Consider the following 57671-nt stretch of genomic DNA (forward strand, 5'->3'; position numbering starts at 1 on the left):
TGGTGTTGCCGCTGGCCAAGAGCTCCATCCGCGAGTCCGATACCGTGGTGCAGGCCAACAATGGGGACATCATCGTCATCGGTGGTCTGATGAAGACCGACAGGCAGGAGATTGTCAGCAAGGTGCCCCTGCTGGGTGACATCCCCTGGGTCGGCGAGGCCTTCACCAACCGCCGGGAGAGCAACCGCAAGGTGGAGCTGGTGATCCTGCTCAAGCCCACCGTGGTGGAAAAAGACACCTGGCAGAAAGAGCTGCAACGCTCCTCCGAACTGCTCGACAAATGGTATCCCCCCAAGGGCTGATCCGGGATGACGCGCCTGTTGAGCACTCCTTCTCCCATGTGGCGGCGCCTCCCGGCTGCCGCCACTCTGCCCTGCCCGACGGCGGTGGCGCCATGTCGCTGATCCGGGGCTGTCTGCGGCTGCGCGCCCGGGACTCTGGCCGGGAGGGTGCATGTATCTGAGTCACTTCGGACTGCGGGAGGCCCCCTTCGGCCTGACCCCGAACACCGGTTTCTATTACGGCCTGCCCCCCCACGAGGAGGCCATGCAGGTGCTCAACTGGGCGCTCTCCCAGGGGGAGGGGTTCATCAAGGTGACCGGCGAGGTCGGCACCGGCAAGACCCTGCTCTGTCGCAAACTGCTGAGCGAGCTCGGCTCCGAGGCCTGCCCGGTGCGCCTGGCCTGGCTGCCCAACCCCCATCTCACTCCGGGGGAGCTGCGCACGGCCCTGGCCCTGGAGCTGGGGTTGACGCTGGCGGGGGAGAGCGAGCTGGAGCTCACGGATCGTATTCACCGCCATCTGATCTCCCTGCATCGGCAGGGGAGCCGGGTGGTGGTGCTGATCGACGAGGCGCAAGCCCTGCCGGACGAGACCCTGGAGGCGATCCGGCTGTTTGGCAACCTGGAAACCGAATCCAGCAAGCTGCTGCAAATCGTGTTGTTCGGCCAGCCCGAGCTGGATGCCAGGCTCGGGCAGCCCCGTCTTCGCCAGTTGCGCCAGCGCATCGGTTTTTCCTACCGCCTGCGGCCGCTGCGGCTCGACGAGACCCGGGCCTATCTGGAGTACCGGCTGCAGGTGTCCGGTTATCGCGGGGCCGCCCTGTTCGATGGCCGTGCCCTGCGCAGGCTGTGGCGCGCATCCCGCGGCATTCCCCGCCTCATCAACATACTGGCGCAGAAGTGCCTGATGCTGGCCTATGGTCGCGGTGTGCGGCGGATCGACAGTGCCCTGGTCCGGCTCGCCATCCGGGATACCGATGATGCCCGCCGTGGCCGTCTCACCCTCTGGTGGCCCCTGTTGTTGTTGCTGGGCACTGCCCTGGCGTATGGAGTCTGGTCATGAGCGTGATCAATCAGATGCTGAAAGATCTGGATAGGCGTCAGCAAGAGGCCGAGGGCGCCGCCGTCTATGTGGCGCCGGTGCGCCAGCAAGGCTGGTGGATGCTGGTGCTGACCCTGCTGTGTACCCTGGCCCTGGGGATCCTCGGCTGGCGCACCTGGATCTTCTGGCAGCAGAGCCAGCGAGCCTCCCTGCCAGCGGCGCAGGTCGAGGCCCCCCGCACTGCCCCTGCGGCGGCGCCATCCGCGCCCCTGGCGGTGGTGGCCACCACGCAGGCGGTCTCCTCTGCCGCGCCAGTGGCAAAGGTGCCCGCCGCCAGTGCCGAGTCGACCGCCACGAGAGTGGCCCCCTCCGCAGCCGAGCAGGCTCCGGCCGATGAGGCCGTGCTCGCCGATGAGGGCAATCCGGATGAAGCGCTGGGGGACGAGACGATCCCGAGCGACGAGGAGCTGCAACCGGACCTTTATGCCGAGCTGGCCGCGGAGCAGGGCGCCGAAGAGGCGCCTGCACCCGCCGCGCCGCGCAAACCCGGGATCCTGAAGATCGAGACGGTGGAACTCTCCGACGCCGAGCTGGCCACCCTGGCCGAGCGCAAGGCGACCACGGCCATGGCCAAGGGACGGATGCAGGAGGCGCAGGATGGCTACTACGAAGTGCTGGCTCACGATCCCCACAACCAGGGGGCGCGGGAACAGCTGGCGGGCCTGCTCTATGGCGCCGGACGGCTGACCGAGGCCGCCCAGGTGCTGGAAGAGGGGCTGAGGCTGGATCCCGCGCAGGCGGACCTGCGTCTGCTGCTGGCCCGTGTGGCCATCAGCGGCGGGGATCGGCAGAAGGCGTTGGACTGGCTCACCGGCTATCAGCCCGATATTGCCAGCAATCTGGATTATTACGCCACCTGGGCCGGCCTTGCCCAGGAGCTGGGGCAGCCTGTCCAGGCGTCCGAGATGTACGTCAGGCTGCTGCGCCAGCAGCCGGATCAGGGGCGCTGGTGGCTGGGACTGGGGGTGGCGGAGGATGGTCAGGGACACCGTCAGCGGGCACTGGATGCCTATCGCAATGCCCAGTTGCACGGCAATCTGGGGGAGGCCTCCACCCAATGGCTCGAACAACGAATTGGCCAACTGACCCATTGATAGAACGGCTGTTCGATGAGCCCATGCCATCGGACAAGGCAGCGGGCGTGAAGCAACAGAGATCGGAGCAACAATGGCACAACCCAGACTGAAAATGCGCCTAGGCGACCTGCTGGTACAGGAACAGATCATCTCGGATGATCAGCTGCAGCTCGCCCTGCAGCAGCAGCGCCAGACCGGCCGCAAGCTGGGGACCACCCTCATCGATCTCGGCTTCATCAGCGAGGTGCAACTGCTGACCTTCCTCGCCCGTCAGCTGGATGTGCCCTTCTTCGATCTCAACAACCTCACCATCGACGTCTCGGCCGTGGCGCTGTTGCCCGAGGTGCAGGCGCGCCGCTACCGGGCGCTGGCCGTCAACCTGAGCGATGACAAGGTCACCGTGGTGATGTCGGATCCGGCGGATCTGAGCGCCCTCGACGCCATCGCTGCCCTGCTCAGCCCGCGGGAGCTGGTGCTGGCCGTGGCCCGTGAAGGCCAGCTGCTGGAGTATTTCGACCGCCTCTATCGCCGCACCCGGGAGATAGAGAACTTCGCGGTGCAACTGCACGAAGAGCACCAGGAGACCGGCTTCGAGCTGGGGGCCGGCAGCCTCAATGCCGCAGCCGACGAGGGGGAGGCGACGGTGGCCAAGCTGCTGCGCTCTCTGTTCGAGGACGCGGTACAGGTGGGGGCCTCCGACATCCATATCGAACCGGACGAGAAGGTGCTGCGCATTCGCCAGCGTATCGACGGCGTGCTGCACGAGAACATCCTCAACGAGGTGCGCATCGCCCAGGCGCTGGTGCTGCGCCTCAAGCTGGTGGCCGGGCTCGACATCTCCGAGAAGCGTCTGCCCCAGGATGGCCGCTTTAATATGAAGGTGCGCGGCCGCGACGTGGATGTGCGGATGTCCACCATGCCGGTGCAGTACGGGGAATCCGTGGTGATGCGGCTGCTGGATCAATCCTCCGGCATCTTGTCGCTCGCCGAGACCGGGATGCCCCCCGCCATCCTGACCCGCTTCCGTCGTCAGCTCAAACGCCCTCACGGCATGATCCTGGTGACGGGGCCGACCGGTAGCGGCAAGACCACGACGCTCTACGGCGCCCTCTCCGAGCTCAACCAGGCCAGCCACAAGATCATCACGGTGGAAGACCCGGTGGAGTACCGTCTGCCCCGCATCAGCCAGGTGCAGGTCAATCCCAAGATAGGGCTCACCTTCTCCCAGGTGCTGCGCTCCACCCTGCGCCAGGATCCGGACATCCTGCTGGTGGGGGAGATGCGGGACAACGAGACGGTGGAGATCGGCCTGCGTGGCGCCATCACGGGTCACCTGGTGCTGACCACCTTGCACACCAACGACGCCGTGACCAGCGCCCTGCGTCTCATCGACATGGGGGCGCCCGGCTATCTGGTGGCGAGCGCCCTGCGGGCCGTGGTGGCCCAGCGCCTGGTGCGGCGGGTGTGTGAACACTGCGCCTGCGAGACGGCGCCGGACGAGGGACAGGCCACCTGGCTATCCGTGCTCTCCGGTGAAGCGCCGGGGCAGCATCGCTATCGCAAGGGACGAGGCTGCCAGAGCTGCAACTTCACCGGCTATGCGGGCCGGATCGGGGTCTACGAGCTGCTGGAGCTGGATCAATCCATGATGGATGCCCTGCGCCGCAACGATGCCGAGGGGTTTGCCCGGGCGGCACGGGCGCACGAGCACTACCGCCCCCTGGCCCTGACGGCGCTCGACTATGCCCGCGAGGGGATCACCTCGGTGGACGAGGTGCTTCGGCTGGCCGAGGACCTGGGGTAACGCATGAGGCATCTGGATCGTACTGAATCACTCTGCCGGGGTCGCCCATGAATCGTTTTGCCTACAAGGGGCGTGACAGCCAGGGCCAGGCCGTCAGCGGCGTGGTGGAAGCGGTCAGCGAGCTGGCCGCCGCCGAGCAGCTGATGCGCCGCGGGGTGATGCCCACCGAGCTGAAGGCCGGCAAGGTCAGGTCTGCCAGCATCGACTGGTCGCTGCTGCTGGAAGGGAGCGTCAAGCTGGAGGAGCTGGTGGTCTTCAGCCGCCAGATGTATGCCCTGACCCGTGCAGGCATCCCTATCCTGCGCGCCATCGCGGGGCTGGAGGAGAGCGCCCACAGCAAGCCCCTCAAGCGGGCGCTTCACGCCCTGGGGGAGGATCTGGCCAACGGCCGGCCGCTGTCGAGCGCGATGCAGTCGCACCCGAAGGTGTTCAGCAGCCTCTTCGTGGCCATCATCCACGTGGGGGAGAACACGGGTCAGCTGGAGGAGGCCTTCCTGCAGCTCGCCAACTATTTCGATCTGGAGCTGGAGACCCGCAAGCGGATCAAGACCGCCATGCGCTACCCCACCTTCGTGCTGATTGCCATCGCCGTCGCCATGGTGATCCTCAACATCATGGTGATCCCCGTCTTTGCCGGGATGTTTGCCAAGTTCGGGGTGGAGCTGCCGCTGGCGACCCGGATCCTGCTGGCCACCTCCCACTTCTTCGTTCACTACTGGTGGCTGCTGCTCGCCATCCTGGTGGGCGCCGTCGTCGGCTGGCGACGCTGGGTCGCCACCACCAAAGGCAGGCTGGCCTGGCACAGATGGCAGCTGCGGCTGCCCATCGTCGGCTCCATCATAGAGCGCTCCCTGCTTGCCCGTTTTGCCCGCAGCTTCTCCATGATGCTCAAGGCCGGCGTGCCGCTCAACACGGCGCTGACCCTGGTGGCCGATGCGGTGGACAACGCCTGGATGGCGGGGCAGATCCGCGACATGCGGGGCGGCATCGAGCGGGGGGAGAGCCTGTTGCGCACCGCCGGGGCCAGCGGCCTCTTCACCCCTCTGGTGATGCAGATGATCGCGGTGGGGGAGGAGACCGGTCAGGTGGACGAGCTGCTGCACGAAGCGGCCGAGTATTACGAGCGTGAGGTGGATTATGACCTCAAGAGCCTCACCGCCCGCATCGAACCCATCCTCATCGGCATAGTGGCGGTCATGGTACTGGTGCTGGCCCTGGGTATCTTCACTCCCATGTGGGACATGATGAGAGCTGTTCGCGGCCAGTAGGCAGTATCTTCACGGTCATCCGGATGCCGCCCGTGCCGGGCACAGAGAACAGGGTATGAAAGAGCATGAGCAGACAGTCCGAGCAGGATGAGCACTGGCTGGGGGGATATCGGCGGGTCGTCGTCTTTATCCTGCTGGCGGTCATCGTCACGGCCCTGGTCATGAGCTATCGCAGCCACAGGGAAGAGGCGCTGGCCATCAGCGCCAGCCTGCTCGGTGAGCAGTTCGCACAGCGGGCCCAGCGCCTGCACGGACGCTGGCTCGACGAGCGGCGTCCGTCGGTGCTCCATGCCGAGGGCACAGCCTGGCAGTTCGATGAGCGGGGCTGGCCTCTGGCGGTGTTGCCGCGCCAGTCGCCATCGGCCGATTGCCGTCAGCTCTGGCTCGCCCTGCTGGGGCACGATGAGGGGCTCTCATCCTGGCAGGCCCTTGCCAGCGAAGGGGGTGGCGGGTGTGAATTCGGCCAGGAAGGGCACTGGCTGCACTACAGCTTCACCGATGGCCGGGTGGTGGCCCGCCCCTGATTGGGTGCTTCAAGTATTTCATTGACATGATTTTTTTCTATCCGCATGAAATAATGCGGACCATTACGGAGGCAGCATGGCAGCAAAGAGAGTGAGACCCGTTCGGGCGCTTGGCCGGATGGCCGGTTTTTCCCTGATTGAGCTGGTGATCGTCATCGTGATCCTGGGGATCCTGGCCGTCACCGCCTTGCCCCGTTTTCTCGATGTGACCGACGAGGCGAAGAAGGCGAGCGTGGAAGGGGTGTCCGGTGGTTTCGCCACCGGAGTGTCCCTGGTGCGGGCCCAGTGGGAGGCCGAAGGGCGTGCCAGGCAGGATGGACTCAACACCGTGCTCTATGACGGCTCGCGTTTCTATCTGACCACGCCGACCGACAGTCAGGTCAGCAATGGCGAGCTCTCTCCCGGGTATCCCATGGACACGGCAGCAAGCGGCACGCCCGATGTGGATCCGGCCAGTCTGACGGCGGCCCGCTGCCTCAATATTTGGGAGGGGTTGTTGCAGAATCCTCCCAAGGCTACTGCCCGCTTTGACGAGGTGCGCGGTAGCGGCAATGACCTGAAGTTCTATGCCACGGTGAGCAACAATGGACTGGATTCGGTCTGCCGTTACTATCTGGTCAACAGCCTGAGCAAGGGAAGTGATGGACGTTATCAGGACCCGCAAGGGAGCACGGATGCGTTCATGAGTTTCAGTTATCGCCCGGCCTCCGGCCAGGTGACCACCAATATCAATTGATAAACCGAGGAAAGACGTAATGAAAAAGCAATCGGGTTTTACCCTGATCGAACTGGTCATCGTGATCATCATTCTGGGCATTCTGGCGGTCACCGCCGCACCCAAGTTCCTGAATCTGCAGGATGATGCGCGCACTTCTACCCTGAAAGGCGTTGAGGGCTCCCTGAATTCTGCTGGCGCCATGGTGTACAGCAAAGCCGTCATTGCAGGTAAAGACGCTGCCGAATCCGAAACGCTGGACATAGGCAATGGTGTCAACGTGGGGATCGCGTTTGGTTACCCCAAGGCAACCCAGGATGATCTTTCCAAAGTGCTCGAGCTGAGCTCTGGTGACTGGAGCTATAAAACTTCCGGTGCAAGCAGCATTCTGATCTTCCCGGCCGCTATTTCTTCCTCCACCGCGACCGATTGCTTCGTCACTTATACCCAGGCTACTTCGGTATCCCTGCCGACCTCTGAAGTGACAGCCTGTAAGTAAGGTCAATTTCAATCAAGATGGAGAGAGGGTCTCTCTCCATCTTCCTCCCAAGGAGTGCTGTGTCATGGCGGCACGAAGTGATGGTTTCACCCTGATTGAACTGGTGATCGTGATCCTGTTGCTCGGGATTCTGGCCGCCTTTGCCGTGCCCAAGTGGCTGGGCAAAGGCGGCTTTGAAACCCATACCCTGCGTGACGAGCTGGTGGCCCGGCTGCGGCTGGTGCAGACCATGAACATGCAGGAAGGGGACGCGCGCTGCACCCAGCTGGTGGTGGAGGCGGGGCGTTTTGGCCATCTGACCGGGGCGAGCTGTGCGCCTGCCCCCATTTCGGGCTGGAGTGGGAATGAGCAGAGTCGCGGGCGCCTGGTGCAGGCATCCGGCAACCTGCAATTCTCCCCCCAGGGGACATTCCATTTCGACAAGCGCAGCGGCCGTCCGCTTTCACCCTCAACCTGCGTCAATGGCTGCAATCTGGCGGTGAGCAGCGGCCAGGAGAGTGCCCGGCTGCGCATCGAGCCGGAAGGCTATATCCATGCGATCCCCTAAGGCGCGCCGCGGCTTCACCCTGGTCGAGTTCGTGGTCGGCATCGTGCTGCTGGCCATCGCCCTGACCGGCATCCTGGGGCTGCTTATCAATCAGGCTCCCCAGGCGGTGGACCCGGTGCAGCAGGTACGTGCCGCCCAGCTGGCCCAGCGGATCTTAAGCGAGGTACTGCAAAAATCCTTCGATGAGCACTCGGATCACAATGGCGGCCGTTTTCGCTGCGGTGAGACCGCCGGCACGCCTCCCGTGGTCTATCCCCCCTGCACGGCGAGCGCCGACTATGGCCCCGATGGTGGCGAGACCCGCCCCTACGGGTTCAACGACGTGGACGATTTCGACACGGCAGGCCGCTGGGTGGACGCCAGCTACTTTACCCAGGCCTCGGCCGCGAGCAGCGAGGAGGAGTATCGGCGTTACCAGGTGAAGATCGCGGTGGTGCCGGACACCCTCTTTGGCAGCGCGGGGGAGGGGGTCGAGTCCATCGGCAAGCGCATCACCCTGACCGTGCGCCTGCCGGACGGGAGCGAGCTGGTCTTCGGCCTCTATCGGGGGAACTACTGATGGGCAAGCCACATTCCCGTGATGCCGCGTGGGAACACCCATGTGCCAGACTCGCCTGTTACCGCGTTCGACCCGGGCGTGAGGGGGGCTTCACCCTGGTGGAGCTGGTGATGGTGATCCTGCTGCTCGGGGTGATGGCGACATTTTCCAGCCAGTTTATCGGCATCGGCACCCAGATTTACGGGGATGCCAGCCGCCGCGAGCAACTGATGAGCGATGCCCGTTTCGCCCTGGAGCGGCTCAATCGTGAGGTGCGTGACGCCGTCCCCGGTTCGGTGCGGGTCGAGGATGAAGGGGGCGGTGCCCAGGAGCAGGGGGTCTGTCTGCGGTTCTGGCCCATCGCCACCGCTGGCCGCTACCTGGAGACGGCGAGCAGCACAGTGCTTCGCATCGTCGAGCCTGTCACCATGCCGGCAAAGGAAGATACGGCCATCATCTATCCGCTGCCTGACACGACCTCTGGCAGTACCATCACGCTGGACAAGGGGTGTGTGCAGGGGCGTTGCACTGCCAGAGTGACCGAGGTAGGAACTCCCGTCTCCGGGGCCGTGCCGCTGACCCTGGCTGGTGCGCTCGCCAAGGACTCGCCGGGCCAGCGCATCTATTTTGCCAACCAGCAGGTGCTCTATTGCGTGAGAGGGGGCAACCTCTGGCGCATGGCCAAGTCCCTGGACGACACCCTGAGCAGCAGCGAGACCACCCGGTTGATGGCCGAGCATATCCGCCCCGCGTCCTATTACTTCTACCGGGAGCCCGCCGCCTTCAGCCAGAGCGAGGTGGGACTGCGGATGGATCTCGAGCAGCGCGGCGAGCGCGTCCTCTTCAACCACAAGCTGGAGACGCTCAATGTTCCCTAGGCCCCCCCGCAGGCTGGTGCACCAGCGCGGCAGCGCCATCATGGTCGCGCTCTTTGTCATCGTCATCATGGCCCTGCTGGCGGCGGCCATGGGGCGTTTCCTGGTGGACAGCAGCGAGAAGCACACGGTGGAGGTGCGCGGCGTGCGTGCCCTGATGGCGGCCCAGAGCGGGCTCGAAGTTGCACTGTACCGGCTCTATCCCAATGGGGAGTGGCAGGGGCAGGCCAGCCGGTGTGTCCCCATAGCGCTCGACTTCACCGAGCCCGGGCTTGCCGGGTGTCAGGCCAGCATCACCTGCAACAGGGTGACGGTGAGTGCGGCCGGAGGGACCCAGACCGGATACCGATTCAGCAGCGAAGGGCGCTGTGGCCAGCCCGATGCCGGCAGCGGCCCGAACCCCGATTTTGCCGTCAGCCGCACCCTGGTGGCGGAAGCCTTTGATGGAGCGACGCCATGAGCCCCCTGCCAAGGAGCCAGACCCCATGAAGTCCAGCCAGCCTCTTCGCGGCGCCCTGTTGTGGATCTTGCTGGGATCCACCTCGGTGCAGGCCGCCAGCCAGTGTACAGAAGCCTTCCTTTTCCCGGTGCAGAGCCACGCCTCCCCCGGCGTGCTGAGCATGAACAATGAAAGCAAGATCATCAGCACCACAGTGGGGGCCAGTTACCCCTTCCTGACCCAAAAAATCCAGCCCAACGCCAACTGCAACAACGGTGGCTTCTGGAACAACGACACCTGGGTCTCCAATTGCAACGTCAGCGGCGCCCTTGCCAGTCCGCTCAAGGATGTGACCTTCATCAGCGACCCCGACGCATTTCCGGCCAACCCGGGGGGCTTCCCCTCCTACAGCGGGAAAAAGGATCTCGCTTGCGACGGGGCCATCTTCCCTGCTGCCGGTGACTACAAGAGCGCCTCGTGGGGGGGCAGCAGCTGCGTGGCGACCCTGAAATCGGGCCAGACCTATCGCTTCGATACCTTGTCTATCAGCCAAGGGGCGATGCTCAACCTCAACGGGGCGACCGTCTATGCCCAGAAGATGACCATCAAGAATGAATACAACAGTGGCGTCACCGGGTCGGGAGACCTTCATGTGAACGATCTGACCGTGACGAGTCAGGGCAAGCTCAATGACGCCAGGGTCACCGTCTACAGCACCCTTGAGGTCTCGGGCAATGGCAATACCGGGACTGCCGTCTTCCAGCCGCACTACCTGGACAAGGTCACCATGGAGGTCTCAGCCAGTGGCCAGAGCGTGCTCATGGGGGCAGGGGACTGGTTCATCAAAAGCCTGGGGATGAAGAGCAACAGTGCCATGACCTTCCAGGGGCAGAGCTCACTGGCCGTCTATGAACTCAAGATGGAAAGCGAGAGCCGGATCTCCGCTGCGGGGAGTCGCAGCGATCTGACGCTTCTGCTTCACCAGACCCTGGAGGTGAGCGGCAACGGCACCCTCAACGGGTATCTGCAGGCCCGCTACCTCAAGACGTTCAAACACCAGAGCACCTCCAACATCAATTTCTACTTTCGTGGCGGCAACCACTGGATAGACAAGATGGAGCTCGGCCAGAACGACAAGCTGATCTTTGACAGCGGCAGTGCCGCGAGGTTGTACATCAAGAGCGATCTGGCCCTGAGCGACCAGATGGAGGTCAATGCCGGGGGCAAGGCCAACGACCTGATGATGTATCACTTCGGCAAGGTCACCATGAGCGGCAATACCAAACTCAACGCCATTCTCTATGTGAACGCCGGGGATCTGGCCATGAGTGGCCAGGCCGTGCTGACCGGTGCCGTGTCGGCGGTGAACGTCTCCATGACCAACAACAGCAAGGTGATCCACGAGCCCTTCAACGGCGACTGGCCGGGCATGTGTGAAGACCCACTGACCTGTTTCAGCGACGACTTCTCCGCCAGCACCCTTGGCAGCGACTGGGTGGTGGCTCAACGCAATGGCAGCACCTTGCCCTCTTTGCAAAACGGTCGCCTGCGGCTGACCCAGAATACGACCAACCAGGCCACCTCTGCGACCTTCCAGCGCCTCTTCCCGGGGGCCAGCAATCTGGTGACTATCGAGTTTGATCAGTATGCCTACAAGACCTCCGGCTCGAGCGGGGCGGACGGGATGGCGGTGGTGCTCTCCGATGCGACGATCACGCCCCAGCCAGGCGCCTTCGGTGGCCCGCTGGGCTATGGCTTCAAGACCGGGATCAGCGGTTTTGCCGGTGGCTGGATGGGTGTCGGTATCGACGAATACGGCAACTATGCCAACGAGGGGGGCTCCTATAATCCCGGGTCTCGTCCTCAGGCCGTTTCCATTCGTGGCTCCGGTGCCAGTTCGGGGACCTCGGGCTATCGCTATCTGGCGGGAACGGCGAGCAACCTGAGCCCGGCAGTGGACAGCGGAACCAATGGCAACCGCCCCCATCGTTACCGCATCACCATTGACTCGCGCACTGCCGGCAGTTCACTTGCGTCGGTTGAGCGGAACACGGGCTCGGGTTACACCATGCTGGTGGGGCCCATCAATATGGTGAACCAGACGGGGCAGGCGGCGGTGCCCGCCAACTTCCTGCTGTCGCTCACCGGCTCCACCGGTTCTGTGACGAACTACCATGAGCTCGACAACGTCCGGATCTGCGCCCTCAAATCCAATCCGGTGGGGGCCCAGATCGATCACTTCGAGTTCGATCACTCCGGTCAGGCCCTGACCTGCAATCCCGAGACCCTCACCATCCGGGCCTGCGCCAACGCCAGTTGCAGCCAACTGTTCACGGACCCGGTGAGCGCCGTCCTGACCCCCCTGAAGAATGGCAGCAACGGCTGGATAGCCGGCAGCCAGGTGAGCTACAGCGGCAACACGGCCACCGTCAATTTCAGCGGCGGCACGACCACCTTGCAGCTACGCAACAATCTGGCGACGGCCATCACAGTGGGGGTGAGCGGCTCGACGCCGTCCACCAAACCCCTGAGCACCACCCTGTGCCGCGCCGGCAGTGGTGCCCTGAGCGCCGCCGCCTGTACCTTGAGCTTCGCCGACAGCGGCTTCGTGTTCAATGTGCCGGATACCCTGGCCAACAGGCCCCAAGATGTAGTGATCAGTGCCGTCAAAAAGGACAATGCGACCCAGCAGTGTGTCCCCGGTTTTACCGGTGAGCGTTCGGTCGGCTTCTGGGGAACGTATGTCACCCCGAATGACAATTCTGTCGGGAGTCAGATGGCGATAGATGGCAAGACGATTTCGACTTATGCCGCCAATGTAGTCTCGCCAGCGGCGACAACCCTCAATTTGACCTTCGATGGTCAAGGCAAGGCGACGTTGAAGAGTGTTCGCTATCCGGATGCAGGCCAGATGCGGCTTAATGCCCGCCACGATGGCAGCGGGGATACCGCAGGGCTGGTGATGACGGGGTCGGATCTGTTCGTCAGCCGCCCGGCCGGGCTCTGCATCACGCCTACCGAGGGGACCTGCGCGGCAGGGGATGCCAGTTGTCCGGTGTTCAAGAAGACCGGTGAGGCGTTCCAGCTGAATATCAAAGGGGTGGCTTGGCAAGCGGATGATGACAAGGACCTGTGCAGCGGCAACCTGGCGACCCCCAACTTCACGCTGGCCAATATTGCGCTCGGCAGCGAGCTGGTGGCGCCCAAACCAGGGGAAGGGGCGGTGGTCGGCACGTCCAGCTACGACCACTCCAACCAGAAGGACAGCAACCTCAACTCCGTCGGCCAGTCGGTCAACGAAGTCGGGGTGTTCCGGATGACGGCGACGCCACCGACCTTGGGTTACTTTGGCTACACCATACCCGCCGCCAGCAGCGTGCCTGTGGGGCGTTTCATCCCGGTGGACTTCAATCTGGTGAGTGGCAACATAGTCCCCGCCTGCGAGGCGTTTTCCTATATGGGACAACCCTTCCTGGCGGAGTTGCAGATCCAGGCCCGCAATCAGTTTGGCGAGACCACCCTGAACTACAGGGAGGCGTTTGCCAAGGGGGATGCCTACCTGAGCGCGGCCAACAACAAGGACGGGGTGTCGCTCTCCGCCCGGTTACGCAGCCTGGGACCGCTGCCCTGGGTGGCAGGGGAGGCCGACTTCAACGGGCCGACCGAGTTTGCTCGCCGCTCCGATGGCAAGCCAGATGGCCCCTACCGGGCCCTGTCGTTTGGCCTTTATATGAAGGACAACGATGGTGAGCAGACACTGATCGCCAATCCCGACTTCAACGACGGGCAGCCGGGGTCATGCAGTGGCGCTGGCTGCAATGCCAGGCTGATCGATGACGTGCCCATGGAGGCGTACTTCGGCCGGGTGCAGGCAGGTACCCGCCAAGGGGTGGCAACGGCCGGGCTGGCGGTGCCGCTGCAACTGCAATATCACGAGGCGGGCGCCTGGCATGCCATGGGAGCTGATCAATGTACCCGCCTTTCCCTGCAAGATGGGGGCATCGAGTTCACCGATGGCAGCCAGCGTTTCGATCAGGGAAGTGGCGATCTGATATTGGATGACAACACCCGGATCCGGCTCGGTCTTGGCCCGGTTGCCCCTGGCGCCATGGTGGCGAGCGCGAAGGATGGTGTCATCTCCATACAGTTCGCTGCCCCGGACAGGGCGGTGCGCATTCCGTTCAAGATCGATCTGAGCAAGCAACCGGAGTCAGAGCAGCAACCTGGACGGCGTCCGCTCTGGTTGTCTGACCCAGACAGTCTGGAGGGCATGGCCATTTTCGGCCGGGATCGGGGTAATGACAGAATTATTTATCGCCGCGAAGTGATGCCCTGACACCCGGGCTGACACGGGGAGATAGACGCATTGCTGTACAGTGGCGTCTTATCTCCTTGTTTCGTAGTGTTTGTCGGCCTGAGCGGGTGAGTGATGACTCGCATTTTTGTCGCGCCTGATTGATTGGCGACAGTTTGAGCGCTTGCCCATTGGGGTGGGCATTGGTAAAGTTAGCCGGTTTTCTGCACCTCCAAATTCTTAGGATTTCCCGTAGCCATGTTCAAAAAGCTCAGAGGCGTCTTTTCCAACGATCTGTCGATCGACTTGGGAACTGCCAACACCCTGATCTATGTAAAAGATCAAGGGATCGTCCTTAACGAACCCTCAGTTGTCGCCATTCGCCAAGAGCGCGGGAACGCCAAATCGGTCGCTGCTGTCGGTCATGCCGCCAAGCAGATGCTGGGTCGTACCCCGGGTAACATCTCCGCCATTCGCCCGATGAAAGACGGCGTGATCGCCGATTTCTACGTGACCGAGAAGATGCTGCAGCACTTCATCAAACAGGTTCACGACAACAACTATTTCCGCCCCAGCCCGCGCGTGCTGGTGTGCGTGCCCTGCGGCTCCACCCAGGTGGAACGTCGCGCCATCAAGGAATCCGCTCTGGGCGCCGGCGCCCGCGAGGTTTACCTGATCGATGAACCCATGGCTGCCGCCATCGGTGCCGGCCTGCCGGTCTCCGAAGCGACCGGTTCCATGGTGGTGGACATCGGTGGCGGTACCACCGAAGTGGCCATCATCTCCCTGAACGGCGTGGTCTACTCCCAGTCCGTCCGTATCGGTGGCGACAAGTTCGACGAAGCCATCATCAGCTACGTCCGTCGCAACTACGGCAGCCTGATCGGGGAAGCCACCGCCGAGCGCATCAAGCACGAGATCGGCTCCGCCTATCCGGGCGAAGAGGTGCGCGAGATCGAAGTGCGCGGTCGCAACCTGGCCGAGGGGGTGCCCCGCAGCTTCACCCTGAACTCCAACGAGATCCTGGAAGCGCTGCAAGAGCCGCTCTCCGGCATCGTCTCCGCCGTCATGGTGGCCCTGGAGCAATCCCCGCCCGAGCTGGCGTCCGACATCTCCGAGCGCGGCATGGTGCTGACCGGTGGTGGTGCCCTGCTCAAGGACATCGACCGTCTGCTGATGGAAGAGACCGGCATCCCGGTCGTCGTGGCTGAAGATCCCCTCACCTGTGTCGCCCGTGGCGGTGGCAAGGCGCTGGAGCTGATCGATATGCACGGTGGCGATCTGTTCCACTACGAATAAGACCCAAAGCCGGCCGAGCGCCGGCTCTTTTTTGACGACTCATGAAACCCATCTTCGGTAGAGGCCCTTCGCTTCAGTTACGGTTGTTTCTCGCCGTCATCATCTCCGTCGCTGCCATCGTCGCGGATTCCCGCTTCGGTGTGTTCAGCCATGTCCGCGTTTATCTGAGCTCCCTGGTGAGCCCGCTGCAATACATCGCCAACGCCCCCGGCACCCTGCTCGACACCATGTCGACCCAGGTGCAGACCCGCGCCGATCTCATCGAGCAGACCAAGCAGCAGGAGCAGCAACTGTTCACCCTGCGCTCGCGCCTGCTCAAGATGGATCAGCTGGAGCACGAGAACCAGCGTCTGCGCGAGCTGCTGGGGTCGCCTGTACACAAGGAGTCCCGCAAGATGGTGGCCGAGCTGCTGTCGGTGGATTCCGACCCCTTCAGCCATCAGGTGCTGATCAACAAGGGGGCGCTGGATGGCGTCTACAACGGCCAGCCGGTGATCAACGATCAGGGGGTGGTCGGTCAGGTGCTCCACGTGGGCTCCACCACCAGTCGCGTCCTGCTCATCACCGACTCCAGCCACGGCATCCCGGTGCGGGTGCTGCGCAACGACTTGCGCGCCATCGCCTCCGGCAGCGGCGAGCTGGACAAGCTGGAGCTGCGCAACCTGCCCCGCAACACCGACGTCCAGGTCGGCGATCTGCTGGTCACCTCGGGCCTGGGCGGCCGCTTCCCGGAAGGTTATCCGGTGGCGACCGTGACCCGCTCCGACTACGTGGAGGGCAAGCCCTTCGCCCAGATCGAGGCCAAGCCCCTGGTGGCGCTGGACCGTCTGCGCTACCTGCTGCTGCTGTGGACCGACAAGAAACCGGAAGTACACGACAAGGATGCCCTTGAGCCTGCGGCGAGCGCCTCGGCGGCCACGGCAACCTCGGCGGCGGGGGCGACGCGCTGATGCTGCAACCCGCCAGCGGCAGGATCTGGATCTGGTGTTCGATCCTGCTGGCCCTGTGCCTCTCCATCCTGCCGCTTCCCTTTCAATTCGAACCCTTCCGTCCGGACTGGCTCGCCATGGTGCTCATCTACTGGGCGCTGGCGCTGCCGCACCGGACCAACGTCGGCACCGCCTGGGTGGCGGGCCTGCTGCTGGACGTGCTGCTCGGCAGCACCCTCGGCGTGCGGGCCATGGCCATGGCCATCACCACCTACCTGGCGGCCTTCCAGTTCCAGAAGATCCGCAACTTCTCCCTCTGGCAGCAGGCGCTGATCATCGGTCTGCTCTCCCTGGTGGGGAAGATCACCGTGTTCTGGGCGGAGCATCTGTTCAGCCGGGCCAGCCTCAACTTCGCCTACTTTTGGTCGACGTTGACGACGATGTTAATATGGCCCTGGATTTTTATGGTCTTGCGCAAGGTGCGGCGTCGCTTCAATATCAAGTGAATGTGAATAAAAACAACGCATTGTAACTGCGCATCGTCTCATTGAGTGAAGTATGAACAAGCACAACGAACTGCAACTCTATCTCGCCTCGGGCTCCCCCCGCCGGCACGAGCTTCTGACCCGCCTGGGCTATCGTTTCGAGGTCCTCAAGCTGGATGTGCCGGAGCTGCGCAACGACGGTGAGAAGCCCCAGGATTACGTCTGCCGGCTGGCCCGCGACAAGGCCATGGCCGGTGTGGCCGCGGCGCCCACGGCGCTGCCGGTGCTGGGGGCTGACACCATAGTGGTGCTGGGGGAGCGGGTGCTGGAGAAACCCTCCGACCTGCTGGACGCCAAGGACATGCTGGAAGCCCTCTCCGGGCGGGTACATCAGGTGATGACGGCGGTGGCCCTGGCCACCCCGGAGCGGTGCGATGTGCGACTGGTCACCACCAACGTGGCGTTTCGCAAGCTGGACGAGGCCGAGATCGAAGCCTACTGGCGCACCGGCGAGCCGTGCGACAAGGCGGGCGCTTATGCTATCCAGGGCATTGCCGGCAAATTCGTCAGTCGTCTCGAGGGGAGCTACAGTGCCGTGGTCGGCCTGCCCCTGCTGGAGACGGACCTGTTGATCAAGCAGCACCTCGAGCAGACCCGGTAATCCTCTCGTCAGCAGTGCGCTGCTGAGTTACCCGTTGTTCGTCGTGCCAGAATTCAAAACTAGAAAGGCAAGGTAACTTATGTCGGTAGAACTGCTGGTAAACGTCACCCCCTCCGAAACCCGGGTCGCCCTGGTCGAGAACGGTCTGCTGCAGGAAGTGCATGTGGAGCGTCAGGCAAAGCGCGGCATCGTGGGCAACATCTACAAGGGCAAGATCAGCCGCGTGCTGCCCGGCATGCAGGCCGCCTTCGTCGACATCGGCATGGACAAGGCCGCCTTCCTGCACGCCTCCGACATCGTCCCCCATACCGAGTGCGTGGCGATCAAGGAGAAGGAGCAGTTCCAGGCCGGCAACATCGCCGAACTGGTGCGCCAGGGGCAGGACATCATGGTACAGGTGGTCAAAGACCCGCTCGGTACCAAGGGGGCCCGCCTCACCACCGACATCACCCTGCCATCCCGTTATCTGGTCTTCATGCCGGGCAGTGCCCACGTGGGGGTCTCCCAGCGCATCGAATCCGAGGCGGAGCGCGAGCGCCTCAAGCGCACCGTGGCCGGCTATGTGGACGAACTGGGCGGCTACATCATCCGCACCGCCGCCGAAGGGGTGGGGGAGCAGGAGCTGGAGCAGGACGCCGCCTTCTTGAAGCGCCTGTGGCGCAAGATCCTCGAGCGCAAGCAGAAGTACCCCCCCTGCAAGATCCTCTACGAGGATCCCAGCCTGGCATTCAGGGTGGTGCGTGACTTCGTCGGTGCCGAGCTCGACAAGATCCGGGTCGACTCGCGCCAGAGCTTCGATCAGCTCAAGCGCTTCACCGAGGAGTACGTGCCCGAGCTGGCCAACAAGCTGGAGTACTACACCGGCGAGTCGCCGATCTTCGATCTCTACGACGTGGAGAACGAGATCCAGCGGGCGCTGGAGCGCAAGGTGGAGCTGAAATCCGGCGGCTACCTCATCATCGATCAGACCGAAGCCATGACCACGGTGGACATCAACACCGGGGCCTTCGTCGGCCATCGCAATCTGGAAGAGACCATCTTCAACACCAACGTCGAGGCCACCGCCGCCATCGCCCGTCACCTGCGCCTGCGCAACCTCGGCGGCATCATCATCATCGACTTCATCGACATGCAGTCCGAGGATCACCGTCGCCGGGTGCTGCACAGCCTGGAGCTGGCGCTGGCCAAGGACAGGGCCAAGACCAACGTCAACGGTTTCTCCCAGCTCGGGCTGGTGGAGATGACCCGCAAGCGCACCCGGGAGAGCCTGGAGCACGTGCTCTGCGCCGAGTGCCCCGAGTGCAAGGGGCGCGGCCGGGTCAAGACGGTGGAGTCGGTCTGCTTCGAGATCCTGCGGGAGATCATCCGGGTCAACCGCGCCTACGACGCGGATCAGTTCACCGTCTATGCGGCCCCCTCGGTGGCCGATTACCTGCGGGGGGAGGAGTCCCACAGTCTGGCGGAGCTGGAAGTCTTCATCGGCAAGCAGGTCAGGGTGGTCTCCGAGCCGCTCTGTGGGCAGGAACAGTTCGATGTGGTGATGATGTAATTGGTCTATCGCTGGCTGAGTCGGGGCTGGTTGGCCCTCGGAGTCTTCTTCGTGCTGCTGGCCGTTCTGGTCAGCGTGGTACGACTGGGCGGCCCTTTGCTCAACCAGCACCGGGCGGCCGTGATAGGGACCCTGCTCGGGGAGAGTCAGCTCGAGGTGAGCGTGGATCACGTCGGGCTGGAGTGGACTCCCCGCGGCCCGGCCATCGGGCTGGAAGGGCTGGCCATCGCCCCCGATTCGGGGCGTTTCTCCCTGCGCCTTGGCAAGGTGTGGGCCCACCTCGACTTCTGGCGCTCCCTCAACGAACTCAGACCGGTGTTTGGCCAGTTGATCCTGAGTGACGGCAACATCGCGCTGGACATGACCCAGCCCGCCACCCCCGTCAGCGGGAAGAGCGCGAACCAGCAGGAGGCCCTGCTGCGCTTCCTGCTGACCCAGCTCTCCACCTTCGACATTCACGACACTCGCCTGAGCCTCACCACGGCACTGGGGGAGGTGCGCGCCCTCGACATCGCCCAGTTGCGCTGGCAGAACCGCGGCAAGCGGCATCAGGGGGTCGGCAAGGCCTATCTCATCAACGGGGTGGGGGAGAGCACCCTGGACCTCATCATCGATGTGGATGCCCCCGAGGTGCGGCTCGACCGCCTCAAGGGCCAGCTCTATCTGGGGGCCCGGGAGCTGGACATCAGCCCCATGCTGGCCAGGATCCACGCCGGCGCGCCGCCGGTGAGCGGCCAGCTCGACTTCCAGCTCTGGAGCGAGTTCGAGAAGGGCAGGCTCGGCAACTCCCTGCTGGCCTTTGGCAACAACCACCTGATCTGGAAGGACGAGATCAAGGGGGAGCCGCACCGCCTCGACCTGCAGGGGGGCAAGATCCAGCTGCGCCGGGACGGCGAGGCGTGGCAGCTCGCCAGCCACGACGTCACCTTCAAGCTCGATGGCGCCACCTGGCTGCACAGCCGCCTGCAGCTCGAGCGCATCGGCTCGCGCATCCAGGGCTATGTGCCCGCCATCGATCTCGACCAGATTGCCAACCTGAGCCAGCTGGTCTCCGGCCTCTATCCCGAGCTGACCGAGACCCTCAAGCGCACCCGGCCAAGGGGCCAGTTGCAGGAGCTGGTCCTGCAAGCCGACGGGGACTGGCAGGGGCTCTCTTTGCAGGGGCAACTGCGCGGCTTCGGGACCCGGGCCTGGCACGATGTGCCCGGTCTGCAAAAGCTGGACGGTGACTTCTGGCTGACCCCGAACGGGGGGCGTGCCCGCCTGACCCTGGGCAAAGGCAAGGTGGATCCGGCCCGCCACTTCAAGGAACCCATCCCGGTGGACAGCCTGAGTGCGGCCCTCGACTGGTGGCGGGCGCCGCAAGGCTGGGTGCTCTATGGTCAGGACATTGCCCTGGACAACCCGGATCTGCGCCTCGCCAGCCGGTTTCGCCTCGAGCTGTTCGAGCACCCCTTCCTCGCCCTGACCGGGCGCATCGACGTCAAGAACGCGGCCCATGCGGATCGCTACTACCCCCTGGCGGTGATGGATGAGGGGCTGGTGAGCTACCTGAGCGGCGCCATCAAGGGGGGCAAGGCCAAGGGGGCCGACCTGCTCTGGTACGGCGAATTCCGTGACTTCCCCTACGACAACGGCAAGGGCGTCTTCCAGGTGGCGGTGCCGCTGCAACAGGCCACCTACGAGTTTTTCCCGGGCTGGCAGCCGCTGACCGACCTGCAGATCGATCTGCTGTTCCAGAACGCCAGCCTCGACATGAACAGCCGCGCCACCCAGCTCGGCAAGGCCAGCTCCGACTCGGTGCACGCCTGGATCCCGGACCTCTATCCGGGGGCTCACCTCTACGTGGATGCCAAGGTTGAGGGTGAGGGCAAGGCCATCAGCGACTATTTGCAGGACTCGCCGCTGGGGGGATCCGTCGGTCAGGCGCTGCGGGAGGTGGAGATCCGCGGCCCCATGAAGGGCACGGTGAAGCTCGACATACCGCTGGATGGCGAGGGGGAGGTCAAGGCCAGCGGGGAAGCCAGCTTCAAGGACAACAAGGTGAGGATCGCCTCCCTGGACCTGCCACTCGACGGGGTGGCAGGGACGCTCGAGTATGACAACGAGCAGACGCGCATTCACAACCTCAAGGCCAGCCTGTGGAACCAGCCGCTGACCCTGGATTATCAGGGGCGGCAACTGCCCCACGGCTATCAGGCCGATCTCAAGTTCCAGGGGCAGTGGGACAGCCGCCGCCAGCGCCGGGATATACCGGCCCTCGAGATGCTCCAGGGGCGCAGCAACTGGTCCGGTACCCTGGGGCTGACCCTGCCCGAGAACAAGGCGTTCAGCTTCCAGCTGGCGCTGGACTCCAACCTGCAGGGCATGGGGCTGGATCTGCCCGTGCCCCTGACCAAGGCGGCGGGTACCCGGCTGCCCCTCAAGGTGACGGCCCGTGGGCGGGATGGCAGCGCCGACATCCGCGCCGTGCTGGGGGCGGACATCGACATGCAGAGCCGCCTGGTGTACGGCGACGGCGTGCCCTACCTCAGCCGGGTGCGGGTCAATATCGGCCAGCCCGGGGCGCGGGTGATGCAGGACAAGCCCATGCTGCTCGCCATCAATCAGCAGCAGGCGGACGTGGCCGGCTGGCTGGCCCGTCTCAAGCAGTGGCTGCCGGCCAAGGCGCAGGCGACGCAGGGCAATGCGGTGGTGGGCCCCGCGTTCTTGCCCCAGGAGTGGTGGGTGGATGGCCAGTTGGCCCGTGCCGACATCGGCAGTGCCAGCCTCAAGGCGGTGCACTTCACCCTGGGGCCGGTGAACCAGGCCACCGAGGTGATGATCGACAGCCCCGACGTGATGGGGGTGGTGCGGGTGCCGGTGGCCGATGGGCGCCCCATCGATGCCAAGTTTGCCCGCATCTACTGGTCCGGCAAGGGGACCGATCTCAGCCCGGATCCCGATGAGCGCCAGGACAGGGCCATCATGAATGCCATTCCCTGGCTCACCTTCAGTTGCGTGGATTGCCGCTTCGGCGAGCTGCCCCTGGGTGAGGTGAAGGGGGAGCTGCTGCCCGGGGCCAACCGGCTGGATCTCAAGGGACTGGAGATGCGCCTGGCGGGCAGCACCCTGCGCGGCAGCGCCGAGTGGCTGGCCCGTGGCAGCCAGATGCAGACCCGTGCCAGGGTGAACCTCGAGACCCGCAACAGCGAGCTGCTGCTCAAGCGGCTCGGCTACACCTCGCCCATCGGGGATGCCCCGGGCAAGCTGGCGCTGGATCTGAACTGGCGTGACGTGCCCTACCGCCTGAGCCTGCCGACCCTGGCGGGCAGCGCCGACTACCAGCTGGAGGGGGGGACCCTGCGAGAGGTCAACGACAAGGGGGCCCGGCTGCTCTCCCTGCTGAGCCTCGATTCCCTGATGCGCAAGCTGCGCCTCGATTTTCGCGACGTCTTCGACAAGGGCTTCTATTTCGAGTCCATGTCCGCCTCCGCCAAGGTCAATCAGGGGGTGGTGGAGAACAACGACTTCTACATGAAAGGGGCGGCGGGCAACCTGCGGGGCAAGGGCATCGCGGATCTGGTGCGCTGGCGGCTCGACTTTGATCTGAGCTTCTCCCCGAACCTGGGGGGCACCCTGCCCGTGGTGGCGGCCTTCTCCCTGACTCCCATCACCGGGCTCTATGTGCTGGCCCTCTCCAAGCTGCTGGAGCCCGTGGTGGACGTGGTGACCCGTATCGATTTTCGGGTCTCCGGCCCGCTGGACGCCCCCAGGCTGGTGGAGGCGGGGCGGGATCGCGCCCGCATCAAGCTCAACCAGCACCAGAAGGAGGCGGTGGATGCGGTGGCGCCCGGCCTGCCCGCCAAGGAGGTCACCCCCTTCCTGCTCAATCCCAAGCATCAGGGCTCGGGTCAGCGCTGAGGGCCAGCGCCGGACTGGGGGACTTTCCCCCAGTCGTCAAACCCCTCATAGTGCAGATATTGCCCCGCGAGCCGAGAAGGCCTTCTGTCACCGGTCACCGGCTCGCCCAACAGAAGGAGCGCGTCATGTGGCTAGCCGCCATGCAGTTGATATCGGGTCGTACCTGGCAGGATAACCGGGAGCGGATCGCCGCCGAGCTGGCGAGTCTGCCCGGGGAGCGCCCCTTGCTGGTGCTGCTGCCGGAAAACTTCGCCCTCTTTGGCGAGCGGCAGGGGTATCTGGACGGGGCAGAGCCATTGGGAAATGGCCCAATCCAGCAGCAACTCTCTGATTGGGCCAAATCCCACGGCATCTGGCTGGTGGCCGGGGCCATGCCCACCGCCATCGCCGGTGCCGACCACATCCACACCAGCACCCTGGTGTTCGATCCCGACGGCGAGCTCAAGGGGCACTACCACAAGATCCACCTGTTTGACGTGGACGTGGCGGACAATCACGGCCGCTACCGGGAGTCGGAGATCTTCAGCCCGGGTGATCAGCCTGTGCTGGTGGACTCCCCCTTTGGTCCCCTCGGCCTCTCTATCTGTTATGATCTGCGCTTTCCCGAGCTGTACCGCCAGCTGGCCCGGGCCGGTGCCCGGGTGCTGCTGGTGCCTGCCGCCTTTACCGCCGTCACCGGCGAGGCGCACTGGGAGCCCCTGCTGCGGGCCCGTGCCATCGAGAACCAGTGCTACGTGGTGGCCGCCAACCAGGGGGGCACCCACGAGACGGGGCGCCAGACCTGGGGCCACAGCATGGTGATCGACCCCTGGGGCCGGGTGCTGGCCTGTCGGGCGTCGGGGCAGGGCACTGTGCTGGCGCCGCTGGATGGGGCCCTGATCGATGAATTGAAACGCACCATGCCGGTGCTGCAACACGCCCGCCTGCTGTGAGCCCGCGGCCGTGGATTTAACCGTTACGACATCTCGCATGAGAGTGGAGAGAAAGATTTGAGTCTATTGAGCCAGGTTAGTGCCTCCCTGTTGGCCCCGAACGATCTCGACGAAGGGCGGCTGCAACAGCTGCTCGGCAGCCTGATGAGCCATCAGGTGGAGTTCGGCGACCTCTATTTCCAGCGCAGCTGGCACGAGTCCTGGATGCTGGAGGACGGCATCGTCAAGGATGGCAGCTACAACATCGATCAGGGGGTGGGGGTGCGCGCCGTCAGCGGCGAGAAGACCGGTTTCGCCTACTCGGACGAGCTGAGCCTGCTGGCGCTGCAACAGTCGGTGACTGCCGCTCGCGGCATCGCCGCCGCCGGTGCTCACGGCAAGGTAAAAGCATGGGCTCGCACCGAAGCAAACCTGCTCTACCCGGCGCTGGATCCCCTGCAGACCCTCGACAAGCAGCAAAAAATTGCCTTGCTGGAGCGGATGGACAAGTTCGCCAGAAGTCTGGATCCCGCCATCAATCAGGTGATGGCTTCCATCAGCGGGGTCTATGAAGAGATCCTGGTGGCCGCCACCGATGGCACCCTGGCCGCCGACGTGCGTCCGCTGGTGCGCCTCTCGGTGACCGTCATCGCCGAGAAGGGGGATCGCCGTGAGCGCGGCAGCGCGGGGGGCGGTGGCCGCTTCGGTTACGACCATTTCCTCGAGCTGGACGGGCTCGAGAGCCGGGCGTTTGGCTATGTGCGCGAAGCGGTGCGCCAGGCGCTGGTCAACCTGGAGGCCATCGACGCCCCGGCCGGCACCATGCCGGTGGTGCTCGGTGCCGGCTGGCCCGGTGTGCTGCTGCACGAGGCGGTGGGTCACGGTCTGGAGGGGGACTTCAACCGCAAGGGCTCCTCCGCCTTTGCCGGACGCATCGGCGAGCAGGTGGCTTCCAAACACTGCACCATCGTCGATGACGGCACCCTGCCGGGTCGGCGCGGCTCCGTCTCCATCGACGACGAGGGGACGCCGGGGGGTTACAACGTGCTGATCGAGAACGGCATCCTCAAGGGTTACCTGCAGGACAAGCAGAATGCCCGCCTGATGGGGGTGTCGCTCACCGGCAATGGCCGCCGCGAATCCTACGCCGCCCTGCCGATGCCGCGCATGACCAACACCTACATGCTGGCGGGTCAGTACGATCCGGCCGAGATCATCGCCTCGGTGAAGAAGGGCATTTACGCCCCCAACTTCGGTGGCGGCCAGGTGGACATCACCTCCGGCAAGTTCGTCTTCTCCGCCTCCGAGGCCTACCTCATCGAGGATGGCAGGATCACTGCGCCCATCAAGGGGGCGACCCTGATCGGCAACGGCCCCGAGGCGATGAGCCAGGTTTCCATGGTGGGCCGTGATCTCGCGCTGGATCGCGGAGTCGGGGTCTGTGGCAAGGAGGGGCAGAGCGTGCCGGTCGGCGTCGGCCAGCCCACCCTCAAGCTGGATCAGCTCACCGTGGGCGGCACCCAGTAAGGTCACACACCTTTGTAAACCCCGGCCCGGCGCCGGGGTTTTTATTGGAACGCGCAAGCAATAAAAAGCCCCGGCAGGCGCCGGGGCTGGGAAAGGGGTCGGGTCAGTTGACCGAAATGGCGCGGGCGTCGATGAAGAAGCGGGCGTGGCCGTGGTCATCCACCCTTATCTGGGCGAGCAGGCGATCCTTTCGCTTGAACTCCCATCCTGTCTTGATCCGGGTCAGCGCGGGGCTGGCGGCACCGACCACGTTCAGATACTCATGAAACAGGCTGTAGCTTCCAATCTCGGTCAGCATCTTTTCCATTTGCATATCTCCTCAAGTGATGGGGTCAGCACATGCCACGCTAGCGGCAACCTTCTGAACCCTGCCTGTACAAAAACCAGACTACCCCATCAAGATGAAGGCAATATGATCAGGCGCAAGATCACGAGGGATTTGCACGAAAAATGACACCGTTTTCAATCAGGGCTGGCGCGGCACGGCGAGATGATCGAGGGCGGTAGATCCGGCATGGGTCGGCAAGGCGGCAGCGGGTTGTTCCATCACCTGGCCATGGAAGACGGGATCCTGAGCCACCTCCTTGACGCCGTTGATGCAGAACTGCATACCCATGCACACCAGCAGGAAACCCATGATGCGGGTCATGGCGTCGATGCCGGTGGCTCCCAGGATCTTGCACACGGGATCTGCCAGCTTGAGCACACCCCAGCTGATCAGGCTCATCAGGGCGAAGGCGGTGACCATGGCGGCATAGATGACGACGCGATCGGCCTCGGCCGGCAGCTCGGCGATCTGGGCCGCGCCGCTGATCACCAGCGCCATGGTGCCGGGTCCGCACATGCTGGGCATGGTGAGGGGCACGAAGGCGATATTCTGGTTGGCCTCGACCCCGGCAGACTGGTTTGGCGAGGGGAACAGCATGCGAAAGCCGATGAAGGCGATGATGAGGCCACCGGCCAGGCGCAGGCCGGGAATGGAGATCCCGAACAGATCCAGGATGGAGGATCCGATGAAGAAGCTGACGCACAGGGTGGCGAACAGATAGAGGGCGGCCATGTTGATCTGGCGGCGAATGTGCTCGCGGGACATGCCCTTGCTCAGTCCCAGCAGCAGGGTGGCCGTGGTGGGCGGGTTGACCATGGGCAGCAGGGCCAGCAAGGCGAGAAAGACGACCTGGAAGAACATAGTGGACCTCGGGCAGATGGACGGATTGGGGTGAGCTGGCAGGTCCGCAGCGGACCGCCACCCGGTCGATGATATCCGCAAAGAACAAGCCCCGACAGTGCGGGGCTTGCTTGGGAAGGATCAGGCGGCCTGCGGGGTGGCCTGGCGTTGGCCGCGCTGGCGCAGCCAGAGCCAGATGCCGAGCACGAAACCGAGGGCGGCCAGGCTGACCACATAGTGGGAGGGGGCCAGCACGTCCTCCTTCATCCAGAGGGTGACCAGCATGGGGGTGAGGCCGCCGAAGATGGCGTAGGCCACGTTGTAGGAGAACGACAGCCCGGAGAAGCGCACCACCGGCGGGAAGGCATTGACCATGACGTAGGGCACGGCGCCGACGATCCCCACCGCAAAGCCCGCCAGCATGTAGAGGGGCACCAGCTGATCCGTGCCGGCTGCCAGGCTGTGGTAGAAGGTATAAGTGGCGCCGGCCAGCAGCAGGGAGCCCAGGATGAAGGTAGGACCGCTGCCGATGGCATCGATCAGGCGACCATAGACGATGCAGCCCAGGGTGAGGGCGACGATGGCTAGGGAGTTGGCGGTCAGGGCATCGGCCGGGCTGATGCCGTGGACCTTCTGCAGATAGGTCGGGGTCATCAGGATCACCACTACTATGCCGGCGGAGAGCAGCCAGGTCAGCAGCATGGAGACGACGACGCTGCCCTTGTGTTCACGCAGCACCGTCTTGAGCGGCAGCTCCTCGGCCAGGGACTTGTTGGCCTGCATCTCGGCGAAGACCGGGGTCTCATGCAGCCAGCGGCGCAGGTACATGGCGACGATGCCGAACACGCCGCCGAGCACGAAGGCCAGACGCCAGCCCCAGTCGCTCACATCGCCCGGGCTCATGCCACGGTTGATGGCGGTCGCCACCAGGGAGCCGAGCAGGATGCCGGCCGTCAACCCCGCGGTGAGGGTGCCGCAGGCGACACCGACCCGGCGGGCGGGCACGTGCTCGGCCACGAAGACCCAGGCACCGGGGACTTCCCCGCCGATGGCGGCCCCTTGCAGGATCCGCAGCAGCAGCAACAGCAGGGGGGCGGCGATGCCGAGCACGGCGTAGGTGGGCAGCAGGCCGATCAGCAAGGTCGGCAAGGCCATCAGGATGATGCTGAGGGTGAACATCCGCTTGCGGCCGATGAGATCGCCAAAGTGGGCCATGATGATGCCCCCCAGGGGGCGGGCCAGGTAGCCGGCGGCGAAGATGCCGAAGGTCTGGAACTGGCGCAGCCACTCGGGAATGTCGGCCGGGAAGAAGAGCTCGCCGATGACCACGGCGAAGAAGACGAAGATGATGAAGTCGTAGAATTCGAGGGCGCCGCCCAGCGCCGCCAGGCTCAGGGTCTTGTAATCCTGTCGATTGAGGGGGCGACCGTGGTCGTGCGATGTGCTGACTTTACTCATATCCTTATGTTTCCCATCGTTTTTTTAGTTATTCTCCCCGGTGTGCTGCGGGGATACGCTCACCCACGAGGGTATGCTTTTGTGTCCCGCAATGTAAATCGCACAATTCGCAACACTGTCTTGCAGCACGGTGCGGCAAGAAGCTGGAGAGATCATGACGAAGAAAAAGGTACTGCTCTCCTGGAGCAGCGGAAAAGACAGCGCCTGGGCCTTGCATCGCCTGCGCCAGGATCCGGCCATCGAGGTGGTGGGGCTGTTCACCACACTCAACCAGGCGTTCGAGCGGGTGGCTATGCACGGGGTGCGCAAGCAGTTGCTGTTGGCACAGGCTGAGTGCGTGGGCTTGCCGCTGATCACCATCGACCTGCCCTGGCCCTGCAGCAACGAGGAGTATGGACGCATCATGACGGGCTTCATCGCCGATGTGCAGGTCAAGGACATTTACCACATGGCGTTCGGGGATCTCTTTCTTGAGGATGTGCGCGCCTATCGGGAGCGGCAACTGGCGGGGACCGGCATCACGCCGCTCTTCCCGCTCTGGGGCAGCGACACGACCGAGCTGGCGCAGGCGATGATCGACGCCGGGCTCAAGGCCAGGGTCTGCACCCTGGAGCCGGGCAAGCTGGACGCCGGGTTAGGTGGTCATGAATTTGGCCCGGCCTTCCTGGCTGCCCTGCCCGCCGGGGTGGATCCCTGCGGCGAGAACGGGGAGTTTCACACCCTGGCCTGGGACGGCCCCATGTTCCTGCATCCCCTGCCCATCCGGGTGGGGGAAACGGTGCTGCGAGACGGCTTCGTCTTCACCGATCTGCTGGCGGAGGGTCCCGAATGAGGGAAGACCCCCTCGGGTGAGAAAGGAAAGGGGCCGGCTCCGTGAGGAATCGGCCCCTTTGCGTTTGCCCCCTTCAGCGGGCGGCGAAGGTGTCGCAACTGGCGGGCTTGCCGCTGTCAAAACCGCGTTTGAACCAGGCGAGGCGCTGGGCCGAGGTACCGTGGGTGAAGCTGTCGGGAACGACCCGGCCCTGACCCTGCTGCTGCAACCTGTCGTCGCCGATGGCCTGGGCGGCGTTGAGCGCCTCTTCCAGATCGCCGCGCTCCAGCACCTGCTCTTTTTCCATGTAGTGGCCCCAGACCCCGGCGAAGCAGTCCGCCTGCAGTTCGAGCTTGACCGACAACCGGTTCTGGGCGACCTGGCTCAGCCCCTGTTGCTGCTGGCGCACCTTGGTGGAGATACCGAGCAGGTTCTGCACGTGGTGGCCCACCTCGTGGGCGATCACATAGCCCTGGGCGAAGTCGCCGTCGGCCCCCAGCTTGTCGCGCATGTCCTGATAGAAGGAGAGATCGATGTAGACGGTGCTGTCGGCCGGACAGTAGAAGGGCCCCATCACCGACTGCCCCTGGCCGCAGCCGGTGCGGGTCGCACCGCGATAGAGCACCAGTCTGGGGGCCTGATAGCGGTTGCCGCTTTGCTGGAACATCTCGCCCCAGGCGTCCTCCGTGGAGGCGAGCATCACCGAGGTGAAGCGGGCGAGGGGATCGTTGGCAGCCTGGGACGAGTTCTGACGCTGGGGCTGGCTCTGCGGGGCCGGATCCTGCAGCAGGGGGCCGAGGTCCACGCCGTAGTACCCCGCCACCATGACCACCACCAGCAGGATCAGGCGCCCCTTGCCACCGATGGGCAGGCCGCCGCCCCCGTTGCCGCCGCCTTGCTGGCGCCGGTCTTCCACATTGTTGCTCTCACGGCGATCTTGCCAGCGCATATCCCCATACTCCCGTCATTGATGGTGGCAGTAATGATAATGGCTGGCGCCGGGGCTTGCCTAATCGGCCCGGGTCACTCGGCCCAGGGCATCTCGGGCAGGCTGTCGAGGAACTCGCCGTAACGGACGAGGTTGAAGGGGCCCTGTTCGGCTTCCATGGCCATGAGTTCGGCGCCCAGGGCGCAGGCGATGTATTGCAGCGCCTCTTCCCGCGGGGTGCCCTTCATCACCAGGCGCATCAGGGTGGCTTTCACCTGGAGGGGCTGGCCGTCGGCGAGCTGGTTCTCCACCATCTCCAGCAGTGTCTCTTCATCAAAAAATTCGGGGGTATCGGTCATGGCCGTTCTCCTGCCTGTTCCATGGGGTGGGCAGTATAGCGGGGACGCGGCTCCCGGGGGCGAAAATATCGTTCGGGTCTTGCCAAGGGGACGGGGCGAGAGCAGTCTTGGACACTCTCTCTGCCGAACGAGCCCATGCCATGATCCTCTCCGAGCGCCTGGAACTGCGCGAACTGACCGTTGTCGATGCCCCCTTCATTCTCGAACTGCTCAACGATGGTGATTTTCACCGCTACATCGGCGATCGCGGGGTGCGTACCCTGGCGGATGCCGAAAACTACATCCAGCAGGGGCCTGCGGTCAGTTATGCCCGCCACGGTCACGGACTCTATCTGGTGGTGCGGCGGGAAGACGGGGCCAGGCTCGGCATCTGCGGTCTGATCAAGCGCGATACCCTGCCCTGTGAAGACATCGGCTATGCTTTCCTGCCCGCCTGGCGTGGTCAGGGCTATGCCATCGAAGCCGCGCGGGCGGCCATGGCAGATGGCCGCGAACGGCTCGGGATCGAGCGGGTGGTCGCCATCGTCACTCCGGGCAATGAGCGTTCGGTCCGGCTACTCGCCAAGCTGGGGCTGAGTCAGGGCAAACGGGTCAGGTTGGGGGCCGGCGAGGAGGAGTGCCTGCTGCTGGAGGCGCCGGACAAGGAGACTTGCGGGGTCTAGCCACCGCTCGGGGAGCGGGGCCATGCAGACTATGACGTCAGGCAAGGAGGCCGCCGTGAGTTGCGGCCTGTCTGCATCGGGTGCTGCCTGGGTAGGCAAAGTCAGTTGAGCTCTTCGATGGAGAACTCGCCGGCGATACCATCACAGGAGATGGCGAAGCCGCCGCTGAAGCGGGTGCTGAACTGGATCAGGAACGCATCGTCGTCGTGCTCTTGCACGGGCAGGTTGATGGGTTTGCTGCGACGCAGGGGTTTGCGGATCTGTACGTGTTTCATCATGGTATTTCTCTATATAAATTAAGTGTTTGCTCCTTGTATTGGCAAATGTCAGGTCAATGGGCGCGGTCAGCACGATGGCGGACGAGCGCGCAGGAATACCCAGCCCGGTTCAGGGGCGTCTGCACTTTCAAGGAAGGCGCCAAGGACCATGCGGATGCATGATGCTACTTGGGAGTGGGCAGATCGGGTCTGCACCGTGAGAGCCGGGCAACGCAGGCAGACAGCCTGAACGGTTCTCAAGGCGAGTAAATCAGAAGAAGGTTATGCGGGTACTGGCAGGATTCATCGTGAGGTGAAGCATTGCGAACATAATCAGGGCTGATTAACTAGCCGGCGCGCATTCTCTCCTCGAAATGTGTAAAAAGCAAACACTAATTGTGCGTTCACCCAGTCATTCCCTGTTTTTCACGGCCACGGGGACGGCAAAAGGGCTCCCGAGGGAGCCCTTTTCATTGCCGGTCAGGGACGGGCTCAGGCGTCGCCGCAGGCCTTCTTGGCGGCGGTGATCATGGGGGTAATGGTCATGCCCTGTACCACGATGGAGAACATCACCACCGAGTAGGTCATCACCAGGATCACCTGGCGCAGATCGACGTTGTGCTCCGGGATCATCATGACACCGGATGGCAGTGCCAGGGCCATGGCCATGGCCAGACCGCCACGCAGGCCGCCCCAGGTGAGGATGCGCACCGAGAAGGTGTTGTAGCTGCGGAACTTGCGGAACGTCACATAGGGCAGGGAGACGCTGATGAAGCGGGCGGCCAGGCAGAGCGGCACCGCGATGACCAGCAGGATCCAGTCGCGCCAGGCCAGATCCAGCAGCACCAGTGCCAGACCGATCAGCAGGAACAGCAGGGCGTTGAGGAACTGATCCATCAACTCCCAGAAGTGATCCAGGTGGTGCTGGCTCTGCTCGGAGAAGCCGGAATGACGGGTCCAGTTGCCGATCATGATGCCGGTCACCACCATGGCCAGGGCGCCGGAGACGCCGATCATGTTGGCGAAGGCGAAGCCCGCGGTCGGGATGCAGAGGGTCAGCAGCAGCTCCAATGAGCCGTCGTCGGTGGCGCTGATCATCACGTGGGCGATGAGGCCCAGCACGGCACCGAACAGGATGCCGCCGAGGGCTTCGTGCAGGAACAGACCGGCCACGCTGCCGAAGGTGGGCTCCACGCCGCCAAAGGCCACGGCAAACACGGTAGCGAAGATGACGAGGCCAACACCGTCGTTGAACAGGGATTCCCCTTCGATCTGGATGGCGATCTGGGGTGGCGCCTTCATCTTCTTGACGATGGCCAGTACGGCAATCGGGTCAGTGGGGGAGATCAGCGCGCCGAACAGCATGCAGTAGACCAGCGGCAGGTCCCAGCCCAGCAGCTTGGCGATGAACCAGAAGCCGTAGCCGATGAGGAAGGTGGAGAGCAGGGTGGCGGCTATGGCCAGAATGGTGATTTCCCACTTCTGGCTACGCAACGCCTTGAGGTTGATGCCAAGCCCGCCGGCGAACAGCAGGAAGCCCAGGATCCCCTTCAACAGGAAGTTCTGGAAGTCGATGCTCTCCATGGTCTTGATGGCGAGAGGCTCCAGATTGAACCAACCCAGTTTGCCAAACAGCACCAGCAGCGCGGAGATCAGCATGGAGCCCGCAGTGATGGCGATGGTGGTCTGGATCTTCACAACATACTGGTTGGCAAAGGCGATGAAGATCGCCAACGCTGCCAGGAAGCAGAGTGTGTAGTAGACGCTCATAGTTATTTTTCTCTTTGGTAAACAGCAAGCACGTATCCCTCTTGAGGACGGGCATAGGGTACTCCCGGGTTAGATCATGCTCATTACCTATTTATGGTTATATTTAATCGTCATCACGGACAGATAGACGGCTAGATTTCCATTTAATTTGATTGCTGCTAGGATGGGCATCACGCAGTTGCATGGATGTAAGGGGTACGAGCGGTGTCGAGCAGAGAGTCGAACAAGAAAGCGGATGTCACAACCAGGCTGGAAGCCTGTCTCAAGGAGCGGATCCTGATCATCGACGGGGCCATGGGCACCATGATCCAGGGTTACAAACTCGGTGAGGCGGACTATCGGGGGGAGCGGTTTGCCGACTGGCATACCGACATCAAGGGCAACAACGACCTGCTGGTGTTGAGCCGTCCAGCCGTCATTCGCGAGATCCACGACCAGTATTGTGCCGCCGGGGCCGACATCCTCGAGACCAACACCTTCAACGCCACCCGCATCGCCATGGCGGACTACGAGATGGAAGCGCTCTCGGCCGAGATAAACCGGGAGGCGGCCCGCCTGGCCCGCGCCGTGGCGGACGAGTGGACCGCCAAGGACCCGGCGAAACCGCGCTTTGTGGCAGGGGTTCTGGGCCCCACCAACCGTACCGCCTCCATCTCGCCGGACGTGAACGATCCGGGCAAGCGCAACGTCACCTATGACGAGCTGGTGGCCGCCTACACCGAATCGACCCACGCCCTGATCGAGGGCGGTGCCGACATCATCCTGATCGAGACCATCTTCGACACCCTCAACGCCAAGGCGGCCGCCTTCGCGGTGGACCTGGTGTTCGAGGAGCTGGGTTACAGCCTGCCGGTGATGATCTCCGGCACCATCACGGACGCCTCCGGTCGTACCCTCTCGGGCCAGACCACCGAGGCCTTCTACCACTCCCTTCGTCACGTCAAACCGGTCTCCTTCGGCCTCAACTGTGCGCTGGGGCCGGACGAGCTGCGCCAGTACGTGGAGGAGCTGTCCCGCATCAGCGAGACCCATGTCAGCGCCCACCCCAACGCCGGTCTGCCCAATGCGTTTGGCGAGTACGATCTGGACGCGGTCGAGATGGCGGAGCATATCCGCGAGTGGGCTTCGAGCGGCTTTCTCAACCTGGTGGGCGGCTGCTGCGGCACCACCCCGACCCACATCCGCGCCATGGCGGACGCCGTGGTGGGCATCAAGCCCCGCGCCCTGCCGGATCTGCCGGTGGCCTGTCGGTTGTCGGGCCTGGAGCCTCTCATCATCACGGCGGACTCCATGTTCGTGAACGTGGGTGAGCGGACCAACGTCACCGGTTCGGCCAAGTTCAAGCGCTTGATAAAAGAAGGGCTCTACGACGAGGCCCTGGACGTGGCCAAGCAGCAGGTGGAAAACGGCGCCCAGATCATCGACATCAACATGGATGAGGGGATGCTGGACGCCGAGGCGGCCATGGTGCGCTTCCTGAACCTCATCGCCGGGGAACCGGACATCGCCCGGGTGCCGGTGATGATCGACTCCTCCAAGTGGGAGGTGCTGGAGGCGGGCCTCAAGTGCGTGCAGGGCAAGCCGGTGGTCAACTCCATCTCCATGAAGGAGGGGGAGGACAAATTCATCGAGCAGGCGAAACTGCTGCGCCGCTACGGCGCCGCCGTCATCGTCATGGCGTTCGACGAGGTGGGCCAGGCCGATACCCGGGCCCGCAAGTTCGAGATCTGCCAGCGCGCCTACCGCATTCTGGTGGACCGCGTCGGCTTCCCGCCGGAAGACATCATCTTCGACCCCAACATCTTCGCGGTGGCGACCGGCATCGACGAGCACAACAACTACGCGGTGGACTTCATCGAGGCGGTGAAGGACATCAAGGAGCACCTGCCCCACGCCATGATCTCCGGCGGCGTCTCCAACGTCTCCTTCTCCTTCCGTGGCAACGAGCCGGTGCGCGAAGCCATCCACGCTGTCTTCCTCTACCACGCCATCAGGAACGGCATGGACATGGGGATCGTCAACGCGGGCCAGCTTGCCATCTACGAAGACATCCCGGCCGAGCTCAAAGAGAAGGTCGAGGCGGTGGTGCTGAACCTCAACGACAACGCCACCGAGGCGCTGCTGGCCATCGCCGAGAAGTATCGCGGCGCGGGTGCCCAGGCGGAGGATCCGCGGGATCAGGAGTGGCGCAGCTGGCCGGTGGGCAAGCGGCTCGAACACGCCCTGGTCAAGGGGATCACTGATTTCATCGAGGAGGATACCGAGGAGGCACGCGCCCAGGCCGAGAAGCCGCTGCACGTCATCGAGGGGCCGCTGATGGATGGCATGAATGTGGTGGGCGATTTGTTCGGCGCCGGCAAGATGTTCCTGCCCCAGGTGGTGAAGTCGGCCCGGGTGATGAAGCGGGCGGTGGCCTACCTGCAACCCTACATCGAGGCGGAGAAGTCCGGCGGCTCCAGCAACGGCAAAATCGTGCTGGCCACCGTCAAGGGCGACGTGCACGACATCGGCAAGAACATCGTCGGGGTGGTGCTCCAGTGCAACAACTTCGAGATCGTGGATCTCGGGGTCATGGTCTCCTGCGAGACCATCCTCAAGACGGCCCGGGAAGTGAACGCCGACATCATCGGCCTGTCGGGCCTCATCACTCCGTCCCTGGACGAGATGGTGCACGTGGCCAAAGAGATGGAGCGTCAGGGGTTCAAGCTGCCGCTGCTCATCGGCGGAGCCACCACTTCCAAGGCCCACACCGCGGTGAAGATAGAGCAGAACTACTCCGAGCCCGTTGTCTATGTCTCCAACGCCTCCCGCGCCGTGGGGGTGGCCCAGAGTCTGCTGAGCCCGGAGCTCAAGCCCGCCTTCGTCGCCCGCATCGACAAGGAGTACGAGATTGCCCGGGATCAGCATGCCCGCAAGCAGCCGCGCTCCAAGCCGGTCAGCCTGGCCCATGCCCGGGCCAATCGCCATCAGCTGGACTGGGTGGGCTATGAGCCCCCGGCGCCCCGGGAGCCCGGCGTGCAGACCTTCGAAAACGTGCCCATCTCGGTGCTGCGCCCCTACATCGACTGGACGCCGTTCTTCCTGAGCTGGGAGCTGGCGGGCAAGTTCCCCCGCATTCTGGAGGATGAAGTCGTGGGGGAGGAGGCGACGCGCCTCTACGCCGACGCCAACGCCATGCTGGATCAGCTGGAGAAGGATCAGAGCGTGCGCTGTGCCGGCATCGTCGGCCTGTTCCCCGCCAACGCCGTGGGGGACAGCATCGAGGTCTACACCGACGAGACCCGCACCCAGGTGCGCAAGGTGCTGCACCACCTGCGCCAGCAGAGCGAGAAGCAGGGCTTCCCCAACTACTGTCTTGCGGATTATGTGGCGCCGAAAGAGAGCGGCAAGCCCGACTGGATCGGCGCCTTCGCGGTGACCGGCGGCATCGGCGAGGAGGCCATCGCCAAGGCCTACAAGGCGGACCACGACGACTACAACGCCATTCTCATCCAGGCGGTGTGCGATCGCCTCGCCGAGGCCTTTGCCGAATACCTCCACGAGCAGGTGCGCAAAGTGCACTGGGGCTATGCCCCGGACGAGGCGCTCAGCAACGAAGAGCTTATTCGTGAAAATTACCAGGGAATACGCCCGGCGCCGGGCTACCCGGCCTGCCCGGAGCACACCGAGAAGGGGATCATCTGGGAGTTGCTGGACGTGGAGCAGGCCATCGGCATGCAGCTCACCGAGTCCTACGCCATGTGGCCGGGGGCAGCGGTGTCGGGCTGGTACTTCTCCCACCCCGAGAGCAAGTATTTCGCCGTGGCCCAGATCCAGCAGGATCAGGTGGAAGACTACGCCATGCGCAAGGGGATGACCCTGGCAGAGGCCGAACGCTGGCTGGGGCCCAACCTGCATTGATCCCCGTCTGCCCCGCCTCACGCGGTGCGGGGCAGACGCCGGGTACGCACGCCATATCGAGGTTGCCATGAAGATTGGATTTGTCGGTCTGGGGGCCGTGGTGCAGACAGCCTATCTGCCTGCACTCGCCGCACTGGCGGAAAATCCCGAGATATGGGGTTTTGATCCCGCCATCACCCTGCCCGGCGTCATGTCTGCCTCGACCCTGGAAGCTCTGCTGGCCGAACCCCTGGATCGGCTGGTGATCGCCACGCCTTCCCTGCTGCATCTGCCCGTGCTGGAACAGGCACTGGCCAGCGCCATTCCCCTCATCCTGGTGGAGAAACCCGTGGTGGCCACCCTGGCCCAGCACGATCGCCTGCACGCCCTGCTGGCGGACCCCGAGGTCGTGGCCAGGGTGCTGGCGCTGGATCACTGGATGGCCCGCAATGCCGTCCAGCAGTTGCTGCTGAGCGGCAAACTGGATGAAGGCTGGCAGCCTCGGGAACCAGGCTGCGCCGGGGTCGGGCTGGCCACCCTCGCCGATATCAGCGCGGTGGAGGGCTTTTTGCTGGAACCCTGCGGCCTGGACGAGGCGGGGCATCCCTATGCCCTCAACTTCGCCACCGGCGAGCCGGATCGGCGGCTGTTGCGCCACCCGGACGGTGTCATCCTCGACATCGGCACCCATCTGCTGGCGATGATCCGGGAACTGCTGGTGGCCCTGGGTGGGGACGACCGTCTGCACCTGATCGCGGAGGGCGTCTGCGACCGGCTGGGGCAGCCCATCCGGCGCGGGGATCTGGAGACTGCCGAGGGGCGGGCCTGCCTGCGCGGCGAGGCGGCAGGGGTGCCTCTGACCCTCTGGCTCGACAAGTATGCCGGTCCGGGGGTGGAGAAGAAGGGGCTTTGCCTGCACTTCAAAGACGGGCGGCGCATCGAACTGCTTCGCCGCGGCAATCTGGAGTGGCTGCACCATCACGATGTCGACGGGATGCGGGGCTGGCAACATGAGGGGCCCCTCTATCGCCACTGCATCGCCCAGACCCTGCTGGCCCCCGTGCCTTTGGGAGGCTGGGCCGACACCACGGCGCGCCGTTTGCAGGAGGTCGCCCTGCTGCTTGAGTTGCAGCAAGGGCTGCGCGGCCCCCATTGACGTCGCTGGCGCCATCCGGCATGAGGGCTGGTGGCTGGCGCTGTCTTGCAGAACCGCGCATGGTGAGGGGAAAGGATTGGCGTTGCCAGTCGTTCATGGCACCTTATACTCTCCAGTCCGATTATCAGGTCTGCCATTTCCATGAATATTGCCATTTTATCCCGTGAGCCCAACAACTACTCCACCCGCCGTCTGGTCGAGGTGGCCCGGGCCCGTGGGCACCAGGTCGAGGTGCTCGACACCCTGCGCTGCTACATGAACATCGCCTCCCACAGCCCCTCCATCCATTACGAAGGACGGGAGCTGGAGAGCTATGACGCCGTGATCCCGCGCATCGGTGCCAGCATCACCTTCTATGGCACCGCCGTGCTGCGCCAGTTCGAGATGATGAGCACCATGGCCCTCAACAGCTCGGTGGCCATCTCCCGCTCCCGGGACAAGCTGCGCGCCATGCAGCTGCTCTCCCGTCACGGCATCGGCCTGCCGGTGACCGGCTATGCCCACAGCACTCACGACGTACCGGATCTCATCACCATGGTGGGGGGCGCCCCCCTGGTGGTGAAGCTGCTGGAGGGTACCCAGGGGATTGGCGTGGTGCTGTGCGAAACCCAGAAGGCCGCCGAGAGCGTCATCGAGGCCTTTATCCAGACCAACAACAACATCCTGGTGCAGGAGTACATCCGCGAGGCCAACGGCGCCGATATCCGCTGCCTGGTGGTCAACGGCAAGGTGGTGGCCGCCATGCGCCGCCAGGCCCAGCCGGGGGAGTTTCGCTCCAACCTGCACCGGGGTGGCACCGCCGAAGCCATCAAGATCACGCCGGAAGAGCGTGCCACCGCCGTGCAGGCCGCCAAGATCATGGGGCTGGACGTGGCCGGGGTGGACATCCTGCGAAGCGCCCGCGGCCCGCTGGTGCTGGAAGTGAACTCCTCCCCCGGCCTGCAGGGGGTGGAAGCCGCCTCCGGCAAGGACGTGGCGGGCAAGATCATCGAGTTCCTCGAGCTCAAGGCGAGCCGCAAGCACAAGCCGGCGGAATGAGTTCCAAACGAGTATCAGACAGGTAAACACAGGGCGCCCTCGGGCGCCTTGTTGCTATCTGGGGGGTGGGCTGGAAGGCAGCGGGCTTGCCGGGAAGTGTCTCCCTTCTCCCACTGTGTTGAACAGCCGGGAAGAAGGGCCGGGAATGAGGGGGCTATGCCGCCCCGGGGGCGCCGGGGATCATCACCAGCCGGGCGCTGAAGACCCCATCCACCAGGTGGGTCTCAATCTGCCAGCCCAGCTTCTCGCAGATGCGCTGGATGATGGTGAGACCGCAGCCGTAGCCCAGGATCTGATCCGGCGCGGCGGCGGTGGGGTTGCTGATGGTGAGCACTTGCTCGTGCAGGGTGATCTCGATGTGCCCCTCGGCGTAGCTCAGGGCGTTTTTCAAGAGGTTGCCGAGGGCGATGGCGAGCAGGGAGAGGGGGGCCTGCACCTCGCTCTCCTCGTCCAGTTGCAGGCGAATGTCCAGCGTCTCCCGTTGCAGCAGGGGGGCGAGGCGGGTCAGTTCCCGGCGAATGAGCGGCGCCACCTGCTGGGGCGGGCGTTCCACGGCCTCCTTGCGTCCCAGCAGCAGGAAGGTTTCGGTGAGCAGGGCCATCTCGTCGGCGGCGGCGCGGATGCGGCTGACGGCGCGGGCTGCCGGGGCGGGCAGGTCATTCACCTTGCCGAGCAGGGCCGCGGATCCCTGGATCACCATGTTGGGGGTGCGCAGCTCGTGGCTGGCAAAGCGGCTGAACTCCTGTTCACGGGCAAACACGGCGGCTACCTCGTGCTTGCCCGCCAGCAGCGCCTGCTCTATCTCTCGCAGCTCCTGCCAGGGGGCATCGGGTACGAAGTCCCCCTGATCCGGGGTCAGGTGGGCGACCCGCTGGCGCAGCCGCTCCAGCGGCCTGGTGATGTGACGCACCAGCCAGATGCCGAAGGCGAGGCTCCCCAGCAGCAGGGCCAGGCCGATGAGGCGGGTCACCAGATGCAGCTTGGCTTCGTAAGGGTCCAGGTAGTCGTCCGCATCGTCGTTGAACACCAGATAGAGCAGCCCCTGACCCGAGGGGTGGGCGCGTACCAGGAAGTGCTTGTCCTCCCGGCCCAGCTGATGCTCGAAGAAGCCTGGGTTCTGGTAGGCCTTGAGCCAGGCGGGCAGGCGGCCCGCCTCTGTCCAGTAGCTGGAGAACTGGCGCGGGCTGGGGGCGGGGGCCGCCATCCCGAGGCGCAACCAGTCGTCGTCATAGCGGGTTGCCTCCGCCTCCAGCCAGTGGCGCAGGCTCAGCTCCTCCATCTTGTTCTCTGCCACCACCATCAGCAGGCTGATGATGACCAGCAGCAGCAGACCGGCCCCTCCCAGCGCCAGCACCAGGCGCCGGCGCAGGCTCGGCAGGCCGGAGGCAAGGGGCGGCGTCGGGTTCGTCATGGGGTCACCAGCCGGTAGCCCTGGCCGTGCAGGGTCTCCAGCATGGGGGTGGGGAAGGGCTTGTCGAGTACATTGCGCAGGGCATAGATGTGGCTGCGCAGGGCGTCGGAGTCGGGCTCCTCGTCGCCCCAGACGGTGTCGAGCACCTCCTGGCGCGTCACCAGCTGGGGCGCGCGCTTCACCAGCATGGTGAGGATCTGGAACGGGATCTTGCCGAGTTTGAGCTCGACCCCGGCGCGGGTGGCGCGGCCGCTGGCGGGATCCACCGTCAGATCGCCAAAGCAGAGCACGCCCATGTCCCCTCTGGGGCCACGCAGGCTGAGGGCCTCCAGGCGCACCTCCAGCTCCTCCATGGCGAACGGCTTGACCAGATAGTCGTCGCCCCCCGCCCGAAAGCCTGCCAGCTTGTCCTCCAGGCTGTCACGGGCGGTGAGAAAGAGCACCGGGGTCGCGATGCCGTCCGCACGCAGCCGCTCCACGGTACGCAGGCCGTCTAGGCGCGGCATCATGACGTCCATGATGATGACGTCGAAGCGCTCCTGGGCCAGCAGTTGCAGCGCGGCCTGGCCATGATAGGCGCAGTCCACCCTGTGCCCGGCCAGCGCCAGATAGTCCATGATGGTCTCCGCCACCTGGGGACTGTCTTCCACCACCAGTATTTTCATGCTCTGATCTCCTGGTCTGTGCCGCTATTTCACGGCCATTTCACACCGGATGGGTCATCCTGTGTGCCAGTGTAACCCCGAGGATCCCCGATGAAGAAGTCTCTCCGCGCCTTCTGGTTATTGATTCTATTGCCTTTTGGTCTGGTGCAGGCGGCCGAGTTCAAGCTCACGGGCCGCACCACCTGGCAGCTTGGCCAGTTGATGGTCAATGGCATTCCCTTCGTGATCGATGAGCGCACCCGCTTCAAGGATGGCCTGGATGAGGACGATCTCGGCGGGACCTGGGTCGATCTGGAAGGGGTCGTGCAGGAGACGGCGGCAGGGGCGCGGCGGCTCGTTCGCGAGGTGGAGGCGCTGGAGGAGGAGGACGAGATGGAACTGGAAGGGCCGGTGGAAGGGGGACGGATCTGGGGCTATGTCACCTCGGATGGGAGCCTCTCCCCGTTCGAGGGACGCTGGCTGGAGCTGGAGTGCAAGTTTGACGGCATGCGCCTGAGCCAGTGCCGGGAGGATGACTGACCGGTCAGGGTGGACCGGGAAAAATTGCCCGTCCGGGGCCATAGTTAAACCTCACCCCGTGACCCCGGACCGCCTGCCATGACCCGAACCGCACTCTGCCTGCTGTTGTTGCCCTTCTGCACCCTTGCCGACGACGCCGAGCTCTGGCTGGTGGAGCTGGAGCACAACGACGGGGTGCGCCTGCAATTCCAGGGGGCTGAGCTGGAGCTCGGCAGTGCCGAACTGCACGGCGTGGCGCAGCCGGACGGGCTCGTGCCCGGCATGCACCTCGCGATCCAGAGCCGCTACGGCGTCGCCGAGACGATCCGGGTGCTCGACGGGGCGCCGGATCCGGCGCTCGGGGCCAGCTGGCGGCGGGCGGAGGATCGACTGCTCACCCATAATCAGCAGGCATTGCTGCTACAGGATCTCGGCGTGCTGGTGTTTGATGCTAACACTCGCTGGATCAACGGCAGCGCCGCCGATCTGCAACCGGGTCGCCGCCTGGTGCTGAGCCGGGATGAAGAGGGCCGCCTCACCGACATCCTCATTCCCGACCCCGAGGATCCCCTCGACGCCGAAGAGTGAGACCTCTCTCCCTTTCCCCTTGTTAATGGCTTGTACTTTAAATTTCCCCACTTATACTGGCGCACATCTTGTCGGAGTGCTGACCGTCGAACGACGCTAAGCTGAGACCGTTAATTCGGGATCCGTGGAACCTGATCAGGTTAAGACCTGCGAAGGGAAACAAGGGTAACTTGCGGGTTACCGCGCCGGGGCAAACCCTCGCTCACCAGGAGCAGAGCCCCACCCATCAAGGGCACCGCCCGCGATGGCTCAGGCGCACAGAGGGGGAGGCTGTCCCGTCCGGTTGTCCATAGGGCGCCGGGTTTCCAGACTAGGGAAACACCGGGACGACAGAGCAGGGAAGATCCATGCCCGACTCACTCCCCCGAGCACACCCCGCCGCAAGTTCATCTTCTCCTCGAACTCCAGACAAGCAAACACCCATAACTTCAACCAGTTAATGTGAGTTTTGCTATGTCTACCAATGTATCTGATACCACCAAATCCAGCCGCCGCGAGCAGCGCTCCAGCGCCCAGACCTTTATCGACAACCTCAAGGGGATGGCTCACCCCAACTCCCGCCGCATCTTTATCGAAGGCTCCCGCGCCGATATCCGGGTGCCGCTGCGTGAAATCCAGCTGGCCGACACCTTCGTCGGCGGCACCAAGGAAGCTCCCCAGTTCGAGCCCAACGAGCCGGTGCCGGTTTACGATACCTCGGGCCCCTATGGGGAAGAGGCCGCCCCCATCGACGTGCGCCGCGGTCTGCCGCGCCTGCGCGAAGCCTGGGTGCTGGAGCGTGCTGACACCGACGCGCTGGACGGGCTGAGCTCCACCTTCACTCAGGAGCGGCTGGCGGACGAGGGGCTGGATCACCTGCGCTTCGAGCATCTGCCAAAGCCGCGCCGTGCCAAGCCGGGCCGCCGGGTCACCCAGCTGCACTATGCCCGCCAAGGCATCGTCACTCCCGAGATGGAATTTATCGCCATTCGCGAGAACATGGGTCGCGAGCGGGTGCGCTCCGAGCTACTGCGCACCCAGCATCCGGGTCAGGGCTTTGGCGCCAGACTGCCCCAGAACATCACCCCCGAGTTCGTGCGCGATGAGGTGGCCGCCGGCCGCGCCATCATCCCCAGCAACATCAACCACCCGGAAGCGGAGCCGATGATCATCGGCCGCAACTTCCTGGTGAAGATCAACGCCAACATCGGCAACTCGGCGGTCACCTCCAGCATCGAAGAGGAAGTGGAGAAGCTGGTGTGGTCCACCCGCTGGGGCGCCGACACCGTGATGGATCTCTCCACCGGCCGCTACATCCACGAGACCCGCGAGTGGATCCTGCGCAACAGCCCGGTGCCCATCGGTACCGTGCCCATCTATCAGGCGCTGGAGAAGACCAACGGCATCGCCGAAGACCTCACCTGGGAGCTGTTCCGCGACACCCTGCTGGAGCAGGCCGAGCAGGGGGTGGACTACTTCACCATCCACGCCGGCGTCTTGCTGCGCTTCGTGCCGATGACCGCCAAGCGCCTCACCGGCATCGTTTCGCGCGGTGGCAGCATCATGGCCAAGTGGTGCCTGTCGCACCACAAGGAGAACTTCCTCTACGAGCACTTCCGCGAGATCTGCGAGATCTGCGCCGCCTACGACGTGAGCTTGTCGCTGGGTGACGGTCTGCGTCCGGGCTCCGTCTACGACGCCAACGACGAGGCCCAGTTCGCCGAGCTGCGCACCCTGGGCGAGCTCACCAAGATTGCGTGGGAGTACGACGTGCAGGTGATGATCGAGGGCCCCGGCCACGTACCCATGCACATGATCGAGCGCAACATGACCGAGCAGCTGGAGCACTGCCACGAGGCGCCCTTCTATACCCTGGGCCCGCTCACCACCGACATTGCACCGGGGTACGATCACTTCACCTCCGGCATCGGCGCCGCGCTCATCGGCTGGTACGGCTGCGCCATGCTCTGCTACGTGACCCCCAAGGAACACCTGGGCCTGCCTAACAAGGAGGATGTGAAGCAGGGGCTCATCACCTACAAGATCGCCGCCCACGCCGCCGATCTGGCCAAGGGTCACCCGGGCGCCCAGATCCGCGACAACGCCATGTCCAAGGCGCGCTTCGAGTTCCGCTGGGAGGATCAGTTCAACCTGGCCCTGGATCCCGACACCGCCCGCGCCTACCACGACGAGACCCTGCCTCAGGAGTCCGGCAAAGTGGCACACTTCTGCTCCATGTGCGGGCCCAAGTTCTGCTCCATGAAGATCACCCAGGACGTGCGCGACTACGCCGCCAAGCTGGAAGCCGTAGAGATAAAGCTGGTCGGCATGGACGGTCAGCAGGAGCGGGTGGTGGCCGAGGTGGAGAGCGGCATGGCCCGTAAGGAGACGGAGACCTTCAAGCAGGCCGACGTTGAGAGCGGCATGGCGCGGATGGCCGAGACCTTCAAGGAGACCGGCGGCGAGATTTACCATCAGGCGGCGACCCTGAAGCAGGCCGCAGGGGAGGAGGCGTGAGCAGCGAGCGCGGGGCTGTCAGCCCCGCCGACCTGTCCGCCGTGACGCAGGCCCGCCCCGTGGTCTGGACCATCGCCGGGTCTGACTCCGGCGGCGGGGCCGGCATTCAGGCCGACTTGCACACAATGCATGACCTCGGCGTGCACGGCTGCTCCGTCATCTCCGCCATCACGGCCCAGAACTCGGTGGCGGTGAAGATGGTCGACCCCGTGCTGATGCAGACCTTCGCCGCCCAGATCGATGCCCTGGGGCTGGATCTGCCACCCGCTGCCATCAAGATAGGCCTGCTGCCGACCCGGCTGCACGTGGAGGTGCTGGCACGCAGGTTGTCGACCGTCGAGGCTCCCTTCGTGGTCTACGACCCGGTGGCCATCGCCAGCACCGGCACCCCCATGGCGGAGCCCGGCATGCTGGTGGCGGTGCGCGAGCACCTGCTGCCACGTCTGTCGCTCATCACCCCCAACGGTCCCGAGCTGGAAGCCCTGACCGGCCTGCCCGCCACCAGTCCCGAGCTGGTGCGCCTCGCCGCCCGGCGGCTGCGCGAACTCGGCGCCCGCGCCGTGCTGGTCAAGGGGGGCCACCTTGAATGGGGCGGGGATCTCTGCCTCGACTACTACCAGGACGAGACCCGCGAATTCTGGCTCGCCGCGCCGCGCCTCGATACCCGCCACGGTCACGGCACCGGCTGCGCTTACGCCAGCGCCATCGCCGCCGTGGTGGCGCAGGACTATCCGGTGGAGGACGCCATCACCCTGGCGCGGGCCTACCTGCAACAGGGCTTGGCGGCGGCGCAAGGGGTGGGGGCCGGCCCCGGCCCCATCGCCCATCTCGGCTGGCCTGCTGATCTTGCCCACTTCCCCCGTGCCGTGCTGGCGGGATCGCCGCTCGATCGCCGCTTCGGACTTTATGACGCGAGCAGCGCCCGTCTGCCGCAGGGCCCCTTCGCGCCGACCGAACACCACCTCGGTCTCTATCCGGTGGTGGATTCGGTCAAGTGGCTCAAGCGTCTGCTGGGGGCCGGGGTCAAGACCATCCAGCTACGGATCAAGAATCTGCCCGCCACAGAGGTGGCGCCGGCCATTCGTGATGCGGTCGCGCTCGGTCGCCGCCATGGGGCGCGGCTCTTTATCAACGACCATTGGCAGCAGGCCATCGAGGCGGGGGCCTGGGGCGTGCATCTGGGGCAGGAGGATATGGAGACCGCCGATCTCGCCGCCATTCAGGCGGCGGGGCTGCGCCTTGGCATCTCCACCCACGGCTACTTCGAGCTGATGCGGGCCCGCGAGCTGGCCCCCTCCTATATCGCGCTCGGCCATATCTTCCCGACCAACACCAAAGCGATGCCTTCGCGCCCCCAGGGGCTGGCGCGGCTGCACCACTACCGCGCCCTGATGGCGCAGTGGCCCACGGTGGCCATCGGTGGCATCAGCGAGGAGCGGGTGGCGGCGGTCAAGGCAAGCGGGGTCGGCAGCATTGCGCTGGTCTCGGCCATCACGGCGAGCGATGACTGGCAGGGCGCGACCGAGCGGCTGCTCGCTGCCGTGGGGGCGGGGGATGAACCGCGCTCGGCCTGCGTGATACGGGAGGCAGAACATGCGCTCTGATGCCGCTTCTCTTAGTGACAAAGAGTATCTGAGATACGGCCGCCAGCTGATGCTGGCGGAAGTGGGGGAAGCCGGTCAGGCGCGGCTGAAAGATAAGTCTGTGCTGATCGTGGGCTTGGGCGGGCTCGGCTCGCCGCTGGCCCTCTATCTGGCGGGGGCCGGGGTGGGCAACTTGTGGCTGGCCGATGGCGACACGGTGGATTCCAGCAATCTGCCGCGCCAGATCCTGTTCGATAGCGAGGCGGTCAACCACTCCAAGGCGGAGCTGGCCCGCGAGCGATTGGCGGCCCACAACCCGCTGGTGGAGCTGATTGCCATCAACCAGCGGCTCGATGCCGCCAGCCTGCCGGAGTTTGTGACCGAGGTGGATCTGGTGATCGACTGCTGCGACAACCTCGCCACCCGCCAGGCCATCAACGCCGCCTGCGTGGCCCAGGGCAAGCCCTGGGTCTGTGCCGCCGCAGTGGGCTGGCAGGGGCAGCTGATGGTGCGCACCAGCAGCGATCACGCCTGCTACGCCTGCCTCTATCCGCTGGATACCAAGGTGAGCCAGAGCTGCGAGACCAGCGGCGTCACCGGCCCGCTGGTGGGGGTGATGGGCTCTTTGCAGGCGCTGGAGGCACTGAAACTGCTGCTCGGGCGCCCCAGCCCGGTGGCGGGCACATTGCGCCGGTTCGATGCGTTGACCCATCAGTGGCAGACCCTCACTCTGGCTCCCGACCCCGATTGCCCGGTCTGCGGCAGCACCCACCCGGCTCAGGAGAATTAACCATGAAGATCCGATTGAACGATATCGAGCTGACGCTGCCCACCGGCCAGCGCCTGACTGAGCTGCTGGCGGTGCAGGAGATTCCCCCTCAGGGGGTAGCGGTGGCCCTCAACGGCGCCGTGCTGCCCCGTGGCCGCTGGGCCGAGACCCGTCTCAATGACGGGGACGAACTCCACCTCTTCACCGCCATTGCCGGAGGCTGACCCATGATGCTCGCAGTCCCATCTTCGCGTGTTCTGCCTTGCGGCGGCACTTCATCTCTTCTTACCACTGTGGCGGGAGGCTGACATGCTCAAGATTGCCGATCACACCTTCTCATCGCGCCTCTTTACCGGCACCGGCAAGTTTGCCCGCCCGGAACTGATGGCCGCCGCCATCGAGGCGAGCGGCTCCCAGCTGGTCACCATGGCCATCAAGCGGCTCGAACCGGGCAAGGCCCACGACGATATCCTCACGCCCCTTCGGAAACTCGGGGTCAAGCTGCTGCCCAACACCTCGGGGGCCAAGACCGCCGCCGAGGCGGTATTTGCCGCCCACCTCGCCCGCGAGGCGCTGGGGACGAACTGGCTGAAGCTGGAGATCCACCCCGATCCCCGCTACCTGCTGCCAGACCCCATCGAGACGCTCAAAGCCGCCGAGCAGCTGGTGAAAGAGGGCTTTGTGGTGCTGCCCTACTGCGGTGCCGACCCCGTGCTGTGCAAACGGCTCGAAGAGGTGGGTTGCGCCGCCGTGATGCCGCTGGGCGCCCCCATCGGTTCCAATCAGGGGCTGGTGACCCGGGAGTTTCTCTCCATCATCATCGAGCAGGCCAATGTGCCCGTGGTGGTGGATGCGGGGATCGGTGCGCCGAGCCATGCGGCCGCCGCCTTTGAACTGGGGGCCGATGCCGTGCTGGTCAACACCGCCATCGCGGTGAGCGGCGACCCGGTCGCCATGGGCCGCGCCTTTGCGCTGGCCTGCACTGCCGGGCGCAGCGCCTATGAAGCCGGTCTCGGCGCCCGCGCCCTGCAGGCCCAAGCCTCCAGCCCGCTTACCGATTTTCTGGGGGCGTTATGAGTCAGCATGCCAATGACCCCACCCCGACCCTCCCCTTGCCAGGGGAGGGAGTGTCGACTTCGCCCTCTTGTGAAGTAGGAGATCGGGGGGGCGGATTAACACCTCCCCCTTGTGAAGGGGGAGGCCGGGAGGGGGTTGAGAGAAAGTCGGAGAGTTTTCTCGATAGATGGCAGGAGCTGGAGTGGGACGATATCGGCATGCAGATCCGCGCCAAGACCGCCGCCGATGTAGAGCGGGCGCTGACTACCTCCCGCCGCACCCTGGCCGACTTTATGGCGCTGATCTCGCCAGCCGCCGAGGCGTATTTGCCGCAGATGGCAGCCGAAGCCGAGCGCCTGACCCGCCAGCGCTTTGGCAACACCATCGGCTTCTATGTGCCGCTCTATCTGTCGAACCTCTGTGCCAACGACTGCACCTACTGCGGCTTCTCCATGAGCAACCGCCTCAAGCGAAAGACTTTGAATAGCGAGGAGATTGAGCGCGAGTGTCTGGCCATCAAGGCGCGCGGTTTTGACAGCGTGCTGCTGGTGACCGGCGAGCACGAGCACAAGGTGGGGCTCGCCTATTTTCGGCAGGTGTTGCCCATCATCCGCCGTCACTTCAGCACGGTGGGGATGGAGGTGCAGCCCCTCTCGCAAGCCGAGTACGCCGAGCTCAAGACCCTCGGCCTCGATTCGGTCATGGTCTATCAGGAGACCTACCACGCCCCCACCTATGCCCGCCATCACCTGCGCGGCAACAAGCAGGACATCGCATGGCGGCTCGCCACGCCGGATCGGCTCGGCCGCGCCGGTATCGACAAGATAGGGCTGGGGGCGCTCATCGGTCTCTCTGCGGACTGGCGTGCCGACAGCTACTTCGTCGCCGAGCACCTCGCCTGGCTTGAGCGCCACCACTGGCAGAGCCGCTACTCGCTCTCCTTCCCGCGCCTGCGCCCCTGCACCGGTGGGCTGGAGCCTGCCGTGGTCATGTCGGATCGCCAGCTGGCCCAGCTTATCTGCGCCTGGCGCCTCTTCTCGCCCACCCTGGATTTGTCCCTCTCCACCCGAGAGTCAGCCACCTTTCGCAACGGCGCGGTGCGCCTTGGCATCACCCAGATGTCGGCCGAGTCGCGCACCCAGCCGGGTGGCTATGCCGAGGGGGATAAAGAGGAGCTGGAGCAGTTCGCCATCCACGACGACCGCCCGGTGGGGGAAGTGGCCGCCGCCGTGCGGCAGGCAGGGTTGCAGCCGGTGTTCAAGGACTGGGAACCCTTCCTGGGCCGATAGGGGCGGCCACGCCCCCCTTTGCCGGTGGCATCCGGCATGGTTGGGCGGTGTTCGGCCACACACCTTGCTGGTGGCGACGCTTTGGCTCCCTCCCCTGCAAAGGGGAGGGCTGGGGAGGGGTCTTGATGCGATATTTCATTGCCATCGTAGGGTCGATGAGCCGTCAGGCGTAATCGTCCGTTCCAAGGCATGGTGTTGGCGGAAGGAGCCGTTGTGTGGTGGCACGGCTTTGCCGTGCAGGACGCGAGGCCGCTGGCCTCGAAGGGTTTTCGCCCGCCCTTCGGGCTTGGGCGAGTAACTTTTCTTTGCGTGGCCAAAGCAAAGTCACCAATCGAGCGGCCACCCCCGCCAATCCGACCGCTACGCGGTTTCCCTCGGGTCAGGTGCAAGGTCGGACGGACCGCCGCAGACGGCACATCCCTGTGCCGGCTGCGTCTGCGCCATCATCCCTGATGGCGCTCCTTACCTTGCCCCTTCCCCTCGGCGGATTGGAGGGGGAACCAAAACCGTGCCCGCCATTACCTCAGGGGAATCGTAGGGTGCAGTAAGCCGAGCGCATTGCACCACTGTTATGAAGCGAGGTGAAATTCACTTCGTTCATTACACCCCATGGCACTCGGTACTGAGCAAATGGGATCTGCACTCTGCGAAAAATTGGGATGTAGCAGAAATGTATCCAACGCAAGCATCTTGTTATGCCTCAGACGTCTCAGATTGAATTGTATTCTCTTTTCAATATATTTCGTAGCTCATCAACATGGTGAGTGTTATATGGAATGCGATCAAATCTTTCAAACGTATCTAAAAGACATTGAACATACTCATGAGAAATATTATTCATGCTAGAACCTCCACAAAGTACAGAGTTTATCAATGCCTTTGCGTAAGATGCGGTTTCAGTTTTTTTCATGAGTTCAAAATATCGCCTATATATCATATCAGTTATATATTTTTTGAATCTACAAGATACTCTATTACTTGTTAGGATTAGTTTCACTATTTGCCCAAGTGCTAGCATGCTACTTTTCGGTATATTTCCATTCTCATGAGCTGCCGATGTCGTTTCTAATGCGATATTTTCTTGATTTAAAGGAATATGATCGACAGCAGTGATCCACTTACAAAGGCAAGATGTTATTTCATACAATGCGTAATGATATTTAGTCGGCCATTCATCATTTAAGTCAACAAGCTTTTCGTTAGGGGCTAAATTTCTCTCTATGCGTTCAACGAAATATGGAAAATAGTAAAGCCACATGTGCCATTGTATATTTTGATATAAAGCACTAGTGACCATGATGTCGAAAAATTTTATTCCTACAAGAAGCTTTGAGTCCCATTGACCTTCCTCATAAAACTCACCCATTGGTTCATTATATGGGTCAGGCTGTGAGTGGCTGTATAGATGATCCAGGTGGGCTATAACAAATTCACCAATGGGTTTATATGCCCCATGTTTTTCAGCAAGATTACAGTCTTTGAATAAATAATTAAGTAGTCTGTTTTTACTTGGCAGTGCATACTCATAGTTACGCGTTAAATTCTGATTATTTCGAATTTCATGGTACAGAATGCTTTTGGTGTCTTCAGCCAAGCATCTTAGGTATGTGTCTACAAATTGATTATTCTCATAGAAATCTGTAGAAAGAATTTTTAACGCGAAATAGGGCCTGATCTCCGCCATTGCTTTTACAGTATACCTGTTTATCAAAACTTCATGTATTATTTCTTTAGCGACATCTTTTTCTTTGTCATAAGTTGGAAGTGAATTGGCGAATATCTTTAGGGTTTTTATCCAAAGATTACAGGCTTTTTTTCGAAGTTTTGGTTTTGTCTCTTGATTAGTCGCATTTTGGCCTTTAATTAAGGAAAGAAAATCCGCCTGATCTTTTGAATGATCGTAAAGGTAATCTCGAAACCTAGAAAATAAATAGTGGCCATTATATACGCGCGCGATTTTAATAAGATTACCTTCAATTAGAGAAAATAATTCAGAATATTTTTTCTCACGTGAAAGCTCGAAAACATATTCTCTAAATTTAACAATATTTGATTTTGACACACCCTTGATACTAATGTAGATTAACAAAGTCAGCGTCATTAGTAGTAAAGTGATAAATGATGCATTCGATGTATTGATTGACCATCTTGACAGGTTTAAGCCAGGTGTTAAACCCAGAATTATAAATGTTTTATAAAACTGCATGTATAATATGGTCAAAAATGACACGCATAGTATCGCCCAGCCGAACTTTCCAAACCTAAGAGATAATTCTAGCCGTCTTACTCTAGGGATTATTGCATAAACTGCGACAAATAAACCCGCAACTGTAATTAAGCTATCTAGATTCACAAAAAACTCCTTATAAATATGTCGAGGTTCCCATCGTAAGCTGTAAATCAGAGTACTTCTCTCTGGGTTCTACCTAAAATCTTTTAGGCTAGAAATGCGAAATACTATGAAATAGTAATCAAACCTTCCATCACTGTATTTTTATAATTCATATTTCCAAATCGGCGATATCTCTACTGGTAATCAATTTCAAATTTTGGCTTATCCGCTCCACCGGCCAGTCCCACCAGGCGATGGCGTTGAGACGGGCGATGGTGTCGTCGTCGAAGCGGTAGCGGATCACCTTGGCGGGATTGCCGCCGACCACGGCATAGGCGGGCACGTCACCGGCGACCACGGAGCGGGCGGCGATGATGGCGCCGTTGCCGACTTGGACCCCTGGCATGATCAGGGCGTCATAGCCAATCCAGACATCGTTGCCAATGACGGTATCGCCCTTGTAGGGGAGGCTGCCAGGGGCGGGGGCGGCGCTCTCCCAGCCGTTGCCGAAGATAAAGAAGGGGTAGGTGGAGAAGCCGGAGGTCTGGTGGTTGGCGCCGTTCATGATGAACTTCACCCCGCGGGCGATGGCGCAGAACTTGCCGATGATGAGCTTGTCGCCGATGAAGGGGAAGTGGTAGAGGACGTTGCGCTCGAAGCCCGCCGCATCCTCCGGATCGTCGTAATAGGTGTAATCACCCACCTCGATATTGGGCCCCTTGATGGTGTTCTTGATAAAGCACACCTGGGGGAAGCCGTTCATGGGGTGGGGGTTGGCGGGATCGGGTCCGTGCATGGGGGACTCCTCTGGGATCTGGGCTCAGGCTACCCTAACGGAATCGGGTGGAGCCTTGCCACCCTTTTGTGCCCTCCGCTTCGCCAGTCTCTGTCGCCCCCTGCCCATGTGCGCATCGACCCGGGGCGGGTTTGTCTCTAGCATGGAGGGGCGGCGGAGTCTGGCTCCGTCAAAGTGGATGATGGACGAAGTGCGCCTTGCACACTTCTGGCGGAGAGAAAAGATGAAGCTGCGTTCCTTGTTGATGGTGGGTGCCCTGCTGCTGGGCGGATGTGCGGTCAATCCCTATGGGGGGACGCCTGCGCCGGTCGGCGAGCCGGACAAGCCGGTGACCAAACCAGAGAAACCCGTGGCCGAGCCTGACAAGGCCGAGCCGGTGCCTGCTCCCAAACCCGTGGCACCGACGGGGCTGGCGGTTGCCCTGGCCGATGACTTCCTGAAGGCCGCCGATGTGCAGGCACTGGCGGGCAGCAGCCCGGTACTGCTGCTGATGGCGCCCCAGAACGGTACAGGTGAGCCCTTCAGCACCCAGCCCCTGGCGGTGGCCATGATCCAGCGCATTCAGGCCAATAGCGGCTTTCGTTTCGCAGACCCGGGCCAGGTGGCGGCCATCACGGGTCAGCTCGAATACCAGCAGGGGGGCATGAACCCCGCTTCCCTGGTGCGTCTGGGTCGCCAGACCGGGGCGGGTTACATGCTCTACGGGGATCTCCTCTCTGAAGGGGGCCGCTACCGGCTCGCCATGAGCCTGATGGATCTCAAGAGCGGCGAACTGCTCTGGAATGCCAGTCGATCCGCTGCCCGTTGATGCCGGCTCGCCATGAGCCTGATGGATCTCAAGAGCGGCGAACTGCTCTGGAACGCCAGTCGATCTGCTGCCCGCTGCCCGCTGATGTCGGCTCGCCGGATCCCGCTTGACCGGGATCCGGCCTTGCCCCCCTTGTCCGGGGGCGGGAATACCCCTGTGGCGCCCCTGGCGTCATATTTGTTGGCATGTCGCACTGCCTGAAGGCAAAAAAACCTACCTGACTGTCTGACGATTCTGGTTCTGACAGCATCCCCGATTGCTACCATTCACTTTGCCGGAGGCTTGTCCGGTGAACACGTCACCGATCGCATCCTTCCCGCCCGGCAGGCAGCTTTCTGCCCCTGTGCGATACTCCATGAGTCTTGTATAACAGGAGTACAGGGACCCACTCCCATGGATAGCAAGGAGCTCGGATGGCGCTCTCAGTGGCACAACTCTACGAAGTGATGGCCCAGTTGCCGGATCCCGTTTTCATCCTCAGCGAAGATGGCTACTACATCGAGTACATCGGCGGGATGGAGCAGCAGTCCTACCAGAACGGCAACCCGCTGATCGGCAGACAACTGCTGGATGTGCTGCCCGAGGACAAGGCGCAGTGGGTGATGGCGCAGGTGGCTCAGGCCCTCGCCAGCGGCCAGGTGCAGGTGGTGGAGTATGACCTTTCCCCCGCCGAGGTGGACGGCATCGACGCCGACGCCGGGCCCCAGGGAATGCAGCGTTTCGAGGGCAAGATAGCGCCCTTGCCCTCTTTATATGAGGGGAAGCGGGCGGTGGCCTGGATGACCCGCAGCATCACTCGCCAGCACGAGCTGCAACAGCGGCTCAAGCGGCTCGGGGAGACGGATCAGCTCACCGGCCTCTACAACCGCCACTTCTTCTTCGACCAGTATCACCACAGGGTGCAGGGGCAGCATCTCACCGGCCTCATCATGCTGGATCTCGATCACTTCAAGCAGATCAACGATCGCTTCGGCCACCAGACCGGTGACAAGGTCCTGTGCCGGGTCTGCGAGTGCGTCTCCGCCCAGTTGCGGGGGGAGGATCTCTTCGTGCGCAGCGGTGGCGAGGAGTTTCTGATCCTGCTGCCGCAGATAGACGAGGGGATATTGCTGAAGGTGGCGGAGCGGATCCGCGCCGCAGTGGCGGCCATGGCGCCGGATCCCGCCCCCGTGACCGTGAGCCTGGGCACCACCCTGATCCGGCCGGGAGAGGATCTTGGCACCGTGCTGGCCCGGGCGGACGAGTGGCTCTATCGGGCCAAGCGGGGCGGGCGCAACCGGGTGGCCCACGATGGGGCGTCCTGAGGGGCGCAGTGAACAGGAAAGAGGGCGACCCGGGGTCGCCCTCTTTCATTTGGCCGGGCCAGATCAGCCGAACAGGGTCGAGATATTCTGCCCCGCCATCAGCAGGCCGATGGCCAGGGCGCTGAACCAGACCAGGGTGGCGGCGACCAGAGCATAGCCGAGGGCGACGAAGAGACCGTCCCGCTGCAACATGCCGATGGCCAGCAGCAGGATGGCCCAGGCGGGCATGGCGTTGGTGAAGGGAATGGCGCCGAGCGGCAGCATCAGCAGCAGGGCGGCCAGCATGATGAGCAGGCCGTTGCAGCGGTTGATGGTCACGCTGCCGGTCAGGATGAGCAGGCGCGGGCGGATGAAGCGGTCGATGCGGGCCAGCAGATCCGCCCCCTTGTGCAGGGTCGGCTTGAGGTGCTCGGCGGCGAAGCGGCGCTCCATCAGGAAGGCGGGCAGCCAGGGCACCCGGTTGAGGGTAATGCCGATGCCGATGAAGAGGATCAGCAGGCCAAAGGGGGTGCTGACGCCGGGAATGGAAACCGGCAGCAGGAAGGGAACCGTGAGCAGCACGCAAAACAGCAGCATGCCCTGCTCGCCCACCAGGGCCAGCATCTGGCGCAGGCTGATGTGGCTCTCCTCGATGGCGTGGGCGGTGGCCCTCAGGGTATCGGAGAGCGTGCTTTGGGGGTCGTTGAGTTGCGCGGCAACCATTCCTGAGATCCTCGTCTGTTGATGCCACCGCTGTGGCGCCGCCAGCTTACGGGGGTGAGGTTAATCCCGGATGAATAACCCCGGGGAGCAGAGATATTTCCATCGGGAGCGGGGCAATGGGGCTGGTACAGCCCCCGTCCAGTGTGGGAGACGGGCGCTCTGATATGCTTTGCGCAGGTCTTTTCACCATAGGATGAGCACATGAGAGGAGCGATGGGGATGGTGCCTGGGCTGCTGCTGCCCCTGGCGGGCTGGGCAGCCGAGCCCCCGGCGACGGGCTGGCAGCTGACTCCCTTTGCGGGATACAGCTCGACCATCGACTTTCGGGCCATGGACGAGCCGGCCCCCACGCCGCACGGGAGCGACCTCGACACCCTGCAAGGGGAGCGCTCCGGCAGCTGGGGGCTCTTCATCAGCAGGGAGGTGGATGACCCCGGCATGGTGGAGCTGCTCTACAGCCACCAGTCGACCCGGGTGTCCCCCGAACTGCCCGACAGGCTGACGGTGGACACCCTGCACTTTGCCGGGGCCCTGACTCTCTCGGACAACCTGATGGCCCCCTATATCGGCGCCGGGATCGGGGTCACCCGCTTCGATGCCTACGACAGCGAGACGGCCCCTTCCATGTCCCTGGCCCTCGGGGTGCAGCCGCGCCTGACCGAACATCTGGCCGTGCGGGCCGAGGTGCGCGGTTATGGTGCCCTGGTCAACGACGACAGCCAGTTTCTCTGCAACCCCGAGATCTGCGCCTTTCGGGTGCGAGGGGAGCTGATCACCCAGTGGCAGGCCAGTATCGGCTTGACCCTGAGGTTCTGAGCCCCGCTCGGACTAGGCGATGCCCTTGGTGACGCGGCTGAGGGGCTCGTTGACGTCGAACACCTTGTACTGCACCGCGCTGGCGCCCATGGCGAGCACCCGCTGCTCGTGCATGGTGGCGTAGGCGAGGGCGCTCCCCTCATCCTCGAACAGATAGATGCCGCCCGCCTCGCCGGTGCGCGGGTTCTCGGTCCAGATCTTGGAGATGAAGCCCGGCTCCCGGGTGATGGAGTCGGCCAGCGGCATGGCCGCAGCAGTGAGGGCCGGTCCCATCATCTGGGCGGGGAAGTTGAAATGGATCTGCAGCAGGCTGGGCATGATAAACCTCTCGTGGGCGTTGATTGACGGAATCCGCATCATAGGAAGCCGGCATCTTGGCTGCAAGAAGGCACATTTTCGTGGCATAGTTACCGCAAAGTAACCACTCGCGAGCCATACCGTGCCCTCACTGCCCTGTCCCGCCTATCAGGTATTGCGCCTGCTGACCGGCAAATGGAAGCCGGCCATTCTGTTTCATCTGCGCGAACAGACCCTGCGCTTTGGCGACTTGCGCCGCTGCCTGCCCGAGGTGAGCCAGAAGGTGCTCACCGCCCAGCTCAAGGAGCTGGAGAGCGACGGTGTCATCATCCGCACCCTCTACCCCGACGTACCGCCCAGGGTGGAGTACAGCCTGAGCCCCCTTGGCGTCGCCCTGATCCCCCTGCTTCAGCAGATGCACGATTTTGCGCTGAACCACGTTGATCTGCTGGCTGGTCAGGGTCCTGTTTCTAGCGAGCCCGCAGCAACCAGCGGCTGAGGGCGGTGGCCGCCAGCAGTCGGTAGCCGAGCAGAGTGAGCGCCAGCAGCGCCGGCACCTTCAGCAGCTCCCACCACACCTGCTTGCCCTGGGGGCCGAAGATCATCAGCCACACCACCAGCATCATGTGCAGACAGTAGAGGCCGAGCACCTTGGGGGCCTGGCGCTCCAGCCAGCTGCCCTTGCCCCATGCCGGGTTGGCCAGCAGCAGGCCGAACAGCCCCAGTGCCCAGGGGAGCGAACCCAGCAGGAAATCGTGACGAGCGAGGGGGACGGCGGCAACGCGCAGCAGACCTGCGGCCTCCAGGGCGTAGAGCCCCATCCCCGCCATCATCATCAGGGCGCAGCGCCTGGCGTCCGGCTGCCAGGCACGCAGGCGCAGCTCGGCGCCAAGCGCCACGAACAGCAAGGAGAAGAAGGGGCCGTTGCGGGTCAGCAGGGCCCACTCGCCCCCCGGCAGCAGCGGGCCATAGGAGCCGCCGAGCAGGGCCAGGGCGTAGAGCAGGGCCCCCAGCAGCAGGGCCAGCCTCGGCAGGCGGACCTGCTGGCAGAGCCCCAGGATCAGCACCGCCACCATCAGGGCGGGCAGGAACCAGAGGTGGATCATGCCGCCCACCCACCAGACGTTGAGATGATCCCCGAGCTGCATCTGCCACTGGCCTGCCATGGCGGGCAGGTAGCCCTCGCTCACCGCCGCGAGCGGGTTGAACGGTATCAGCACGTAGAGCAGGCTCCACGCCAGCCAGAGCCCCAGCAGGGGTCGGCAGTAGCGCAGTGCGACCGTCAGCGGGTGGCCCGCGGCGAGGGCGGGTTGCAAGAAGTAACCGGCGCACAGGAAGAACAGCGGCACCGCGAAGCGGCAGAGCTGGTTGATGACGGCCCCGACCAGAGGGTAGGGCGTGCCGTCCCACAGGGTGGGGGCGAAGGGGTTGCTGAAGGGGGAGAGGTGAATGGTCATCACCGCCAAGATGGCCACCACTCGCCCACATTCGATGCTGGAGATGCGCATGCTGCCTCTTGCCGCTGGGATTGAGGGCGCACCCTATCAGC

52 protein-coding genes and 1 riboswitch (1 of these 53 cut by a window edge) are annotated in these 57671 nt (G+C 63.7%); of the genes, 38 read left to right on the forward strand and 14 right to left on the reverse strand.

Going from position 1 to position 57671, the window contains the following annotated elements; all coding sequences use genetic code 11:
- From mshL to tldD, 21 genes are all read left to right on the forward strand, one after another.
- On the forward strand, positions 1-302 hold the final stretch of the coding sequence (mshL, locus tag I6L48_RS05455; RefSeq protein ID WP_045522955.1) for a pilus (MSHA type) biogenesis protein MshL. It extends 1375 nt beyond the left edge of the window; only the last 302 of its 1677 coding nucleotides appear in the window; its start codon lies off the left edge, out of view; the stop codon is at positions 300-302.
- 151 nt (positions 303-453) lie between these two features.
- Complete coding sequence (locus tag I6L48_RS05460) at positions 454-1344, forward strand: ExeA family protein (RefSeq protein ID WP_180898701.1); 891 nt, start codon at positions 454-456, stop codon at positions 1342-1344.
- A complete protein-coding gene (locus I6L48_RS05465; protein WP_216987839.1) occupies positions 1341-2477 on the forward strand; it encodes a tetratricopeptide repeat protein in 1137 nt (378 codons plus the stop codon). Before I6L48_RS05460 ends, I6L48_RS05465 begins: the two co-directional genes overlap by 4 nt.
- Positions 2478-2550: 73 nt before the next feature.
- Positions 2551-4263: an MSHA fimbrial ATPase MshE gene (mshE, locus tag I6L48_RS05470; RefSeq protein WP_029313535.1), complete on the forward strand. Its 1713-nt coding sequence runs from the start codon at positions 2551-2553 to the stop codon at positions 4261-4263.
- 47 nt (positions 4264-4310) lie between these two features.
- A complete protein-coding gene (locus I6L48_RS05475; RefSeq protein ID WP_103858947.1) occupies positions 4311-5531 on the forward strand; it encodes a type II secretion system F family protein in 1221 nt (406 codons plus the stop codon).
- A 65-nt stretch (positions 5532-5596) separates the two neighbouring features.
- Positions 5597-6055, forward strand: a complete 459-nt coding sequence (locus tag I6L48_RS05480) for a hypothetical protein (protein ID WP_216987840.1) — start codon at positions 5597-5599, stop codon at positions 6053-6055.
- A 76-nt stretch (positions 6056-6131) separates the two neighbouring features.
- Complete coding sequence (locus I6L48_RS05485) at positions 6132-6791, forward strand: type II secretion system protein (protein WP_041214308.1); 660 nt, start codon at positions 6132-6134, stop codon at positions 6789-6791.
- 19 nt (positions 6792-6810) lie between these two features.
- Positions 6811-7269 (forward strand): prepilin-type N-terminal cleavage/methylation domain-containing protein, encoded by a 459-nt coding sequence (locus I6L48_RS05490; RefSeq protein WP_041214309.1) that lies wholly within the window; start codon positions 6811-6813, stop codon positions 7267-7269.
- Between the two features lie 64 nt (positions 7270-7333).
- Positions 7334-7816 carry a Tfp pilus assembly protein FimT/FimU gene (locus tag I6L48_RS05495; RefSeq protein ID WP_216987841.1) on the forward strand — a complete coding sequence of 161 codons (483 nt, stop codon included), beginning with the start codon at positions 7334-7336 and terminating at the stop codon, positions 7814-7816.
- Complete coding sequence (locus I6L48_RS05500) at positions 7803-8375, forward strand: prepilin-type N-terminal cleavage/methylation domain-containing protein (RefSeq protein ID WP_216987842.1); 573 nt, start codon at positions 7803-7805, stop codon at positions 8373-8375. Before I6L48_RS05495 ends, I6L48_RS05500 begins: the two co-directional genes overlap by 14 nt.
- Positions 8375-9232 (forward strand): PilW family protein, encoded by an 858-nt coding sequence (locus tag I6L48_RS05505; protein WP_216987843.1) that lies wholly within the window; start codon positions 8375-8377, stop codon positions 9230-9232. The genes I6L48_RS05500 and I6L48_RS05505 overlap by 1 nt, the downstream gene beginning before the upstream one ends.
- Positions 9222-9689 carry an MSHA biogenesis protein MshP gene (locus tag I6L48_RS05510; RefSeq protein WP_232092727.1) on the forward strand — a complete coding sequence of 156 codons (468 nt, stop codon included), beginning with the start codon at positions 9222-9224 and terminating at the stop codon, positions 9687-9689. Before I6L48_RS05505 ends, I6L48_RS05510 begins: the two co-directional genes overlap by 11 nt.
- Before the next feature lie 25 nt (positions 9690-9714).
- Complete coding sequence (locus tag I6L48_RS05515) at positions 9715-14004, forward strand: DUF6701 domain-containing protein (RefSeq protein WP_216987844.1); 4290 nt, start codon at positions 9715-9717, stop codon at positions 14002-14004.
- 216 nt (positions 14005-14220) lie between these two features.
- Complete coding sequence (locus tag I6L48_RS05520) at positions 14221-15261, forward strand: rod shape-determining protein (protein WP_005308111.1); 1041 nt, start codon at positions 14221-14223, stop codon at positions 15259-15261.
- Positions 15262-15302: 41 nt separating this feature from the next.
- Complete coding sequence (gene mreC, locus I6L48_RS05525; RefSeq protein WP_029313545.1) at positions 15303-16211, forward strand: rod shape-determining protein MreC; 909 nt, start codon at positions 15303-15305, stop codon at positions 16209-16211.
- The gene (mreD, locus tag I6L48_RS05530) at positions 16211-16696 is read left to right on the forward strand and encodes a rod shape-determining protein MreD (protein WP_010672635.1); all 486 of its coding nucleotides are present in this window, start codon (positions 16211-16213) and stop codon (positions 16694-16696) included. Before mreC ends, mreD begins: the two co-directional genes overlap by 1 nt.
- Before the next feature lie 52 nt (positions 16697-16748).
- Entirely contained in the window at positions 16749-17336 is a 588-nt protein-coding gene (locus I6L48_RS05535) for a nucleoside triphosphate pyrophosphatase (protein WP_010672636.1), read from the forward strand.
- A 79-nt stretch (positions 17337-17415) separates the two neighbouring features.
- Positions 17416-18885: a ribonuclease G gene (rng, locus tag I6L48_RS05540; RefSeq protein ID WP_010672637.1), complete on the forward strand. Its 1470-nt coding sequence runs from the start codon at positions 17416-17418 to the stop codon at positions 18883-18885.
- A complete protein-coding gene (locus I6L48_RS05545) occupies positions 18886-22788 on the forward strand; it encodes a YhdP family protein (protein ID WP_216987845.1) in 3903 nt (1300 codons plus the stop codon).
- 125 nt (positions 22789-22913) lie between these two features.
- Entirely contained in the window at positions 22914-23720 is an 807-nt protein-coding gene (locus tag I6L48_RS05550; RefSeq protein ID WP_216987846.1) for a carbon-nitrogen hydrolase family protein, read from the forward strand.
- Between the two features lie 57 nt (positions 23721-23777).
- Entirely contained in the window at positions 23778-25226 is a 1449-nt protein-coding gene (gene tldD, locus I6L48_RS05555) for a metalloprotease TldD (protein WP_216987847.1), read from the forward strand.
- A 103-nt stretch (positions 25227-25329) separates the two neighbouring features.
- Here tldD and I6L48_RS05560 read toward each other — a convergent pair whose 3' ends face one another.
- The 3 genes from I6L48_RS05560 to I6L48_RS05570 all read right to left on the reverse strand — a co-directional run bounded on the left by I6L48_RS05560 (position 25330) and on the right by I6L48_RS05570 (position 27852).
- On the reverse strand, positions 25330-25533 hold the full coding sequence (locus I6L48_RS05560; protein ID WP_041212219.1) for a hypothetical protein: 204 nt from the start codon (positions 25531-25533) through the stop codon (positions 25330-25332).
- Positions 25534-25692: 159 nt separating this feature from the next.
- Positions 25693-26415, reverse strand: a complete 723-nt coding sequence (locus I6L48_RS05565) for a MarC family NAAT transporter (RefSeq protein ID WP_048208904.1) — start codon at positions 26413-26415, stop codon at positions 25693-25695.
- 120 nt (positions 26416-26535) lie between these two features.
- Positions 26536-27852 carry an MFS transporter gene (locus tag I6L48_RS05570; protein WP_039040437.1) on the reverse strand — a complete coding sequence of 439 codons (1317 nt, stop codon included), beginning with the start codon at positions 27850-27852 and terminating at the stop codon, positions 26536-26538.
- A gap of 154 nt (positions 27853-28006) precedes the next feature.
- Here I6L48_RS05570 and I6L48_RS05575 point away from each other — a divergent pair, with 154 nt between their 5' ends.
- A complete protein-coding gene (locus I6L48_RS05575) occupies positions 28007-28684 on the forward strand; it encodes an ATP-binding protein (RefSeq protein WP_113069500.1) in 678 nt (225 codons plus the stop codon).
- 73 nt (positions 28685-28757) lie between these two features.
- Here the strand turns inward: I6L48_RS05575 and I6L48_RS05580 are convergent, their stop codons facing one another.
- Together I6L48_RS05580 and I6L48_RS05585 are read right to left on the reverse strand one after the other, a co-directional pair.
- Complete coding sequence (locus I6L48_RS05580) at positions 28758-29612, reverse strand: neutral zinc metallopeptidase (protein ID WP_113069502.1); 855 nt, start codon at positions 29610-29612, stop codon at positions 28758-28760.
- Between the two features lie 74 nt (positions 29613-29686).
- The gene (locus I6L48_RS05585; protein ID WP_113069504.1) at positions 29687-29950 is read right to left on the reverse strand and encodes a hypothetical protein; all 264 of its coding nucleotides are present in this window, start codon (positions 29948-29950) and stop codon (positions 29687-29689) included.
- Between the two features lie 140 nt (positions 29951-30090).
- Between I6L48_RS05585 and I6L48_RS05590 the strand changes: the two genes are divergently transcribed.
- A complete protein-coding gene (locus tag I6L48_RS05590) occupies positions 30091-30612 on the forward strand; it encodes a GNAT family N-acetyltransferase (protein WP_049637292.1) in 522 nt (173 codons plus the stop codon).
- Positions 30613-30713: 101 nt separating this feature from the next.
- On the opposite strand, the gene I6L48_RS05595 is transcribed toward I6L48_RS05590, so the two are convergent.
- Positions 30714-30890 (reverse strand): hypothetical protein, encoded by a 177-nt coding sequence (locus tag I6L48_RS05595; protein WP_010672653.1) that lies wholly within the window; start codon positions 30888-30890, stop codon positions 30714-30716.
- A 471-nt stretch (positions 30891-31361) separates the two neighbouring features.
- Entirely contained in the window at positions 31362-32639 is a 1278-nt protein-coding gene (locus I6L48_RS05600; RefSeq protein WP_216987848.1) for a sodium:proton antiporter, read from the reverse strand.
- A 204-nt stretch (positions 32640-32843) separates the two neighbouring features.
- Between I6L48_RS05600 and metH the strand changes: the two genes are divergently transcribed.
- From metH to rimK, 3 genes are all read left to right on the forward strand, one after another.
- Complete coding sequence (gene metH / locus I6L48_RS05605) at positions 32844-36539, forward strand: methionine synthase (RefSeq protein ID WP_216987849.1); 3696 nt, start codon at positions 32844-32846, stop codon at positions 36537-36539.
- 67 nt (positions 36540-36606) lie between these two features.
- Entirely contained in the window at positions 36607-37674 is a 1068-nt protein-coding gene (locus I6L48_RS05610) for a Gfo/Idh/MocA family oxidoreductase (RefSeq protein ID WP_216987850.1), read from the forward strand.
- Between the two features lie 141 nt (positions 37675-37815).
- Complete coding sequence (gene rimK / locus I6L48_RS05615) at positions 37816-38712, forward strand: 30S ribosomal protein S6--L-glutamate ligase (protein WP_010672657.1); 897 nt, start codon at positions 37816-37818, stop codon at positions 38710-38712.
- Positions 38713-38866: 154 nt separating this feature from the next.
- On the opposite strand, the gene I6L48_RS05620 is transcribed toward rimK, so the two are convergent.
- Both I6L48_RS05620 and I6L48_RS05625 read right to left on the reverse strand, forming a co-directional pair.
- Entirely contained in the window at positions 38867-40123 is a 1257-nt protein-coding gene (locus tag I6L48_RS05620; RefSeq protein ID WP_216987851.1) for a HAMP domain-containing sensor histidine kinase, read from the reverse strand.
- Positions 40120-40788 (reverse strand): response regulator transcription factor, encoded by a 669-nt coding sequence (locus I6L48_RS05625; RefSeq protein WP_216987852.1) that lies wholly within the window; start codon positions 40786-40788, stop codon positions 40120-40122. Before I6L48_RS05625 ends, I6L48_RS05620 begins: the two co-directional genes overlap by 4 nt.
- A gap of 90 nt (positions 40789-40878) precedes the next feature.
- On the opposite strand from I6L48_RS05625, the gene I6L48_RS05630 reads away from it, so the two are divergent.
- From I6L48_RS05630 to thiH, 8 genes are all read left to right on the forward strand, one after another.
- Entirely contained in the window at positions 40879-41307 is a 429-nt protein-coding gene (locus I6L48_RS05630) for a hypothetical protein (protein WP_039040447.1), read from the forward strand.
- 78 nt (positions 41308-41385) lie between these two features.
- Positions 41386-41874: a hypothetical protein gene (locus I6L48_RS05635; protein ID WP_216987853.1), complete on the forward strand. Its 489-nt coding sequence runs from the start codon at positions 41386-41388 to the stop codon at positions 41872-41874.
- Between the two features lie 62 nt (positions 41875-41936).
- Positions 41937-42050: riboswitch (TPP riboswitch) on the forward strand.
- Positions 42051-42327: 277 nt separating this feature from the next.
- On the forward strand, positions 42328-44370 hold the full coding sequence (thiC, locus tag I6L48_RS05640) for a phosphomethylpyrimidine synthase ThiC (protein WP_216987854.1): 2043 nt from the start codon (positions 42328-42330) through the stop codon (positions 44368-44370).
- Positions 44367-45974: a thiamine phosphate synthase gene (gene thiE, locus I6L48_RS05645; RefSeq protein WP_216987855.1), complete on the forward strand. Its 1608-nt coding sequence runs from the start codon at positions 44367-44369 to the stop codon at positions 45972-45974. The genes thiC and thiE overlap by 4 nt, the downstream gene beginning before the upstream one ends.
- A complete protein-coding gene (locus I6L48_RS05650) occupies positions 45964-46743 on the forward strand; it encodes a HesA/MoeB/ThiF family protein (RefSeq protein ID WP_216987856.1) in 780 nt (259 codons plus the stop codon). The genes thiE and I6L48_RS05650 overlap by 11 nt, the downstream gene beginning before the upstream one ends.
- Before the next feature lie 2 nt (positions 46744-46745).
- Positions 46746-46946 carry a sulfur carrier protein ThiS gene (thiS, locus tag I6L48_RS05655; protein WP_039040452.1) on the forward strand — a complete coding sequence of 67 codons (201 nt, stop codon included), beginning with the start codon at positions 46746-46748 and terminating at the stop codon, positions 46944-46946.
- Positions 46947-47031: 85 nt separating this feature from the next.
- Positions 47032-47799 carry a thiazole synthase gene (locus I6L48_RS05660; RefSeq protein ID WP_216987857.1) on the forward strand — a complete coding sequence of 256 codons (768 nt, stop codon included), beginning with the start codon at positions 47032-47034 and terminating at the stop codon, positions 47797-47799.
- A 197-nt stretch (positions 47800-47996) separates the two neighbouring features.
- Positions 47997-49067, forward strand: coding sequence for a 2-iminoacetate synthase ThiH (thiH, locus tag I6L48_RS05665; RefSeq protein WP_254203232.1), 1071 nt, complete (start codon positions 47997-47999; stop codon positions 49065-49067).
- 709 nt (positions 49068-49776) lie between these two features.
- Here thiH and I6L48_RS05670 read toward each other — a convergent pair.
- Both I6L48_RS05670 and I6L48_RS05675 read right to left on the reverse strand, forming a co-directional pair.
- Entirely contained in the window at positions 49777-51420 is a 1644-nt protein-coding gene (locus I6L48_RS05670; RefSeq protein WP_216987859.1) for a hypothetical protein, read from the reverse strand.
- A gap of 148 nt (positions 51421-51568) precedes the next feature.
- On the reverse strand, positions 51569-52195 hold the full coding sequence (locus I6L48_RS05675) for a Vat family streptogramin A O-acetyltransferase (RefSeq protein ID WP_216987860.1): 627 nt from the start codon (positions 52193-52195) through the stop codon (positions 51569-51571).
- Between the two features lie 223 nt (positions 52196-52418).
- Between I6L48_RS05675 and I6L48_RS05680 the strand changes: the two genes are divergently transcribed.
- Positions 52419-53003: a hypothetical protein gene (locus I6L48_RS05680; protein WP_010672673.1), complete on the forward strand. Its 585-nt coding sequence runs from the start codon at positions 52419-52421 to the stop codon at positions 53001-53003.
- Positions 53004-53416: 413 nt separating this feature from the next.
- Positions 53417-54307 (forward strand): sensor domain-containing diguanylate cyclase, encoded by an 891-nt coding sequence (locus I6L48_RS05685; RefSeq protein ID WP_180898708.1) that lies wholly within the window; start codon positions 53417-53419, stop codon positions 54305-54307.
- A 63-nt stretch (positions 54308-54370) separates the two neighbouring features.
- Here the strand turns inward: I6L48_RS05685 and I6L48_RS05690 are convergent, their stop codons facing one another.
- Positions 54371-55009: an exopolysaccharide biosynthesis protein gene (locus I6L48_RS05690; protein WP_010672675.1), complete on the reverse strand. Its 639-nt coding sequence runs from the start codon at positions 55007-55009 to the stop codon at positions 54371-54373.
- A gap of 201 nt (positions 55010-55210) precedes the next feature.
- On the opposite strand from I6L48_RS05690, the gene I6L48_RS05695 reads away from it, so the two are divergent.
- Positions 55211-55825 carry an outer membrane beta-barrel protein gene (locus I6L48_RS05695; RefSeq protein WP_180898710.1) on the forward strand — a complete coding sequence of 205 codons (615 nt, stop codon included), beginning with the start codon at positions 55211-55213 and terminating at the stop codon, positions 55823-55825.
- A gap of 12 nt (positions 55826-55837) precedes the next feature.
- Here I6L48_RS05695 and I6L48_RS05700 read toward each other — a convergent pair whose 3' ends face one another.
- Positions 55838-56143 carry a monooxygenase gene (locus I6L48_RS05700; RefSeq protein WP_041212361.1) on the reverse strand — a complete coding sequence of 102 codons (306 nt, stop codon included), beginning with the start codon at positions 56141-56143 and terminating at the stop codon, positions 55838-55840.
- Between the two features lie 121 nt (positions 56144-56264).
- On the opposite strand from I6L48_RS05700, the gene I6L48_RS05705 reads away from it, so the two are divergent.
- Positions 56265-56621, forward strand: coding sequence for a helix-turn-helix domain-containing protein (locus I6L48_RS05705; protein WP_042015355.1), 357 nt, complete (start codon positions 56265-56267; stop codon positions 56619-56621).
- Here the strand turns inward: I6L48_RS05705 and I6L48_RS05710 are convergent.
- Positions 56593-57630 carry an acyltransferase gene (locus I6L48_RS05710; RefSeq protein WP_113069520.1) on the reverse strand — a complete coding sequence of 346 codons (1038 nt, stop codon included), beginning with the start codon at positions 57628-57630 and terminating at the stop codon, positions 56593-56595. The two genes, I6L48_RS05705 and I6L48_RS05710, sit on opposite strands and share 29 nt — an antisense overlap.
- Between the last annotated feature and the right edge of the window lie 41 nt (positions 57631-57671).

The organism is Aeromonas sp. FDAARGOS 1418 (genome assembly GCF_019048585.1).
In the GTDB taxonomy this organism is placed as follows: domain Bacteria; phylum Pseudomonadota; class Gammaproteobacteria; order Enterobacterales; family Aeromonadaceae; genus Aeromonas; species Aeromonas caviae.

Bases quoted from the DNA above. Each gene is read 5' to 3' on its own strand.
- mreC (WP_029313545.1), top strand. From the start codon at position 15,303: ATGAAACCCATCTTCGGTAGAGGCCCTTCGCTTCAGTTACGGTTGTTT.
- thiC (WP_216987854.1), top strand. From the start codon at position 42,328: ATGTCTACCAATGTATCTGATACCACCAAATCCAGCCGCCGCGAGCAG.
- I6L48_RS05620 (WP_216987851.1), bottom strand. From the start codon at position 40,123: ATGACGAACCCGACGCCGCCCCTTGCCTCCGGCCTGCCGAGCCTGCGC.
- thiS (WP_039040452.1), top strand. From the start codon at position 46,746: ATGAAGATCCGATTGAACGATATCGAGCTGACGCTGCCCACCGGCCAG.
- I6L48_RS05680 (WP_010672673.1), top strand. From the start codon at position 52,419: ATGAAGCTGCGTTCCTTGTTGATGGTGGGTGCCCTGCTGCTGGGCGGA.
- I6L48_RS05590 (WP_049637292.1), top strand. From the start codon at position 30,091: ATGATCCTCTCCGAGCGCCTGGAACTGCGCGAACTGACCGTTGTCGAT.
- I6L48_RS05710 (WP_113069520.1), bottom strand. From the start codon at position 57,630: ATGCGCATCTCCAGCATCGAATGTGGGCGAGTGGTGGCCATCTTGGCG.
- I6L48_RS05460 (WP_180898701.1), top strand. From the start codon at position 454: ATGTATCTGAGTCACTTCGGACTGCGGGAGGCCCCCTTCGGCCTGACC.
- I6L48_RS05570 (WP_039040437.1), bottom strand. From the start codon at position 27,852: ATGAGTAAAGTCAGCACATCGCACGACCACGGTCGCCCCCTCAATCGA.
- I6L48_RS05565 (WP_048208904.1), bottom strand. From the start codon at position 26,415: ATGTTCTTCCAGGTCGTCTTTCTCGCCTTGCTGGCCCTGCTGCCCATG.
- I6L48_RS05510 (WP_232092727.1), top strand. From the start codon at position 9,222: ATGTTCCCTAGGCCCCCCCGCAGGCTGGTGCACCAGCGCGGCAGCGCC.
- mshE (WP_029313535.1), top strand. From the start codon at position 2,551: ATGGCACAACCCAGACTGAAAATGCGCCTAGGCGACCTGCTGGTACAG.
- rng (WP_010672637.1), top strand. From the start codon at position 17,416: ATGTCGGTAGAACTGCTGGTAAACGTCACCCCCTCCGAAACCCGGGTC.
- I6L48_RS05575 (WP_113069500.1), top strand. From the start codon at position 28,007: ATGACGAAGAAAAAGGTACTGCTCTCCTGGAGCAGCGGAAAAGACAGC.
- I6L48_RS05490 (WP_041214309.1), top strand. From the start codon at position 6,811: ATGAAAAAGCAATCGGGTTTTACCCTGATCGAACTGGTCATCGTGATC.
- I6L48_RS05585 (WP_113069504.1), bottom strand. From the start codon at position 29,950: ATGACCGATACCCCCGAATTTTTTGATGAAGAGACACTGCTGGAGATG.
- I6L48_RS05600 (WP_216987848.1), bottom strand. From the start codon at position 32,639: ATGAGCGTCTACTACACACTCTGCTTCCTGGCAGCGTTGGCGATCTTC.
- I6L48_RS05700 (WP_041212361.1), bottom strand. From the start codon at position 56,143: ATGCCCAGCCTGCTGCAGATCCATTTCAACTTCCCCGCCCAGATGATG.
- I6L48_RS05660 (WP_216987857.1), top strand. From the start codon at position 47,032: ATGCTCAAGATTGCCGATCACACCTTCTCATCGCGCCTCTTTACCGGC.
- I6L48_RS05675 (WP_216987860.1), bottom strand. From the start codon at position 52,195: ATGCACGGACCCGATCCCGCCAACCCCCACCCCATGAACGGCTTCCCC.
- I6L48_RS05480 (WP_216987840.1), top strand. From the start codon at position 5,597: ATGAGCAGACAGTCCGAGCAGGATGAGCACTGGCTGGGGGGATATCGG.
- I6L48_RS05465 (WP_216987839.1), top strand. From the start codon at position 1,341: ATGAGCGTGATCAATCAGATGCTGAAAGATCTGGATAGGCGTCAGCAA.
- I6L48_RS05610 (WP_216987850.1), top strand. From the start codon at position 36,607: ATGAAGATTGGATTTGTCGGTCTGGGGGCCGTGGTGCAGACAGCCTAT.
- I6L48_RS05625 (WP_216987852.1), bottom strand. From the start codon at position 40,788: ATGAAAATACTGGTGGTGGAAGACAGTCCCCAGGTGGCGGAGACCATC.
- I6L48_RS05520 (WP_005308111.1), top strand. From the start codon at position 14,221: ATGTTCAAAAAGCTCAGAGGCGTCTTTTCCAACGATCTGTCGATCGAC.
- I6L48_RS05560 (WP_041212219.1), bottom strand. From the start codon at position 25,533: ATGGAAAAGATGCTGACCGAGATTGGAAGCTACAGCCTGTTTCATGAG.
- mreD (WP_010672635.1), top strand. From the start codon at position 16,211: ATGCTGCAACCCGCCAGCGGCAGGATCTGGATCTGGTGTTCGATCCTG.
- I6L48_RS05495 (WP_216987841.1), top strand. From the start codon at position 7,334: ATGGCGGCACGAAGTGATGGTTTCACCCTGATTGAACTGGTGATCGTG.
- I6L48_RS05630 (WP_039040447.1), top strand. From the start codon at position 40,879: ATGAAGAAGTCTCTCCGCGCCTTCTGGTTATTGATTCTATTGCCTTTT.
- I6L48_RS05500 (WP_216987842.1), top strand. From the start codon at position 7,803: ATGCGATCCCCTAAGGCGCGCCGCGGCTTCACCCTGGTCGAGTTCGTG.
- I6L48_RS05515 (WP_216987844.1), top strand. From the start codon at position 9,715: ATGAAGTCCAGCCAGCCTCTTCGCGGCGCCCTGTTGTGGATCTTGCTG.
- I6L48_RS05695 (WP_180898710.1), top strand. From the start codon at position 55,211: ATGAGAGGAGCGATGGGGATGGTGCCTGGGCTGCTGCTGCCCCTGGCG.
- I6L48_RS05580 (WP_113069502.1), bottom strand. From the start codon at position 29,612: ATGCGCTGGCAAGATCGCCGTGAGAGCAACAATGTGGAAGACCGGCGC.
- I6L48_RS05595 (WP_010672653.1), bottom strand. From the start codon at position 30,890: ATGATGAAACACGTACAGATCCGCAAACCCCTGCGTCGCAGCAAACCC.
- I6L48_RS05635 (WP_216987853.1), top strand. From the start codon at position 41,386: ATGACCCGAACCGCACTCTGCCTGCTGTTGTTGCCCTTCTGCACCCTT.
- I6L48_RS05475 (WP_103858947.1), top strand. From the start codon at position 4,311: ATGAATCGTTTTGCCTACAAGGGGCGTGACAGCCAGGGCCAGGCCGTC.
- I6L48_RS05505 (WP_216987843.1), top strand. From the start codon at position 8,375: ATGGGCAAGCCACATTCCCGTGATGCCGCGTGGGAACACCCATGTGCC.
- I6L48_RS05550 (WP_216987846.1), top strand. From the start codon at position 22,914: ATGTGGCTAGCCGCCATGCAGTTGATATCGGGTCGTACCTGGCAGGAT.
- I6L48_RS05690 (WP_010672675.1), bottom strand. From the start codon at position 55,009: ATGGTTGCCGCGCAACTCAACGACCCCCAAAGCACGCTCTCCGATACC.
- rimK (WP_010672657.1), top strand. From the start codon at position 37,816: ATGAATATTGCCATTTTATCCCGTGAGCCCAACAACTACTCCACCCGC.
- thiH (WP_254203232.1), top strand. From the start codon at position 47,997: ATGCAGATCCGCGCCAAGACCGCCGCCGATGTAGAGCGGGCGCTGACT.
- I6L48_RS05535 (WP_010672636.1), top strand. From the start codon at position 16,749: ATGAACAAGCACAACGAACTGCAACTCTATCTCGCCTCGGGCTCCCCC.
- I6L48_RS05485 (WP_041214308.1), top strand. From the start codon at position 6,132: ATGGCAGCAAAGAGAGTGAGACCCGTTCGGGCGCTTGGCCGGATGGCC.
- I6L48_RS05650 (WP_216987856.1), top strand. From the start codon at position 45,964: ATGCGCTCTGATGCCGCTTCTCTTAGTGACAAAGAGTATCTGAGATAC.
- I6L48_RS05685 (WP_180898708.1), top strand. From the start codon at position 53,417: ATGGCGCTCTCAGTGGCACAACTCTACGAAGTGATGGCCCAGTTGCCG.